The organism is Streptomyces sp. NPDC045695 (genome assembly GCF_056432025.1).
The window spans coordinates 57,672-114,558 of record NZ_JBWKJU010000003.1; the positions used below are offsets into that span (position 1 = coordinate 57,672).

The window sequence follows — 56,887 nt, forward strand, 5'->3', positions numbered from 1 at the left end:
CAACGCCGACAACGCACAGGAGCTGGCCCGCCTCGACGCGCTCGTCGGCTCCGGCCCCGCCTCCTCCCCGATCGGGATCCGGATCAACCCGCAGACGGGCGCGGGGACCATCGGCGCCCTGTCCACGGCCACGGCCACCTCCAAGTTCGGCGTGGCCCTGCGCGATCCGGGCGCGCGCGAGTGGCTCGTGCGGGCCTACCGGGACCGGCCCTGGCTCACCCGCCTGCACGTCCACTCGGGCTCCCAGGGCCTGCCGCTCCCCCTCATCGCGGAAGGCGTACGGGAGGTGCACGCACTGGCCGAGGAGATCAACGCGGCGGCCGGGCGCCGCCAGGTCGACACCCTCGACATCGGCGGCGGCCTGCCGGTGAACTTCGCCTCGGACGAGCAGACCCCGACGTACGCGCAGTACGTGGCCGCCTTGCGCGAGGCGGCCCCCGGGCTCCTCGACGGCTCGTACGGGATCGTCACGGAGTTCGGCCGGTCCCTGCTCGCCAAGAACGGCCTGGTCCTGGCGCGGGTCGAGTACACCAAGACCAGCGGGGGCCGCCCGATCGCCCTCACCCACGCCGGGGTCCAGGTGGCGACCCGCACCGCCTACGCCCCGGCGGCCTGGCCGGTGCGGATCCTGCCGTACGACGCGAAGGGCGCCCCGAAGACCGGCGACCCGGTGGCCCAGGACATCGCGGGCCCGGCCTGCTTCGCGGGGGACCTCCTCGCGACGGCCCGGGAGCTGCCGCGGCTGGCGCCGGGGGACGTGATCGGCGTCCCGGACACGGGGGCGTACTTCTTCACGGCGCACTACGGCTACAACAGCCTGCCGCGCCCGGCGGTGCACGGCTTCACGGTGACGGCGGCGGGCGGGGTCCGCTTCCGCCTGGCCAGGCCGGCGCAGAGCCTTGCGGACATCGTCGCGGAGGCGGGCGGCGGCTTCGGGGACGCCCTGCTGTAGGGGGTGTCTGGCGGGCCAGGCCGGGTCAGGGGGCCGATACGGTGGCCGCCAGGGCCGGGGCCAGGCCCGTGACGAGCTCTTCGGGCGTCAGCCAGGTCACCGCGGGCAGGACCTACTCGACGAACAGCCCGCGCGCGGCGGCCCGCGCGTCGAAGGCCTCCAGCCGGGCCTGCGCGTCCGGCAGGGCGTCCGCCATCGCCTCCAGCAGCACCCGCCCCAGCAGCATCGGCGCGCACGCCGTGTCGAAGGCCAGCCCGGTCCCGACCGGCGCCGGAATCAGCAGGTCCGAGTGGCGGGCCACCGGCGCGAAGGCCGAGTCCGCGACCGTCACCACGGTCAGGCCGGCCCGCCGGGAGCTCTCCAGGGTCTCCACGAGCTCGCGGGGGTAGCGCGGCAGCGCGAAGCACAGGAGCGCCGTGGCCCCCTCGTAGAGGGCGGCGTCGATCCGGTCCTCCATCATCGAGCCGCCCTCGTCGAGCAGGCGTACGTCCGGATGCACCTTGCCGGCGAAGTACGCGAACCCGCGCGCCTGCGAGGACGCCGCCCGCAGTCCCAGCACCGGCAGCGGGCTCGATGCCGCGAGCAGCCGCCCCGCCTCCTGGACCGGCGCGGGATCGGCGAGCATCACGGACAGCCGGCGCAGGTTCTCGATCTCCCCCTGGACCGCCTGCTGGTACTCGTTGTACGCGTCCTCGTGCTCGCCGCCGGCCCGCTCGGCGGGAGCGACCTCGCGCAGGTGGCGGCGCAGCGCGGGGTATCCGTCGAAGCCCAGCGCCACGGCGAACCGGGTCACGGAGGGCTGGCTCACCCCGGCCAGCTCGGCGAGCTCCACGCTCGACAGGAAGGGCACGTCCGCCGCCCCGCGGACCATGCAGTGCGCGATCCGCCGCTGGGTCGGCGTCAGCCGGTGCCCCTCGAACAGCTTCTGCAGCCGCGCTGCCGGGCTGTCACTCATGGCGCCCCTCCGTCCCGGTGAAATATTCAGTCACGGAGCACTCTGCATGCGCCTATGCAGCCGGGGCAAGCCGCGCTCGCGATCCGAATACGGGGGCTAGCACCCGTGCCCGCCCGTCGGGCGGTTCCTACCGTGGGGGCATGGACGCCCACGCCCAAGAGCTGAAGAAGGAACTGGAGAAGGTCGACACCCAGATCCGGCGCCGGCTCGCGGAGCAACGCCTGGCCGCGGCGCGCGGCGCGGCCGGTCCCGCCGCGGCGGAGGGGAACTTCGGCGAACGCTTCGGCTTCGCCGTCGTCACGCTGGTGCTGGCGATCCCGCTGTCGGCCATCGCCGCCGCGCAGGCCCACCTGTCGGGGCTGGTGGTGGCCTGGGCCGGGATCGTGGGCGTGAACCTCATCCACGCCGGTCGCCTCCGGCGGGGGTCCGCCGAGTAGGGCCGCTGCGGCGGCCTGAAACGGGCGGAGGGATGGCGCGGGGACCGCCGCACCCTCGGTCGCCCGAGGGGCGGGACGACGGCGGTCCCCGCGAAGGACACGGCCGGGTCAGGGCCGTCCGCGTCCGTGGCGTCCGCACGGTCCGGGAGCCGCTCCGGAGGTGCGCGAACGCCGTTCGGTGGCGCCGGCCGGGTTCCGGTCTCCCGGACTTCCCTGCCGACGACCACCACTGTGCCGGAGCCGTGTTAAGCGGGTGCTGCCGTCACGTGACGGGCCCGTACCGATTGCGCGTCGCCCACGTGCGGCCCCGTAACGGCTACTTGGCCGTCTTCGCCAGGAACGCCAGCAGGTCCTGACGGCTCACCACGCCGGTCGGCTTGCCCTCGACCAGCACGATCGCCGCGTCCGCCTCGCCGAGCACCGACATCAGCTCGGACACCGGCTCGCCGGAGCCGACCTGCGGCAGCGGCGCGCTCATGTGCTTCTCCAGCGGGTCGTTCAGGGAGGCCCGCTGCGCGAACAGCGCCGACAGCAGCTCCTTCTCGACCACCGAGCCGATGACCTCGGCCGCCATCACGTCGGGGTGACCGGCGCCCGGCTTGACGATCGGCATCTGCGAGACGCCGTACTCCCGCAGGACCTCGATCGCCTCGCCCACGGTCTCCTCGGGGTGCATGTGGACGAGGGAGGGAATGCCGCCCTCCTTGTCGGCCAGCACGTCGCCGATGCGCGCGGACGGGCCGGCCTCCTCCAGGAAGCCGTGGCTCGCCATCCACTCGTCGCTGAAGATCTTGCTGAGGTAGCCGCGGCCGCTGTCCGGGAGCAGGACGACGACCACGTCGTCCGGGCCCAGGCCCTCGGCGGCCTTCAGCGCGGCCACGACGGCCATGCCGCAGGAGCCGCCGACGAGGAGGCCCTCCTCCTTCGCCAGCCGGCGGGTCATCTGGAAGGAGTCCTTGTCGGACACCGCGATGATCTCGTCAGTGACGTTGGGGTCGTAGGCGGTCGGCCAGAAGTCCTCGCCGACGCCCTCGACGAGGTAGGGACGGCCCGAGCCGCCCGAGTAGACCGAGCCCTCCGGGTCGGCGCCGATGACCTTGACCTTCCCGCCGCTGACCTCCTTGAGGTAGTTGCCGGTACCGGAGATCGTGCCGCCCGTGCCCACGCCCGCGACGAAGTGGGTGATCTTCCCGTCCGTCTGCTCCCAGAGCTCGGGGCCCGTGGTCTCGTAGTGCGAACGGGGGTTGTTCGGGTTGCTGTACTGGTCGGGCTTCCAGGCGCCGGGCTCGCGAGCGAGGCGGTCGGACACGTTGTAGTACGAGTCCGGGTGCTCGGGGTCGACGGCGGTCGGGCAGACCACGACCTCGGCGCCGTACGCGCGCATGACGTTGATCTTGTCCATCGACACCTTGTCAGGGCAGACGAAGATGCACTTGTAGCCCTTCTGCTGGGCCACGATGGCGAGTCCTACACCCGTGTTGCCGCTGGTCGGCTCCACGATGGTGCCACCGGGCTTGAGGGCTCCGCTCTGCTCGGCGGCCTCGATCATCCGTACGGCGATCCGGTCCTTGACGGACCCACCGGGATTGAAGTATTCGACCTTCGCAAGGACGGTGGCCTGGAGGCCTTCGGTCACACGGTTGAGCTTCACCAGCGGGGTGTTGCCGACGAGGCTGATCATCGAGTCGTGGAATTGCACCATGTTCTCCAAGGAGGGGACTCCACGGGTTCTCCGGGAGGTCCGGCCAGAGTATGCGGAAAGGGATTGGCCGACCGTGCGTACGGGGCAGGTAGGGATCAACGAGGACCGAGGAGGTGGCCTGAAGGGTGTCCAGGGCGAGAACGGCCCGCCGGATCGCGGCGGGGGCAGCGTACGGCGGGGGCGGACTCGGACTGGTCGGGGCCGCCACGGTGGGACTGGTGCTGGCGGAGATGCAGTTCGCCAAGCGGACGGTGGGGACGGGCCTGCCGGACCCGCCGCGCGCGGACGGGCTGTACGGGAGCGAGTTCGGCGGGCCGGAGCAGAGCCCGGGCCCGCTGCGCCTGGGCATGCTGGGCGACTCCACGGCCGCCGGGCTCGGGGTCCGGCGGGCCCGGCAGACTCCGGCGGCCCTGCTGGCCTCGGGGCTGGCGGCGGTGGCGGAGCGGCCGGTGCAACTGCGCAACGTGGCCCTGTCGGGGGCCATGTCCGACGATCTCGACCGGCAGGTGGGGCTGCTGCTGGATGACGGCGCACCCGCTCCGCACGTGTGCGTGATCATGATCGGTGCGAACGACGTGACGCACCGGATGCCGCCCACCCAGTCCGTGCGGCTGCTGACCTCGGCCGTACGGCGGCTGCGGCTGGCCGGCTCCGAGGTCGTCGTGGGCACCTGCCCGGACCTGGGCACGATCGAGCCGGTGTACCAGCCGCTGCGCTGGCTGGCCCGCCGGGTCTCGCGCCAGCTGGCCGCCGCCCAGACCATAGGAGTGGTCGCGCTGGGCGCCCGTACGGTCTCGATGGGGGACCTGCTGGGCCCGGAGTTCGCCGCGAACCCCCGCGAGATGTTCGGCCCGGACTCCTACCACCCGTCGGCGGAGGGGTACGCGACCGCCGCCATGGCCATGCTGCCGACGCTGTGCGCGGCCCTGGGGCTGTGGCCGGAGTCCGACCGGCTGGACGTGTCCCGCGACGAGGACATCCTCCCGGTGGCCAAGGCCGCCTCGGCCGCCGCGGGCCAGGCGGGCACGGAGGTCACCGCGGCCCGCGGCCCCTGGGTCCTCCTCAAACACCGCCGCCGCCGCCGCGTCCAGGCCGAAGACCTCCCCACCCCGCCCGACCCGGGCCCAGACACCGCAACAGCAGGCGCCTGGGGCCCACCCTGACCGCAACACCCATCCCGGCCACCCCAAACCCGCCCCCAATCCCAGCCCCGCCCCCACTCCAGCCCCGCCGCACAACCAGCCCCGCCGGCGTTCGAGGCGCGGGGGCCCGGGGGCGGAGCCCCACCTCAGCCCCGCCGGCGTTTGAGGCGCGGGGGCCCGGGGGCGGAGCCCCCACCTCCAGCCCCGCCGGCATTCGAGGCGCGGGGGCCCGGGGGCGGAGCCCCCACCTCCAGCCCCGCCGGCATTCGAGGCGCGGGGGCCCGGGGGCGGAGCCCCCGCAACGGCGCCGCACCAGCGGCAGACTGGAAGCCGCGGGCACCCGCACGAGACCCCGCCACCCCCGCGGGAGCGACCGGCATCACACCGCACCCCCGGTGACCTGGACCGTACGGGGCGGTAACTTCGCTTGCGGTCCCGCTTAGAGCCGCAACACACCCTTGGAGTCCCGATGCCCGAAGCCGTCATCGTTTCCACCGCCCGCTCCCCCATCGGGCGGGCCTTCAAGGGGTCCCTCAAGGACGTCCGCCCGGACGACCTGACCGCGACGGTCATCCAGGCCGCCCTCGCCAAGGTCCCCGGGCTGGACCCGCGCGAGATCGACGACCTGATGCTCGGCTGCGGCCTGCCCGGCGGCGAGCAGGGCCACAACCTCGCCCGCATCGTCGCGGTACAGATGGGCATGGACTACCTGCCGGGCGCCACCATCACCCGGTACTGCTCCTCCTCGCTCCAGACCTCCCGCATGGCCCTGCACGCCATCAAGGCGGGCGAGGGCGACGTCTTCATCTCCGCGGGCGTCGAGATGGTCTCCCGCTCGGTGAAGGGCTCCTCCGACGGCCTGCCGGACACCCACAACCCGCTCTTCGCGGACGCGGAGGCCCGTACGGCCGCCGTCGCGCAGAGCGAGGGCGCGTCCTGGCACGACCCGCGCGAGGACGGCCTGATCCCCGACGCGTACATCGCGATGGGCCAGACCGCCGAGAACCTGGCCCGCCTCAAGGGCGTGACCCGTCAGGACATGGACGAGTTCGGCGTCCGCTCGCAGAACCTCGCCGAAGAGGCCATCAAGAACGGCTTCTGGGCCCGCGAGATCACCCCGGTCACCACCCCCGACGGCACGGTCGTCTCCACCGACGACGGCCCGCGCGCCGGCGTGACCCTGGAGGGCGTGCAGGGCCTCAAGCCCGTCTTCCGCCCCGACGGGCTCGTCACGGCCGCCAACTGCTGCCCGCTCAACGACGGCGCCGCGGCCCTGGTCATCATGAGCGACACCAAGGCCCGCGAGCTGGGCCTGACCCCGCTGGCCCGGATCGTCTCCACCGGCGTCACCGGCCTGTCCCCCGAGATCATGGGCCTGGGCCCGGTCGAGGCCTCCAAGCAGGCGCTGAAGCGCGCCGGGCTGACGGTCGGCGACATCGACCTCTTCGAGATCAACGAGGCGTTCGCGGCCCAGGTCATCCCGTCGTACCGGGACCTGGAGATCCCGCTGGACAAGCTCAACGTCAACGGCGGGGCCATCGCCGTCGGTCACCCGTTCGGGATGACCGGTGCCCGCATCACCGGCACCCTGATCAACAGCCTGCAGTTCCACGACAAGCAGTTCGGCCTCGAAACGATGTGCGTCGGCGGCGGCCAGGGCATGGCGATGGTCATCGAGCGCCTCAGCTAGGTCCCGCGCGGCCCATTCACCGCAAGGGATCCTGCGCGTCCCCGAGCGGCGTACTGACGCGGGGTCTAATCCCTTCGCGGCCTACCTGTGACCGAATCTCCCCCAGGATGTGACCTACGTCCTGGGGGATTGGCATTCCCGCAGGTCACGGGCAGTACAGGGGGTACGGGTGTGACGAAAGACCTGTCCAATTCGTGGCGTAATGCACTGCACGCCATTCCCAGGTCGGGAGACTCTGATGTAGGAAGTCGGGGGATCGAATCACCTCAGGAGTTAGTCAGTGAGCGCCATGTCTCTTGCCCTGCTGCTGACCACGGCCGCTGCCACCGCCGTGGGCGCTGCTGCGCTGCACGCCGTCCATGCCCTGCGCAAGCAGGTCACCGCGCTGCGCAGCGAGCTCGCGATGCCGGTCCACCCGCGCGGTGTGGCCGTCCCGCACGCCCGCAGCGCCGTGGAGTCCCCCGCCGCCGAGATACGAGCCGCCGTCGCCGAGGCCCTCGCCGAGGAGCGCGAGCGCGAGCTGGCCGAGGCGCGCGCCTTCTGGGCCGCGCAGGAGGCCCGGGACGCCGCCGACGCCTCCTCCCCGCGCTTCGCCGGGGACAGCCCCACCTCGCTGCTGGGCGGCCTGCCCGGTCTCGGCGAGGACAGCCCGGTCTTCCTGCCCCGGCAGGCCGATCTGGTGGGGCTGGAGCCCGTGCTCGGCGAGGACTCCCTCGACGACCTCCCCGGCTACCCGGAGGACTCGGCCGAGCTGGCCGCCGCCCGCCGGCGCCACCCCTCGCACCCCGACTTCGTACCGGCCCAGGCGCAGCACCCCGGCGCCGACCACGAGCGCACCGTGAACCGCCTGGAGGAGCTCGCGGAGGCCCGTACGGCCCTCGCGGACGTCCGCCCCGGCCCGCTGGGCACGCTCGACGTGTACGTCTTCACCGACGGCACCACCCTGTGCATGACCCCCGGGCACCGGGAGACCGCGGAGCGCCTGGCCACGGCCCTGCGCTCGGGCACCGCGCCGGTCCTGCTGGGCGGTTCGGGCATCTCCGGCGCCTACGCGCTGACCTTCTCCTGCGGTGACGCCGAGAACCCCGACAACAACGTCTACATCCTCGCGGACCGGGTCATCGCCTCGCTCTGACCCGTCGCCTCACTCCGAGTCAGCGCAGCGCCCTGGCTTCCGCCTGCTCCACCAGCCGCACGGCCTCGTCCAGCATCCCGGACGGGGCCTTCGCGCCGTCCGGGGCCGCCGCGGCGGCCCGCAGCGCCTCGGCGAGGTCCAGCCCGGCCACGGCCACCTGGTCGCCGACGACGAAGATGCCCTCGTCCGGCATCTGACGCGGCGCCCCCGCGGGCGTCCCGGCGGGCCCTTCCAGCAGCTGCGCCCGTACGGAGAGCTCGCGGGCCAGGTCCAGGGCCACGGCGGCCGCTCCCTGCTGCAGGCGGCTCTGCGGCGCGGCCCGCAGCCGGTCGGCGAAACGTTCCACGACGGCGGTCAGGGGCGAGGTATCAAGCACCCGGCCGACCTTACGCGCCGTCCGGGCACCATTGCCAACGGACGAACAGTCCGGCACGGTGGCGTGAAGAGAACAGCACGGCAATACCTCCGGAGGCGCCCATGTCCGTAGAGTTCTCCGAGCAGACACACCGCAACATGATCGACAGAATCCCCCAGACCACCGGTCGTGAGCTCACCGACTGGCTCCGCACCGTCGACGAAGGCCCCTCCCTCGTCCGGTTCGAGGAGAAGGTCAGCTGGCTGCGCGGCGCGCACGAACTGTCGTACGGCCAGGCCAAGGCGATCATCCACGAGTACGACCTGCGCAGAGCCGCACGCCGGTTCGGCTGAACCCCCGTCCCCGACTGCGACCCCCTCGTGTTCCACACGCGAGAAGGCCCCGCGAGCGGTGTGCTCGCGGGGCCTTCCCGGTGCTGCGGAGGGGACGGACGGCCGTGTGGCCGCCGGCCCGGCTAGTCGTCGCCCGAGAGGATCTGGAAGATGCGCAGCATCTCGACGTAGATCCACACCAGGGTCATGGTGAGGGCGAAGGCCGCCAGCCAGGACTCCTCGCGGGGGGCGCCGTAGGCGATGCCGTCCTCGACCTGCTTGAAGTCCAGGGCGAGGAAGCACGCGCCGAGGATGACGCCGATGGCGCCGAACAGCAGTCCGAGGCCGCCGCTGCGGAAGCCGAGGCCGTCACCGCCGCCGAAGACGGCGAACAGCGAGTTCACGACCATGAGCAGGATGAAGCCCAGGGCCGCGGCCATCACGAAGCCGTAGAAGCGGCGGGTGACTCGGATCCAGCCCATCTTGTAGGCGAGGAGCACGGCGGCGAAGACGCACATCGTGCCCATCACGGCCTGGATGACCACGCCGGGGCTGAGGTAGGTGCTGGTGGCCGCGCTGACCACGCCGAGGAAGACGCCCTCAAGGGCCGCGTACCCCAGGATCAGGGCCGGGGAGGCCTTGCGCTTGAAGGACTGGACCATCGCCAGCACGAAGGCGACGAGGCCCGCGCCGACGGCGATCATGTAGGACTTGCCGAGGTTCGCCGGGTCGACGGGCAGCAGGATCCACGACAGGGTCGCCGTCACGATGAGCGTGCCGAGCGTCATGGCCGTACGGCTCACGACGTCGTCCATGGTCATCACGTTGGCGCGCGCCGGTGCCTGCGGCATGCCCGTCGCCGGGTCGGTCGCGTACGGGTTCGTCGCGTACGGATTGGTCCCGGCCTGCTGGTGCTGCTGCGCGTCGAATCCCGCGTAGCCACCGTTGTCGCGGCTGAACCCCCGTCGCGAGAAGACCGGGTTACTGCTCCTCATCTCACTCCTCCGTGGCCACCGAGCGCGGCCTTAGCCTCAAGAGTAATGCGCTCGCAAAGAAAGCACCCTACTGCTGGAGGAGGATCTTAGGAGAAGGCGTGGCGAAGCGCAGGGGCATAAGGAGGGGCACTTCGCGAGACTGCGGAAGTGCCCGGAGCCGGACTTGAACCGGCACGGCCCGAAGGCCAGCGAGGTTTAAGCTCGCCGTGTCTGCATTCCACCATCCGGGCAGTGCGTGGCGGCCCCCGTAGAAAAGCCTTGAACGCGGTGCCGAGCCTATCCGGATCGGTCTTGATGCCAACCGGCCATCTATCCGATGTTGTCTTATTTTATTGGCGCTTGAGGGTCCGTCAGACCCAAGAACGCACGGTCGGCCCGGTCTGGAGGCGATCACCACCTGTGTGGGAATGACGGGATTTCGATGGCCCGCGCCACCCCGTGCGCCACCCCTCCCGCCACCCCGGGCCACCGCTGGTCTATCAGGGCCTCGTCATACCAGAGGAGGAGGCGCACGCTCCGCCCGTCAGACTCCAGTGGGCCAGGGAACCGGCACGACGGCTGATCCGGAGCGGGGTCCGCCCGGCGAGGATGGGAGGGTCCCGCCCCGCAGACGTAGGAGCCGTCCCGTGACCACCATGAACTACGCCCCGCACACCGCCCAGGCCGTGGCCGCCCGCGCCACCGGCCTCTCGAAGGTGTACGGCCAGGGCGAGACCCAGGTGGTCGCCCTCGACAACGTCTCCGTGGACTTCGCCCAGGGGCAGTTCACCGCGATCATGGGCCCCTCGGGCTCCGGCAAGTCCACGCTGATGCACTGCGTCGCCGGCCTGGACACCTTCTCCGCCGGGTCCGTGCGCATCGGCGACACCGAGCTGGGCTCCCTCAAGGACAAGCAGCTCACCCAGCTGCGCCGGGACAAGATCGGCTTCATCTTCCAGGCCTTCAACCTGCTGCCGACCCTGACGGCCCTGGAGAACATCACGCTCCCCATGGACATCGCCGGCCGCAAGCCCGACAAGCAGTGGCTGGACTCGGTGATCGCCATGGTCGGCCTGTCGGAGCGCCTCTCCCACCGCCCCACCCAGCTCTCCGGCGGCCAGCAGCAGCGCGTGGCCGTCGCCCGCGCCCTGGCCTCCCGGCCCGAGATCATCTTCGGCGACGAGCCCACCGGCAACCTCGACTCCCGCTCCGGCGCCGAGGTCCTCGGCTTCCTGCGCAACTCGGTCCGCGAGCTCGGCCAGACCGTCGTCATGGTCACCCACGACCCGGTCGCCGCCTCCTACGCGGACCGCGTCATCTTCCTCGCCGACGGCCGCATCGTCGACGAGATGCTGCGCCCCACCGCCGACGGCGTGCTCGACCGGATGAAGGACTTCGACGCCAAGGGCCGCACGAGCTGACCCGGGGCCGCTCCCGCCTCCCGAAGCCCTCCTCCAGACTTCCAGCCCCAGGACTGACATCCATGTTCCGTACAGCCCTGCGCAACGTCCTCGCGCACAAGGCCCGGCTGCTGATGACGGTGCTCGCCGTCACCCTCGGCGTCGCCTTCGTCTCCGGCACCCTCGTCTTCACCGACACGCTCAAGAAGTCCCTCTCCGGCCAGTCCGCCAAGAGCTACGAGGGCGTGGCCGTCTCCGTCACCTCGTACGGCCAGGGCCGGGGCGAAGACGGCCAGAAGGAGGGCGAGCCCGGCATCAGCCAGCAGACCCTCGACAAGGTCAAGGCCCTGGGCGGCGTCGACGCCGTCTCCGGCCGCGTCTCCGGCTTCGCCGGCGTGGGCGACGAGGACGGCAAGCTGATCGGCTCCGGCTGGTCCAACAAGGGCTCCAACTACAGCCCCGTCAAGGACGGCAAGGACCCGCGCTACGCCTTCACCCAGGGCTCCGGCCCGGCCAGGGCCGACCAGATAGCCCTCGACAAGGCGACCGCGGACGCGGGCAAGTACAAGGTCGGCGACACGGTCCGCGTGGCCACCAACGGCCCCGTGAAGGAGTACGGCCTCGCCGGCGTCTTCACCACCGAGGACGGCGCCGTCCAGGCCGGCGGCAGCCTGGTGCTCTTCGACACCAAGGTCGCCCAGGAGCTCTACCTCAAGCCCGGCTACTTCCAGGAGCTGTCGGTCGGCGCCAAGGCCGGCGCCTCCGCCGACCAGCTGCTCGCCGAGATCAAGCCGCTGCTCGACGACAAGAACACCAAGGCGCAGACCGGTGCGGAGCTGGCGCGGGAGCAGGCCAAGGAGATCGAGCGGGGCATGGGCAACATGAGCACCATGCTGCTCGTCTTCGCCGGCATCTCGCTCTTCGTCGGCGTCTTCCTGATCTACAACACCTTCACCATGCTGGTCACCCAGCGCACCAAGGAGCTGGCCCTGCTGCGCGCCGTCGGCGCCAACCGCGGTCAGGTCATGCGCTCCGTCCTCGCCGAGGCCCTGGTCGTCGGCGCCCTGTCCGCCGCCCTCGGCCTGATCGGCGGCATCGGCCTGGCGATCGGCATCCGTTCCCTGATCGGGTCCTTCGGAGCCAAGCTCCCGGGCGGCGAGCTGGTGATCGCCCCGGGCACCGTCGTCGCGGCCCTGGTCATCGGCATCCTGGTCACCACCGTCGCGGCCGTGCTGCCCGCCTGGCGCACCGGCCGGATCGCCCCGGTCGCCGCCATGGGCAGCGCCCACCTGCCGGCCAACGCCAAGTCCCTGCTGCTGCGCAACGTCATCGGCTCGGTCATCAGCCTCCTGGGCATCGGCCTCGTCGTGCTCGGCGTCTCCATGGGCGGCACCGACGGGCGCATGGCCATCGGCGCCGGCTCGTTCTTCATGCTCATCGGCATGATCGTGCTGCTGCCGCTGCTCTCCAAGCCGGTCATCGCGAGCGTCCGCCCCGCCCTGCAGAAGGTGTTCGGGGTCCCCGGCAAGCTGGCCGCCCAGAACGCCGTCCGCAACCCGCGCCGCACCGCCGTCACCGCCGCCTCCCTGGCGATCGGCCTGACCCTGGTCACCACCCTGTCGGTGCTCGGCATCACCGTCGGCAAGGTCGTCGACCGCATGAGCACCGAGAAGCTCAAGGCGGACTACCGGGTCTCCATGTCCGGCGACATGGGCAGCCTGGACACCTCCGTGGCCGAGACCCTGGCCAAGTCCCCCGGCATCAAGGCGGTCTCCCCGCAGACGGCCGGCTACTTCAAGGTCGGCGACGACTTCCGCTCGGCCTCCGGCGTCAACCCCGCGGCCATCGGCCAGCTGCTGAACATCGAGGTCCTCAGCGGTTCGCTGGACAGCCTCGCCAAGGGCGAGCTCGCGGTCGCCGAGAAGACCGCGAAGAACAAGGACCTCGCGGTCGGCTCCACGCTCCAGGTCCAGTACGACGACGGCCAGAAGGGCACGCTGAAGGTCGGCGCCGTCTACAAGGACATGGAGGGCCTGCTCTCCCCGTACGTCATCGACGACAAGGTCCTCGCACAGCACAGCGAGGACCCGTACATCCGCGAGGTGTACGTCAACGTCGACGGCGGGGCCTCCAAGGCCGGCCAGCAGAAGGTCGTCGACGCCCTGGGCAAGAACCCGGCCATCACCGTCGCCACCCAGCAGGACATGCGCAACGAGATGGGCGGCATGATCAACACCATGCTGAACGTCATGTACGGCCTGCTCGGCATGGCGCTGGTCATCTCGGTGCTCGGTGTGGTCAACACGCTGGCGATGTCCGTCTTCGAGCGGACCCAGGAGATCGGCATGCTGCGGGCGATCGGTCTCGACCGCAGCCGGGTCAAGAACATGATCCGCCTGGAGGCCGTCGTGATCTCGCTCTTCGGCGCGGTCCTGGGCGTCGCCATCGGCGTCTTCCTCGCCTGGGCGGTCGGGACCACGCTGGCGAAGGCCATGCCGGACTACGCCCTGGTCATCCCGTACGACCGGATCGGCATCTTCCTCCTGCTGGCCGCCGTGGTCGGCGTCCTGGCCGCCATGTGGCCGGCGCGCAGCGCCGCCCGCCTGAACATGCTGACGGCCATCAAGACCGAGTAGCGGCGCCGGAACGGACGAGGAACAGCGCAGGGCCCCGGGGCAGTCGCCCCGGGGCCCTGCCGCGTGAGGTGGCTACGCGCCCCAGGTGCGCAGCCGCAGCGGGAGCCCCGAGGCGCCGTCCGCCGCCTGCTTCACCGCGAGCACCTGGTTGACCCCGAGCCGGCCGCGCTCGAAGCCGAGCGCGGAGGCCGCCATGTAGAGCCGCCAGACCCGCGCCCGCCCCGGCGAGGTCAGGCGTACCGCCTCCTCCCAGTGCTCCTCCAGCCGCGCCACCCAGGCCCGCAGGGTCAGGCCGTAGTGCTCGCGCAGCGCCTCCACGTCGCGGACCTCGAAGCCGGCCCGCTCCAGTTCGCCGACGGTCGTGCCGAGCGGGGACAGCTCCCCGTCGGGGAAGACGTAGGCGTCGATGAACTCGTCGATCCGGTAGGCCTCTTCATCGGGCTCCGGCGGGCGGGCGATCTGGTGGTTGAGCAGCCGCCCGCCGGGGCGCAGCAGGGCGTGCAGCGTGCGGGCGTACTCCCGGTAGCGGTCGGCCCCGACGTGTTCGGCCATGCCGATGGACGAAAGGGCGTCGTACGGGCCGTCGTTGACGTCGCGGTAGTCCTGGATCCGGATCTCGACGAGGTCGGCCAGGCCCTCCTCCGCGACGCGCTTGCGGGCGTACACCGCCTGTTCGCGCGAGAGCGTGATGCCGGTGACCCGCGCGCCGTACTCGCGGGCCGCGTGCAGCGCCATGGAGCCCCAGCCGCAGCCCACGTCGAGGAGGCGGTCCCCGGGCCGCAGGGCGAGTTTGCGGCAGACCAGGTCGAGTTTGTCCCGCTGGGCCTCCTCCAGGGTGGCGCCGGGGCTCCAGTAGGCGCAGGAGTACACCATCGAGGGGCCGAGCACGTGCCCGTAGAACGCGTTGCCGACGTCGTAGTGATGGCTGACGGCCTGCCGGTCGCGGCCCTTGCTGTGCCGCGGCCCGCCGCGCCGGACGGCCTCCTCGGCGGGGGGCGGGGGCGGCAGCGGCGGTCCGGCGAGCGCGATCAGCTCGCGTACGGCGGCCCGGTGGCCGGGATCGCGCAGCAGCCGGGCCGTCTCCGCCACGGCGGCCGGCCGGGCGCGGCCGGCCCGCCGCGCGAGGCCCTCCAGGGCCGCGAAGGCCCCCGGCCGCGCGGGCGGCGGTAGCGGTCCGGAGCGCGGCGGCCGCTCCCACAGGCGGCCCGCCACCTGCGCCAGCAGGGCGAAGAGGTCGCCCTCCACGGTCAGCTCGCCCGCCACCCACGCCCGGGCCAGGCCCAGTTCGCCGGGCTTCCACAGCATGCGGCGCAGGGCGCGGCGGTCATGGATCACGAGCACGGGCCCGGTGGACGGGCCCGCCTCACTGCCGTCCCAGGCCCGGACGCGCACCGGCAGCGGGGCACCCAGCAGAGTCTCGGCAACAGCGGCCAGCCGCGGCGCGGCGTCGGTCATGGCGCACCTCCACATCTCCGACCCAACCATTTACCCAGCGCGGGCTCCGGGTACGCCGAAGGGGCCGCCCGCACCACGGATGGCGGGCGGCCCCTTCGGGGTCGTGCGGGGTGTCGCGGTCAGGCCCGGGTCAGGAGGCCTTGGCCTTCTGGGCCGGTGCGGCCGCGGCGGGAGCCGGCTTGGCGGCCTCGTAGAACTCCTCGCGCGGGGTCTCCAGCGCGCCGAGGGAGACGACCTCGCGCTTGAGGAACATGCCGAGGGTCCAGTCGGCGAAGACGCGGATCTTGCGGTTCCAGGTCGGCATGGCCATGCCGTGGTAGCCACGGTGCATGTACCAGGCGAGCCGGCCCTTGAGCTTGATCTTCATCTTGCCCATGACGATCATCGCCACGCCCTTGTGGAGGCCGAGGCCCGCCACCGCACCCTTGTTGGAGTGCGAGTACTCCGACTGCGGGAAGCCCCGCATGCCCGAGATGACGTTGTCGCCGAGGACCTTGGCCTGGCGCAGCGCGTGCTGGGCGTTCGGCGGGCACCAGGCGTTCTCGACGCCGGCCTTGCGGGCGGCCATGTCGGGAACCTGGGCGTTGTCGCCGGCGGTCCAGATGTAGTCCGTGCCCTTGACCTGGAGGGTGGGCTCGGCGTCGACGTGGCCCCGCGGGCCCAGCGGCAGGCCGTAGCGGGCCAGCACCGGGTTCGGCTTGACGCCGGCGGTCCAGACGATGGTGTTGGAGTCGACCTCGAGGCCGTTCTTCAGCACCACGTGGCCGTCCACGCAGGAGTCCATGGAGGTGTTGAGGTAGATCTCGATGCCGCGGGACTCGAGGTGCTCCTTGCCCCAGGTGCCGAGCTTGGGCCCGACCTCGGGAAGGATCTTGTCGGCCGCGTCCACCAGGATGAAGCGCATGTCCTCGCGCTTGATCGTGGAGTAGTACTTCGCGGCGTCGCGGGCCATGTCCTCGACCTCGCCGATGGTCTCCGCGCCGGCGAAGCCGCCGCCGACGAAGACGAAGGTGAGGGCCTTGCGGCGGACGTCCTCGTCCGTCGTGGACTCGGCCTTGTCGAGCTGCTCGAGGACGTGGTTGCGCAGGCCGATGCCCTCTTCGACGCCCTTCATACCGATGCCCTGTTCGGCGAGGCCGGGGATCGGGAAGGTGCGGGAGACGGCGCCGAGCGCGATCACCAGGTAGTCGAAGGGCAGCTCGTACGCCTCGCCGACCAGCGGCGTGACGACGGCGACCTTGCGGTCCTGGTCGATGCTGGTGACCCGGCCGGTGAGAACCTCAGCCTTGGGCAGCACGCGTCGCAGCGGGACGACGACGTGCCGAGGCGAGATGCTGCCTGCGGCCACTTCGGGGAGGAAGGGCTGGTAGGTCATGTACGAGCGCGGGTCGACGACCGTGACGGTCGCCTCGCCGTAGCGCATCTTCTTCATGATGCGCTTGGCTGCGTACAGGCCTACGTACCCACCTCCTACAACGAGGATCCTGGGACGCTCCGTGGTGCTCATGGAACGAGTATCCAGCACCCAAAGGGGTGTCGCTCGTGAGCCCCTTCACAAGGGGTCGAGGACCCTCTGCTACACTCCGCCGCCCACGTGATGGACGTCATGGCGCGCAACGGGAACCAAGGTGCCGCGGGAATCGTTGCTCACCCGTCCTGAACTGGGCTCCAGGCCTTCCACCGGACTGGACCACTGGGTTTCGTCCATACCTCTGATACGAAACCCGTGGCGTCCGTCGATCGCACGAATGCATGGAGAAAGGGGCCTGCGGGCCTCCGAAGGGGCTGAAACGCCCCTCCAGTTGACCCACCCGGCCCCTTTTCCTTGTGAAGAACTTCACGAAGTTCATCTGGATCACTGCCCGAAGGGGTCCGGCGCGGACTTCAACGCGCTCGAAGAGGCAGCCGACGAACTGCTCGCACGCGAGGCCCAGGCCGTGCTCGCCGAAGGCGGGCCGACCGTTTCCGTGGCCGAGCTCCTGGCCGACCTGTTCAGCGAACGGGGTGAGGGCGCGGCGTGAAGACGCGTTCCGGTTCACCACCGCCGCACAGCGGCAGCTCCGGGCCATCGACAGGCCGGCCGCGATGCGCATCCTCGCCGCACTGACCGCGCTGGAAGACGATCCGTACCGGGAGGACGCCGACATCAAGGAGCTCACCGGCCCCTCCGGCCTCTACCGGCTCCGGGTGGGCAGTTACCGGATCGCCTACCAGGTGCTGGACGGCGAGCTCGTCATCCTCGTCGTCAAGGTCAGCGACCGGCGCGACGTCTACCGCACCCTCTGAGCCCGGCACGGCGACGGCGCTCCGGGTCGGAGGACCGGAGCGCCGTGTCGTTCAGTGGTGCGGCAGGTCGGAACGCCGCTTGGCGGCCTCGACCTCTTCCGCGGTCTTGATCGCGATGCCGTCCAGGATGTCGTGCTCCGACACGACGACCTCCGAGGCCCCGATGCGCTCCATGATCGCGAGCAGGACCAGCGCACCGGCGCCGATCACGTCCACCCGGCCCGGGTGCATCACAGGGATCGCCGCGCGCTCGGCGTGCGTCGCGGCCAGCATCCGCTCGCTGATCTCGCGGACCTGCTCGTAGGAGATCCGGGAGTGGTGGATCCGCGAGGAGAGGTACTCGGGCAGCCCGAGCGCGATCCCGGCGACCGTGGTCACCGAGCCGGCCAGGCCCACCAGGGTCCGCGCCTCGGCCAGCGGGACGCTCTCGGCCGCCAGGTCCAGGGCCGCCTCGATATCGGCCCGTATGGCGGCGATCTGCGCCGGGGTCGGCGGGTCCGAGACGGCCCCGTCCACCACCAGGTGGCGCTCGGTCATCCGGACGCAGCCGACGTCCACGGAGCGGGCGGCCCGCACGTGGTCGTCGCCGACCACGAACTCCGTCGAGCCGCCGCCGATGTCCACCACCAGGAACGGCCGCTCCAGGTGCTCGTGGGCGGCCAGCTCCTTGGTGGCGCCGGTGAAGGAGAACTCCGCCTCCTGCTCACCGGAGATCACCTCGGGCTCGACGCCCAGGATGTCCATGACGCCCCGTACGAAGTCCTCGCGGTTCTCGGCGTCCCGGGAGGCGGAGGTCGCCACGAAACGCACCTGCTCCGCGCCGAACTCCTTGATGACCTCGGCGTACTCCCGGCAGGCGGCGAAGGTGCGCTCCAGCGCCTCCGGCGCCAGGCGCCCGGTCCTGTCCACGCCCTGGCCGAGCCGGACGATGACCATCCGGCGGTCCAGTTCCGCGAGCTCGCCGGTCCGCGGGTCGTAGTCCGCGACCAGGAGCCGGATGGAGTTCGTACCGCAGTCGACGGCCGCGACCCGGGTCACTCGGACTCCCCCTCGGCCCCGCACGGGGTGACGCAGGGGCCCTTGGCCCACCACTGCGGCAGCATCGCCAGGGCCTCGTCGCCGAACGGGTTCACGCCCGGGCCGGCGGCCAGGGAGTGGCCCACCAGCACGTGCAGGCACTTCACGCGGTCGGGCATCCCGCCGGCGCTCGGGAAGCCCTGGAGCACCTCGATGGCGTCGCGGCGCCGGATGTAGTCCTCGTGCGCGGCCCGGTAGGCGGCGGCGAGCTCAGGGTCCTCGGCGAGCCGGGCCTGCATCTCCTTCATCACGCCGTTGGCCTCCAGCGTGCCGATGGCGGAGGCCGCGCGCGGGCACGTCAGGTAGTACAGCGTCGGGAAGGGCGTGCCGTCGGGGAGCCGCGGGGCGGTCTCCACCACGTCCGGCTGTCCGCAGGGGCAGCGGTGCGCGATGGCGCGCAGCCCGCGCGGCGGGCGGCCGAGCTGCTGCTGGAACGCTTCGATGTCCGCGTCGGTCGGCTCGGTCCGGTCGGTCTGGGGCGGGGGCGTCTGCATGCCTGGAGGAAGTCTCTTCGTTCTCGTGGATGGGTGCTGCGGTGGGGTGCGGGTGCTCACTCGCCCGGGCGGTCGGCCTTGTCGACGCCGTCCCAGACGTTGGAGTACCAGGGGCGGTCCGAGCCGGCCTGGCCGGTCCGGTGCGGCTCCGGGGGCTGGGACCCGGGGTCGCTCATGATGTAGCCGATCTCCCCCGGGCGCAGGAAGTGCAGGTGCCTGCGCGCCTGCTGCTCCGCGTACGCGTCGTCCTGCCAGCGGGCCTTCTCGTCGCGCAGCCGCTCCAGGCGGTCCCGCGCGGCGGCGGCGGACCGCTGCTGCGCCGCGATCTCCGAGCGCTGGGAGACGTACTGGCGCATCGGATACGCGAGGGCGACGACCAGCGTACAGAGGACGAGCACCAGGAGCGCGGCGCGGCCGGTGAGCCGGCTGCGGCGGACCTGGCGGCGCGACTGCGAGCGGTAGACGTGAGCGGCGGTCCGCTCGCCGAGCTGCTTGAGCCTGGTCGCGGTGGAGAAGGTGGAGAACCGATCCCGGTTCCCGGCCATTGATCCGCCTCCCCTGTGTGCGCACTACGCAATACGTCCCCGCACACGGTACGGGACCGAGTGCGGGGACGTACGGAGGCCGGGACCCCGTCTTGGGGATCGGCCCGTGATCAGCCCTTGAAGCGCGGGAAGGCGGAGCGGCCCGCGTACACCGCGGCGTCGTCCAGGATCTCCTCGATGCGCAGCAGCTGGTTGTACTTGGCGACGCGGTCCGAGCGGGCCGGGGCGCCGGTCTTGATCTGGCCGCAGTTCACGGCGACGGCGAGGTCGGCGATGGTGACGTCCTCGGTCTCGCCGGAGCGGTGCGACATCATGCACTTGAAGCCGTTGCGCTGGGCCATCTCGACGGCGTCGAGGGTCTCGGTCAGGGAACCGATCTGGTTCACCTTCACGAGCAGGGCGTTCGCGGAGCCCTCCTCGATGCCGCGGGCCAGGCGCTCCGGGTTGGTGACGAAGAGGTCGTCGCCGACGATCTGGACCTTGGAGCCCAGGCGGTCGGTGATGGTCTTCCAGCCGGCCCAGTCGTCCTCGAACAGCGGGTCCTCGATGGAGACCAGCGGGTACGCGTCGACGAGCTCGGCGTAGTAGTCGGTCATCTCGGCGGCCGAGCGGGACTGGCCCTCGAACTCGTACTTGCCGTCCTTGTAGAACTCGGACGCGGCGACGTCGAGCGCGAGCGCGATGTCCTTGCCCGGGGTGTAGCCGGCCTGCTTGATGGCCTCGATGATGAGGTCGAGCGCGGCGCGGTTGGACTCCAGGTTGGGCGCGAAGCCGCCCTCGTCACCGAGACCGGTGGACAGGCCCTTGGTGTGCAGGACCTTCTTGAGGGTGTGGTAGACCTCGGCACCCCAGCGCAGCGCCTCGGAGAAGGACTCCGCGCCGATCGGGGCGATCATGAACTCCTGGATGTCCACGTTGGAGTCGGCGTGCGACCCACCGTTGAGGATGTTCATCATCGGAACGGGCAGCAGGTGCGCGTTCGGGCCGCCGAGGTAGCGGAAGAGCGGAAGGTCCGAGGCCTCGGACGCGGCGTGCGCGACGGCGAGGGAGACGCCGAGGATGGCGTTGGCGCCGAGCGAGCCCTTGTTGTCGGTGGCGTCCAGGTCGAACATGGCCTGGTCGATCAGCCGCTGCTCGGTGGCGTCGTAGCCGACGAGCTCCGGGCCGATCTGCTCGATGACGGCGAGGACGGCCTTCTCGACACCCTTGCCGAAGTAACGGTTGGGGTCACCGTCACGGAGCTCGATGGCCTCGAATGCACCGGTGGAGGCGCCGGACGGAACTGCAGCACGGCCGGTGCTGCCATCGTCGAGGCCCACCTCGACCTCGACCGTGGGGTTGCCTCGGGAGTCCAGGATTTCCCGGGCTACGACGACGTCGATGGACGGCACGAGCATCTCCTTCTGGGATGTGACGCTGGGTGTGCGGTGGCGTCAGGCCGTGGGATGGCCTTGCCGACTAGAGCCTAACCGGATCCGGGGACTCGACCTGCCGACCGCCCGGGTCCTGGGACGAAAAAGGGACCGAATACCCCTCTTCCGGGACATACGGAGCCGGTTCGGGGAGCGCGGATCGCGTCGGCGCACACACCGCCGCCCGGCGCGTGGGGACGAACGCGCCGGGCGGTGGGACGTCGTGCGTGCCGTTCGGGCTCCTGCGGATCGGGCTCCCGCGGCCACGGGCTCCTGCGGCTAGGGCCGCAGTGTTCAGCTGAGCTTCAGCTTCTGGCCCGGGTAGATCAGGTCGGCGTCCGAGACGATGTCCTTGTTCAGCTCGAACAGCTTCTCCCAGCCGCCCTGGACGCCGTTGGCGTCGGCGATGGTGCCGAGGGTGTCACCGGACTTGACCTCGTACGAGCCGTTGCCCGTCTTCGGCGCGGCCGGAGCCTCGGCGCGCTCGGAGCGGGTGGTCGGGGCCTCGGCGCGCTTGGTGGTGTCCTTCTTCGGCGCGGCCTTCTGCTCGGTCTTCTTCGAGTCGGCCTTCGGCTTGACGGTCTTCGGGGTCTCGGTGGACCCGCCGCCGGTGTAGGAGGAGTTCGACAGGCCCACGCCGCAGTGCGGCCAGGCGCCCTTGCCCTGGCCCTTGAGGACCTTCTCGGCGATGGCTATCTGCTGGGACTTCGAGGCCTGGTTGGCCTGCGCGGCGTACGCCTTGCCTCCGTACGCGGCCCACGTCGAGGACGAGAACTGCAGGCCGCCGTAGTAGCCGTTGCCCGTGTTGATGGCCCAGTTGCCACCGGCCTCGCACTGCGCGACCTTGTCCCACTCGGAGGCGGTCGCGGCGGAGGCGGTGCCCGCGGCCATCAGCGGGGCGGCCACGGCCACACCGGCGACACCGGCGAGCGTGACGATGCGGACGGCCTTGGAGCCGCGACGGTGCTTGCCCTTGCCGGAAAGCAGCATGAGGTTTCTCCTCACCGACGCCTGCGAGGTGAGCTGTCGGGTTCGAGCTGATGAGTGCCCGGCGCTGCGGACCAGCCGCACCGCTTAACCCCAAGCCGGTGGCGTGACCGTCTCTCAACGGCCGCTCCCGGCGCCTACCTTGGTTCCCCCGCTCCTGCCTTCGGCGCTTGCGCGACGACTGTTCCCCCCGTCCGCCGGCAGGATTCGGCGATGCGGTCGAAGGAGCTCGCGGTGGCGAGCGATTCAGAAGGTAGACAGGTCTCTCCCCGATGTTCAACGAGGGACATCGGGGAGAGACGGCCCCTACTTGCGCTCCTTGTGGGGGTGTTTGCGCAGGTGAGGCCGGGGTTTGCCGCAGCCTCGGGGCGGGACACGCCAGTTGACCGGAAGAGACACATGTCTCACTTGCCGATAACCGACATTCCCGCCTTTTCGGGCTGCTCAAGTGCCCTTATTGCACGGTTAGATCCAGATTCTGACCAGGCTTGATCAGGTCGGCGTCCCCGCCGATGACCTGCTCATTGGCCTGGTAGAGCTGGTTCCAGCCGCCCTTCACGCCCTTGGCATCCGCGATGGCGGCCAGGCTGTCACCCGCCCGCACCGTGTACGTGGGCACCGACGGCGCGTCAGACGGCGCGGCCGCCTCGGGGGCGGGCTCGCCGCGGTGCTTGCCGCTGCCCTCGGCCGGGGTGGCGTCCCCGGCCGCCGGGGCCGTCGGGTCCGCCGAAGGCTGACCGGGGGTCGCGGGCGCGCTCGGGTCCGCCGGGACGGCCGGAGTCGTCGGCGCGACCGGCGTCGTGGGCGCGGCCGGGTCGCCGGGGGTCGCCGGGGGCGCGGTCGGATCGGCCGGGACGACCGGCGCCGACGGGGCGTCCGGCACGGGCATGACGGGCAGTCCGACGGACGGCGCGTCGGGAATCAGGTACGAGGGGGAGCCGGACGGACTCGGGACCACCGGCCCCGTCGCGGTCGGCGCCCCGAAGTCGATGGCCGGCCGCTCACCCGCGCGGGAGGGCACGGTGTCGTCCGGGCGGGACGGGGAGGGCGCGATCGTCCCGGAGGTGCCGGGCAGACCGGGGTCCACCGCCGCGGCGGGGCCCTGCCGGTCCAGTCCGGCGGAGGTGGCGCACAGCGGCCACGCCTGCGGCCCCTGCGAGGCGAGCACCCGCTCGGCCACGGCGATCTGCTGGGACCTGCTCGCGAGGTCGGCGCGCTCGGCGAAGTCGAGCCCGCCGGCGTTCTGCCACTGCTCCTGGGTGAACTGGAGCCCGCCGTACGAGCCGTTGCCGAGGTTGGCACTCCAGGTGCCACCGCTCTCGCATTCGGCGACCTTGTCCCACGTCGACGTGTCGGCGGCGGAGGCCTGGGTGGCGGCTAGCAGCGGCAGGGCCAGCGCGGAGCCAGTGACGCCGGCTGTGACTACCAGCGCGGGGACCTGGCGGGGTCGTCTGTGGCGGCCGTTCCCGGAACGCATGAAGGTGCACCTTTCGCATAACGGCGGGGTAACGGCAGAACCTAGCGGCCTTCGAACGATTGTCACAAGTTCGGTCGGGAACTGACTTCGGGTCAGTTCGCGCTCAATCGTTTCGAGGTGTGAAGCGGACGGGAAGAGTGCGCAGGCCACGCATGATCAATCCGCCGCGCCAGCGCAGGTCTTCGGGCGGAACAGCCAGTTCCAGATCTGGCAGACGCGTGAGCAAAGTCGCGAGCGCGGTCTGTCCTTCAAGTCGCGCGAGCGGGGCGCCCACGCAGTAGTGGATCCCGTGCCCGTACCCGAGGTGCTGGTTGTCCGTCCTGGAGAGGTCCAGGGTGTCCGGATCGGTGAACCGCTCGGGGTCCCGGTCGGCGGCCGCGAGGACGACCAGGACCGGGTCGCCGACCGCGATCTCCCGGCCGCCGAGGGTCAGCGGCTCGGTGGCGAAACGCCAGGTCGCCAGCTCCACCGGACCGTCGTAGCGCAGCAGTTCCTCGACACCGGTGGCCAGCAGCCCGCTCTCGCCGGCGCCGAGGGAGAGCTGGAGGCGCTCGCGCTGGCCGGGGTTCATGAAGAGGGCGTGGACGCCGTTGCCGATGAGGTTCACGGTCGTCTCGAAGCCGGCGAAGAGCAGGATGAAGGCCATGGCGGTGGCCTCGCCCTCCGTCAGGTGGTCGCCGTGGTCGCTCGCCCGGATCAGGTCGGAGATCAGGTCGTCGCCCAGATCATCCCTTTTGCGGTGGATGAGCTCGCCGAGGTAGGTGCGCATCTGCTTGACCGACCGGGCGACCCCGCCGCGCGGGCCGCCGCCGTGGCGGATCATCATCCCCGCCCAGTCACGGAAGTCGTCCTGGTCCTCGCGCGGTACGCCGAGCATCTCGCAGATGGCGTAGATCGGCAGCGGGAAGGCGAACTCGTGGATGAGGTCCGCCTCCCCCTTCCCCGCGAACTGGTCGATCAGGTGATCGGTGAGCGCCTGCACCCGCGGGGTGAACTCGGCGACCCTGCGCGGCGTGAACGCCTTCGACACCAGCCGCCGCAGCCGGGTGTGGTCCGGCGGGTCGATGTTGAGCAGGTGCGTCATCAGCTCCGCCTTGCGCTCCCCCGGGATCCCGGTCTTGCCCTTGGCGTGCGCGGGCTCCGCGTGGTGCGCCGGATTCTTGCTGAGCCGCTGGTCGGCCAGGGCCTGGCGGGCATCGGCGTAGCGGGTGACCAGCCAGGCCTCGACCCCGCTGGGGAGCTTGGTGCGGTGCACCGGGGAGTGCTCGCGCAGCCATGCATAGGCGGGGTACGGGTCGGTCGCGAACTCCCAGTCGAAGAGGGTCGGGCCCTCGGTGGCAGGGGGGTCGGCTGGGGCTGCGGGGGTCTGCTCGTGCACGTGACGACCGTATCCCGGCCCCGGACCGCCGCCCCATGCGGCCGGGCCCGCCGGGGCGCGGGCCAGGGGCCGGGCGGGCGCCCCCTGGGCTGCGGCGAGCGGTTCCTGAGCCGCGCGCCCGGGAGGCGACGGCCTACTCGTCCAGGGGGTCGTCCGGCGAGGGCGTCTCCCCGACGCCCTCGGCCGCCCGGATCGCGTCGCGGTAGACGCGGGCCGCCGCGCGCAGCGCGGTCTCCGGGTCGATGCCCGCCTCCTCGGCCCGCGCCGCCAGCTCCAGCAGTTCGTACCCGACGCCCTCGCCGCGGGGCAGTTCCACGGCCAGCCCGCCCGCGCGGACGCGGCCCGCGAGCTTGGCCGCGAGCGCGAGACCCGGCTGGCCCACGGGGATCCCGTCGGTGACCGACTCCCGCTGCTTCTCGATCGCCTTGGTCCGCTGCCAGTGCTCGTGCACGTCCTGCGGCGTCTGCGCCTGCGCGTCGCCGAAGACGTGCGGGTGCCGGTGGATCAGCTTCTCCACCAGGGCCCCGGCCACGTCGTCGATGGAGAAGGCGGCGTCCGGATCCTCGTGCTCCTGGGCGATCCGCGCGTGGAAGACCACCTGGAGCAGGACGTCGCCCAGTTCCTCCCGCAGCTCCTCCCGGCTCCCGTCCTCGATGGCCTCGACGAGCTCGTACGCCTCCTCGATCGCGTACTTGGCCAGGCCCCTGTGGGTCTGGCGGGAGGTCCACGGGCACTCGCGCCGGACCCGGTCCATCACCTGGACCAGGTCGAGCAGGCGGGCACCCGGCAGGTCGTACGAGCCGGGCAGCAGTTCCAGGTCCGGCATGGAGACCCGGCCCGAGCCGGCCAGCCGGGCCAGCCCGTCGGTGAGCCGCTGGTCGCCCTCGCCGCCCGGGAGCACCACGACGGTGCGGCCGCCCGCGCAGGCCTCGACCAGCGCGTGCGCGTCCGGGGTCTCGTACGCGACCTCGATGCCCGCCTCGCGCAGGTAGGGCAGCTGCGGGTGGCCGGGGTCGGCGCACAGCACCCGGTCCGCGGCGTGCAGGGTCTGCCACGCCGGCCAGGACAGCACGCCGGGGGCGACCCGGTGGCTGGTGGTCAGCAGGACGATACGGCCGGTGGGCTCGGCGGCCGCGGGCTCTGCGGCGGTCGGCTCGGCGGCGGTCGGCTCGGAGTGGTCGGTCACCCTCCGAACCTACCTCCGGCGGGCGGTGTCAGGCTCCGGCGGGGGCCTGCTCGGGACGGGTCCGCTGGGCGATCCAGGGGGTGTCCCCGACGCCGAGCTTGATCTGCTTGGCGTCCCAGGAGCCGTAGCGCGGGTTGATCTCGATGTGCAGCGCCGTGACGGCAGCCCGGGCGGGCTCCTCCAGCTTCCCGTTGCCGTACTTCTCGGACAGCTTGGTCAGCAGCACCCGGTCCCTGAGGAAGCGCTCGACCTGGCCGGGGGCCATGGCGCCCTTCTGCAGGAGCAGTGCCTCGAACTGCTCCTGCCCGCCGTTCTCGGTGACGTACGCCGCGCGCTCGTCCTCGATGTCCTTCTCGGTGGCGGTGAGCCCGGCGGTGCGGGCCATCTTGTCGATGATCCGGCTCTGGAGCATCGCGTCGAGCTTCTGCCGCTCCAGGTTGGGGGTACTCGCGATGAGCTCGGCGGCGCTCTGCCCGGCCCGGTTCTGTGCGGCGCGCACGTCCTTGACCTGGGACTGGAGTGCGGAGGTGGTGATCCGTTCGCCGCCGACGACGGCCGCGGTGCCGGGCCGGGCCTCGCCCGAGCAGGCGGAGAGCAGGGGCGCCGCCAGGAGCAGGGCGGTGGAGACGGAGAGCGCAGTGCGACGGTGCAAAGGAGCCTCCAGGGCCGGGAGATTGTGCGTCGGTGCACAAGGGCCGTGCGGTGATCGATGGTATGAGGTCACGGTGATCCGAGCCACTACTTCGCCCAACGATTCCCGGGGTGTTGGGGTGCGCCCCGCGGGCGGCCCCGCCTCCCGCGTCAGGGGCCGGCGTCAGCGCACCTGACCGAGCCAGTGCAGGGTGCGGCGTATCTCGGCGGGGAAGGGGTGCGCGGGGCCGTGCAGGCGTTCGGCGTCGAACAGCAGCCGGGCCAGGGTGTCGTGCGCCGCCTGGCGGTCGCCGAGGGAGAGCTGCAGGTGCGCGATCCGGCGGCGGACCTCCAGGGGCAGGCCCGGGTCCGGGTTGGCGTAGTGGTTCTCGAAGAGCGGGAGCAGCGAGCGGTACTCCGCCAGCGCGGCCGCCGGTTCGCCGAGCTGCTCCAGGCACTGGGCCGCGTCGTAGCGCAGCCGCAGCGCCTGGGCGTCGCCCGCCGGGAACGCCTCCGCGAGGCGGCGCAGTTCCGGCAGGGCGCGGCGGTACTGCCCGTCGTCCATCAGCGTGGCCGCGTACTGCTTGCGCAGGGAGCGGACCACCGGGGAGTGCTCCCCGTGCTCGGCGGCCGCCGCCGGGAGGATGCCGCCGAGGATGTCCACGGCCTGGGTGAGCCGGCCCTCGTCCAGGAGCTTGCGGGCCTCGTCGACCGCGCCGGGCACGTCCGGCTTCGGCGGCGTGGGCATGGGCGTCGGCGTCGGCGTCGGCGTCGGCGGGACGCTGGGCCGGGGCGGTACGACCGCGGCCCGGTCCGGCCAGGGCGCCTGGGGGCGCAGGAACGGCCGGGTCGGGTCGAGCGGGCCGACCGGGACCGCGCCGCCGCGGGCGGGCAGCAGCGGGGCGAGGGCCTCGTACACCTCCTGCGCGGAGGCGGGCCGGTCCTGCGGGTCCTTGGCGAGCAGGCGCAGCAGGAGCGCCTCCAGCTGCGGCGGGATCTCCGGACGCAGCGGCCGGACCGGGAGCGGGGGCTCGTACAGGTGGCGGTGCAGCACGCCCAGCGCGGTGGAACCCGCGAAGGGGACGTTGCCGCTGAGGAGTTCGTAGAGCAGCACGCCGAGGGCGTAGAGGTCGGTGTACGGGCCCACCGCGCCGCCCATGGCCTGCTCGGGTGCCATGTACGCGGGGCTGCCGATGGGCGAGCCGGTGCTGGTGAGACGGGTGGTGTCCGTGTCCATCACCGAGGCCACGCCGAGGTCCAGGACCAGGACGGTCCCGTCCGGGCGGACCATCACGTTGCGCGGCTTCAGGTCGCGGTGGACGATCGGCACCGCGTGCACGGCCGACAGGACCGAGCACAGCTGCGCGGCGACGGCGACCGCCCACGGCCAGGGGTAGGGACCGTGCGCGGCGAGGTGGTCGGCGAGGTCGGCGCCCTCGACGTATCCCATGACGAGGAAGAGCTCGTCGCCGTCGCTGCCCGCGTCGTGCACGGTGACCAGACCGGGATGGTCGACTTGCGCCGTGACCCGGCACTCGCGCACGAAGCGGCGGCGCAGCTCCTCGGCGACCGTGCCGGGGCCGGCCACCTTGTCGGGGCGCAGCAGCTTGACGGCGACCCGCCGGTCCAGGCGCCGGTCGTAGGCCGTCCAGACCTGGCCCATGCCGCCCTGGCCCAGGATGGAGGCGAGCTGGTAGCGGTCGCCGATGAGCCGGTCGGTCACTGGTGGGGGTCCTGGATCGCGGTGCGGTTCGGGTCATGGCCGGGGCCGCCGGGCGGCGGGGTCTGCTTGCGCAGCAGTTCGCTGAGCTCGTCGAGCTCGGCGCGCACCTGCCCGATGCGCGGGGCCGGCGCGGTCTGCGGCGGCACGCGCGGCGGGGCGGGGGCCGGGACCGGTGTCGGGGTGGTCGCCTGGGTGGCCGCCTGGGCGGGCGGGTACCCGTAGGCGGGAGCGGGCGGGACGTACGGGGCGGGCTGCACGGGGTACCACGGCGCGGCCGCGGCGGCCCGCGCCTCGTGGTGGCGGATGTCGGCGACGAGGAAGTACACGCAGACCGCGAAGCCGGTGACGAGCGTGCCGAAGCCCCCGACGTCGCTCTGCCAGCCGGTGACTTCGGCCGTCGGGTCGAGGCCGAACATCACGAACCAGAAGACGGCGAGGACGCAGCTGATGCCCATCAGCACCCAGTCGCGGGCCTTGCGGGTGACCAGTGCGAGCCGCAGCATCGAGCCCCAGGCGAGGAAGCCGCAGCTCAGGATGGGCAGCAGCGTGAACAGCACGCGCAGTACCACCACGCCCCCGGAGGTGGGCCGGGGACCGTGCTGCGGCGGGAGGCCGGGGCCGTGCATCGCTGCTCCTGACAGGCCGTGCGGAAGAGGTTTTCGGGTCTGAGGGTATACAGCGTTTCCGGCCGCGGGTGAGGGGATGGGCGCAACCGTTGCAGGGTCGCAGCACGGCCGTTCACCCGGGGGCCGGTGTGCCGTCCGACAGGCCGTCGCGGGTGGCCGGATCTTCTGGGACCGGCGCGTCGGACAGAAGCCGGACGAGTCCCGCCCGAGTTAAACGGACCCTCACCTTCCGCTTCATCGGCCGTCCCCTTACCCTTCCCAGCGCCCCCCTTTCCGCTCGCCTCCTTTTCCTGCCCGAAAGAGTCCCCATGCGTACCCTCCGCCGCCTGACCGCCACCACCGCCCTCGCCTGCGCCGCCGGGCTCGGGCTCGCCGGATGCGCCGCCTCCGGGCCGTTCCCCGACCTGAGCGGCTCCCAGGTGGCCGACAAGTCCGTGACCGCCCTGCGCGGCGCGTCCTCCCTCACCGTCAGCGGCAAGGTCTGGGACGAGGGCAAGGCCATGCAGCTGAACATGGCGGTCAGCAAGTCCGGCGACTGCAAGGGCACGATCTCCAGCGACGAGGGCTCCTTCGAGCTCATCCGCAACGCCGAGTTCGTGTTCGTCAAGGCCGACGAGCCCTTCTACCGCTCCCAGTTGAAGGACCTGCCCAAGGCGCAGGCGGACGAGGCGGTCAAGCAGCTGGCCGGCCACTGGCTGAAGTCGAAGGGCGACGACGAGGACGCCAAGGAGCTCTCCGCCCTGTGCGACCTGGACGAGCTGCTCAAGGAGTTCGACGAGAGCAAGGGCGCGAAGAAGGACGGGGTCACCACGGTCGACGGCCAGGAGGCCCTCACCCTGACCACGAAGACCACCGACGGCACCGAGACCCTGCTGGTGGCCACCCACGGCGAGCCGTACCTGCTCAAGGCCTCCAACACCGGCAAGGAGCCCGGGGAGATCGCCTTCACCGGCTTCAACAAGCCGGTGAAGGCGGACGCCCCGACCGGCGCGGACGTCATCGACGCGGACCAGCTGGGCTGATCCACCCGCCGACGGGCGACCTTCCGAAACCCGCCGTGGAGGCCGGGCGCCCGCGCGGGCGCCCGGACTCCACGGTCGTCAGGACCCCAGGAGCGTCAGGACCCCAGGATCGTGGTGAGGAACTCCCCGGTCCAGGCCAGCAGTTCGCGCCCCACCACCGGCTTGCCGCCGATCTTGCCCGCCTTCGGGCGCGGGATCAGCACCTGCCCGGTGGCGGGCTTCAGCACCGCTCCCGGGTAGAGCCGCTTGAGCCGCAGCTCCTGCGACTCGCGCAACTCCACCGGCCCGAAGCGGACGTTGTTGCCCTGGAGGGTGATGTCACCGACCCCGCAGGCCCGGGCCAGCATCCGCAGGCCGGCCACCAGCAGCAGGTTCTCCACCGGCTCCGGCAGCTTGCCGTAGCGGTCGGTGAGTTCCTCCCGCACGGCCTTGATGTCCGCCTCGGAGTTGGCGGAGGCGATGGACCGGTACGCCTGGAGGCGCAGCCGCTCGCCCGGCGCGTAATCGTGCGGGACGTGCGCGTCGACCGGCAGCTCGATCTTCACCTCCAGCGGCGGCTCCTCCTCCACGCCGCCCTCCACGGCGGCCCGGTAATCGGCCACGGCCTCGCCGACCATGCGGATGTAGAGGTCGAAGCCGACGCCCGCGATGTGGCCGGACTGCTCGCCGCCGAGCAGGTTGCCCGCGCCGCGGATCTCCAGGTCCTTCATCGCCACGTACATGCCGGCGCCCATCTCGGTGTGCTGGGCGATCGTCGCGAGCCGCTCGTGCGCCGTCTCAGTCAGCGGCTTCTCCGGCGGGTAGAGGAAGTACGCGTACCCGCGCTCGCGGCCGCGTCCGACGCGGCCCCGCAGCTGGTGCAGCTGCGACAGGCCGAAGTTGTCGCCGCGTTCGACGATCAGGGTGTTGGCGTTGGAGATGTCGATGCCCGACTCGACGATCGTCGTCGACACCAGCACGTCGAACTTCTTCTCCCAGAAGTCGACGACGACCTGCTCCAGGGCCTGCTCGGACATCTGGCCGTGCGCCGTCGCGATCCGCGCCTCGGGCACGATCTCGCGCAGCTTGGCGGCCGCCCGGTCGATGGACTCGACCCGGTTGTGGATGTAGAAGCACTGTCCTTCGCGCAGCAGTTCACGGCGGATGGCCGCACCGATCTGCTTCTCCTCGTACGGGCCGACGAAGGTCAGGACCGGGTGGCGTTCCTCCGGCGGGGTGGTGATCGTCGACATCTCGCGGATGCCGGTCACCGCCATCTCCAGGGTGCGCGGGATCGGGGTCGCGGACATGGTCAGCACGTCGACGTTGGCGCGCAGCTTCTTCAGCTGCTCCTTGTGCTCGACGCCGAACCGCTGTTCCTCGTCGACGATGACCAGGCCCAGGTCCTTGAAGCGGGTCTCCTGCGAGAAGAGCCGGTGGGTGCCGATGACCACGTCCACCGAGCCCTCCTTCAGGCCCTCCAGGGTGGCCTTGGACTCGGTGTCGCTCTGGAAGCGGGACAGCGCCTTCACGTTGACCGGGAACTGGCTGTAGCGCTCGGAGAAGGTCCCGAAGTGCTGCTGCACGAGGAGGGTCGTGGGCACGAGGACGGCGACCTGCTTGCCGTCCTGCACCGCCTTGAAGGCGGCGCGCACGGCGATCTCGGTCTTGCCGTAGCCGACGTCGCCGCAGATCAGCCGGTCCATCGGGACCGACTTCTCCATGTCCTCCTTGACCTCGGCGATCGTGGTCAGCTGGTCGGGCGTCTCCGCGTACGGGAAGGCGTCCTCCAGTTCGCGCTGCCAGGGCGTGTCGGGGCCGAAGGTGTGGCCGGGGGCGGCCATGCGCGCGCTGTAGAGCTTGATGAGGTCGGCGGCGATCTCCTTGACCGCCTTCTTGGCGCGCGCCTTGGTCTTCGTCCAGTCGGCGCCGCCGAGCCGGTGCAGGGTCGGGGCCTCGCCGCCGACGTACTTGGTGACCTGCTCCAGCTGGTCGGTGGGGATGTAGAGCCGGTCGCCGGGCTGCCCGCGCTTGGCCGGCGCGTACTCGACGAGGAGGTACTCGCGGGTGGCGCCCTGCACCGTCCGCTGGACCATCTCGACGTAGCGGCCCACGCCGTGCTGCTCGTGGACGATGTAGTCCCCGGCCTCCAGGGTCAGCGGGTCGATCGTCTTGCGGCGCCGGGTCGGCATCCGGCCGAGGTCCTTGGTGGCGGTGCGCTGCCCGGTCAGGTCGGTCTCGGTCAGTACGGCGATCTTCAGTGCCGGGTCGACGAAGCCGTTGTCGAGCGAGCCGCAGGCGACGTGGACCAGGCTCGGCTCCAGGACGTTCAGTTCCGGCTCCAGCCGGGCCGCGATGCCCTCGCCCCCGAGCACCTCGACGGTGCGGGCGGCCGGGCCGTGGCCTTCGGTGAGGTAGACGGTGCGCCAGCCGTCGGCGATCCAGCCCTTGGTGTCGGCCAGGGCCCGGGCGGTGTCGCCGCGGTAGGCCTCGGGGGCGTGCATGCCGAGCTTGAGCACCGCCGGCTCGTCGGCTGATGCCAACGTCCCGCCCGTCACCTCGTCGGCGGCGAAGGGGGAGACCGACCACCACATCATGTCCAGCTCGCGGGCCCGGTCGCGGACGTCCGCGATCCCGCGCAGCGAGGCCGCGCCGACGTCGATGGGGGCCTGGCCGCCGCCCGCCGTGGCGGCCCAGGAGGCCATGAGGAACTCCTGGGACGTGGCCACGAGGTCGGCGGCCCGGGTCCGTACCCGCTCCGGGTCGCAGACGACGGCCATCGCCCCGGCCGGCAGGACGTCGATCAGCAGTTCCATGTCGTCGACCAGGACCGGGGCGAGGGACTCCATGCCCTCTACGGCGATCCCCTCGGCGATCTTGTTCAGCAGCTCACCGAGCTCCGGGTGCGCCTCGGCGAGGGCCGCGGCCCGCTCCCGTACCTCCTCGGTCAGCAGCAGCTCCCGGCAGGGCGGGGCCCACAGTCCGTGCTCGGCCACCTCCAGCGAGCGCTGGTCGGCGACCTTGAAGTAGCGGATCTCCTCGACCTCGTCGCCCCAGAACTCGATGCGCAGCGGGTGTTCCTCGGTGGGCGGGAACACGTCGAGGATGCCGCCGCGCACGGCGAACTCGCCGCGCTTCTCGACGAGCTCGACGCGCGCGTACGCCGCCGCGGCCAGGGCCTCGGTGATCTCCCCGAGGTCGGCGCTCCCGCCCTGGCGCAGGCTGACCGGGGCGAGCTCCCCCAGCCCCTTGACCTGCGGCTGGAGCACGGACCGGATCGGCGCGACGATCACGCTCACCGGGCCCGCCGCCGGGTCGTCCTTGCTGGGGTGCACGAGCCGGCGCAGGACGGCGAGGCGACGGCCCATCGTGTCGCTGCGCGGGCTGAGCCGTTCGTGCGGCAGCGTCTCCCAGGAGGGGTAGTCCACCACCTCGTCCGGCGGCAGCAGGGAGCGCAGCGCCGCGGCCAGGTCCTCGGCCTCGCGCCCGGTGGCGGTGACCGCGAGCACCGTCCGCCCGGTCTGCCGGGCCAGCGCGGCGATGGCGAAGGGCCGCGCGGCGGCGGGGCCGACCAGGTCCACGTGCATGCGGTTGCCTTCTCCGGCCGCGGTGACCGCCTCGGCGAGGGCGGGGTCCCGGGTGACGGCGTCGAGCAGTCCGTGCAGGCTCATGAAGGGGGGCTTTCCATCCGGTAGGGGCAACGCGAAGGACCCGACACGTCGTACGGGCCGGGGTTTCCCACCCTACGCCCGCCCCTCTCCCGACCGCCTCCCCTTACACAGACGCTGCGCGCCGCCCCACGGGGGAGTGACGCCACCCGCCCGGGCCGGTCCGCCGCGGGCCGGTCGCCGCGGGCCGCGTTCCTCCCGCTTTACGATGTGCGGGTCAGGAGCGTCTGAAGCCGCCGCGCCGCTTCCACAGGCGCTCAGCCCAGCCGGCCCGAGGAGCACGAGTCCGTGACGAGCGATGCGACGGCCCGTGTGGCGCAGGTGACACCGGCTCCCGCGAAGCCGGGGCCGGGGCCGGGGCCTGGATCACGGCCGGGCCGGTGGGCCGGGCCGTGGGTGGTGGCCGCCGGGCTGTTCCTGGTGTACCTCGCGCTGTCCGTCACGCGCTTCCGGAGGATGGACTGGGCCTCCTGGGACCTGGGGATCTTCGAGCAGGCGATCCGCGCCTACGCGCACCTGCGGGAGCCCGTCGCCGATCTGAAGGGGCCCGGGGCCAACATCCTCGGGGACCACTTCAGCCCGGTCATCGCCCTCGCCGCCCCCGTCTACCGGGTCTTCCCCGGCCCCGTCACCCTGCTGGTCGTCCAGGCCGCGCTGTTCGCGCTGTCCGCCGTCCCGGTCACCCGGGCGGCCGGACGGCTCCTCGGGCGGGCCCGCGGTCTCGCCGTCGGCGTCGCGTACGGGCTGACCTGGGGCATCCAGCGGGCCGTGGAGTTCGACTTCCACGAGATCGCCTTCGCCATGCCCCTGCTGGCCTTCTCCCTGGAGGCCGTGCTCGCGCGGCGCTGGCGGGCCGCCCTGCTGTGGGGGCTGCCGCTGGTCCTCGTCAAGGAGGACCTCGGCTTCACGCTGGCCGCCCTGGCCGTGGTGGTGGCCTGGCGGGCCCGGACCACCGACCGGCGGGCCGCCTGGACCGCGCTTGTCACCGCCGGCGCGGCCGCCGTCTTCGCCGTGCTGGTGTTCACCGTCCTCATCCCGGCCTTCGCGCCGGCGGGCTACGGCTACTGGGACAAGATCGACGGCGCCGGTCCGTTCGCGGGCACCGGCACCAAGCTCGCCACCCTGGGCTGGGTGCTCATCCCCACCTCCGGGCTGCTCGCCCTGCGCTCGCCGCTGCTGCTGGTCGCCGCCCCCACCCTCGGCTGGCGGTTCCTGTCCGGGGACGACCACTACTGGTCCACCGACTGGCACTACAGCGCCGTGCTCATGCCGGTGGTGGCCCTCGCCCTCGTCGACGCCGTCGACACCGTCCGGCGCGGCGAGCGGCCGTGGCTGCGCGCGTACGCCCTCCAGCTGCCCACGGCCGTGCTCGCCTCCGCCCTCGCCCTCAGCGCGACCAGCATGCCCACCGCCAAGCTCGCGCAGGCGAGTACGTACGAGAAGCCCGCGCGCGTCACGGCCATCGAGCGGCTCCTCGACCGGATCCCGGACGGGGCCACCGTGGAGGCGGACACCACCTCTCTGACCCGGCTGACCTCGCGCTGCCGCGTGCTGTGGATCGGGGGCAGCAAGGGCGTGGTCCCCGACTGGATCACCCTGGACAACTCCTCGCGGTGGGCCGGCGAGGACCCGACGGACTACGCCCACCAGCTGCACCCCGGACAGCGGTACACCCTGGTGGGCGAGGCCGCCGGAGTCGTCCTGATGCAGCGGGACGCAGCGGCGGGACCGAGCGGCGGGACCCGGTAGCGGGACGGAGCGGCGGGGGAAACGGCGGCGCCGGCCCGTGACCCAAGGTCCCGGACCGGCGCCCTCCCCCGAACGACCGCGGCGCGTCTACTCGCTCGCGATCGCGTTCAGTACGTTCATCCGCCCTGCCCGGAAGGCCGGGACCAGTGCGGCGAACAGGCCCACGAAGGCCGAGGCGACGAACACCCCGAGGATCGTCGGCCACGGGATCTCCAGCACCTTCAGGCCCTGGAGCGCGAGCAGCTGCTGCGCGGTGGCCCCCCAGCCCATGCCCAGCCCGAGGCCGAGCAGGGCGCCGAAGAGGGCGATGACCACCGACTCCAGGCGGATCATGCGGCGCAGCTGGCGGCGGGAGAGGCCGATGGCGCGCATCAGGCCGATCTCGCGGGTCCGCTCGACCACCGACAGGGCGAGGGTGTTCACGACGCCCAGGACCGCGACGATGATGGCGAGGCCGAGGAGCCCGTAGACCATGTTCAGCATCTGGCCGACCTGGTCCTTGAGGGTCTTCTTGTAGTCGGCCCGGTTGCGCACGTCGTACTGCGGGTACTCCGCCAGCGACGCCTTGACCGCCTTGTACGCGGCTTCGGACTCCCCGTCCTTCGCGCCGGCCAGCAGCATGAAGGGCAGCGGCAACCGGTCGGCCGGCAGGTTCGCCCGGGCGACCTCGGTGCTGAGGAACTTCATGCCCTTGTCGAGGTTGCCCTCGTCGCTGGTGATCGCGGTGACCTTGAGCTTGACGGTCTTGCCTTCGGTGAAGGCGACCGTCATCTCGTCACCGAGCTTGACGCCGTGCTTGGTGGCGTACTGAGAGCCGACCGACATGGAGTCCTTGCCGTACGCCGCCGCGTGCTCGCCGGCGACCATCTTGCGCCGGACGTCCTTGGCGTACGTCGCCTCGGTGGCGCCGAGTTCGTCGGTCTCCGTGGAGCCGTCGGGGGCGGTGATCTTCGCCTCCACCAGCCGGTAGGCGGTGACGTGGTCCAGGCCCTGGACGGCCCGCAGCGCCTGCTCGGCCTGCGGCATGACCGGCTGCGGGGTCTGGGCGCCGACGATGAAGTCCGCGCCGACCGACTGGTCGAGCTCCTCGGTGGCGGAGGCCACCATCGAGGATCCGACGACCGACAGGCAGGCGACCAGCGCGAGCCCGATCATCAGGGCGGCCGCGGTGGCGCCGGTGCGGCGCGGGTTGCGCAGGGCGTTGCGCTCGGCGAGCCGGCCCACCGAACCGAAGGGCCGCAGCACCACGCCGGAGAGCACCCGCACCACGCCCGCGGCGAGCAGCGGGCCGATCACGATGAAGCCGATGAGCGTGAAGACGATGCCCAGGCCCAGCCAGAGCGATCCGGGCGCGGCCTTGTCGGCGGCGGCGGCCAGGAAGAGCCCGGCGCCGCCGATGGCGGTGAGGACCAGGCCGAGGACGGCGCGGATCACGCCGGCCTTCTTGTCTCCGGGGGTGCCGGACTCGCGCAGGGCGGCCATCGGGGAGACCTTGCCGGCCCGGCGGGCCGGGACGAAGGCGGCGACGACGGTGACGACGACGCCGAGGACGACGCCGACGACCGGGGTGGTCCAGGCGATGGTCAGGTCGTCGGTGGACAGGTGCATGCCGAGCTGGCCCATGAGCTTCATCAGGCCGACGGCCAGGCCCACGCCCGCGCCGACGCCCAGGGCCGAGCCGAGGACGCCGAGGAGGAAGGCCTCGACGACCACGGACTTCAGGACCTGTCCGCTGTCGGCGCCGATGGCGCGCATCAGGCCGATCTCACGGGTGCGCTGGGCGACCAGCATCGAGAAGGTGTTGAAGATCAGGAAGATGCCGACGAGGAAGGCGATCCCGGCGAAGCCGAGCATCACGTACTTCATGACGTTGAGGAAGGAGCCGACCTCCTTGCGGTTGGCGTCCGCGGCTTCCTTGGCGGTCTGGAGCTTGTACGTGTCCGCGCCGACGGCGGTCGCGATGTTCTGCTTGAGCTGCTCGTCGCTCACCCCGTCCTTGGCGGTGACGTTGATGTGCGTGAAGGAGCCGGGGGAGCCGAGCAGCGCCTGCTGGGCGGTGGCGGTGTCGAAGTAGACGATGGCCGCGCCCGGGTTGGTCACGGTGAAGGCCGTGATGCCGGTGATCTTGGCGCGGATGTCGCCGGTGACGGCGATCGTGCGCAGCTCGTCACCGATCTTCAGCTGGTGCTTGTCCGCGGTGTCGGAGTCGACCATCACCTCGGTGGGGCCGCGCGGTGCGTGACCCTCGGTGATCTTCATCGACTTGAGCTCGTTGTCGTTCCAGTTGCCCGCGATGGTCGGGGCACCGGTGGTCGAGCCCATGTTCTCGTTCTTGGAGTTGACGACCGTGACGGACAGCGAGATGACGGCGCCCTCGGCGCTCTTGACGCCCTCGGCCTTCTTCACCTGCTCGACGGCCGAGCCGGCCAGCATCTCGGGCTTGCCGCGCTCCGGGTTCTCCTCCGCGTCCTTCGCCGACTTGGGGCTGACGGTCACATCGGCGCTGGTGACGCCGAACAACTTCTCGAAGGTGGCGTTCATCGTGTCGGTGAACACCAGCGTGCCGCAGACGAAGGCGACGGAGAGCAGGACGGCGACGGCGGAGAGCGCCATGCGTCCCTTGTGCGCGACGAAGTTGCGCCGCGAGGTCTTCAGGACCATGTTGCTCATGACGTCCGCCCGCGTGCGTCGAAGTCCTTCATGCGGTCGAGGACCTGCTCGGCGGAGGGCCCGTACATCTCGTCGACGATCCGCCCGTCGGCGAGGAAGATGACGCGGTCCGCGTAGGAGGCGGCGACCGGGTCGTGGGTGACCATGACGATGGTCTGGCCGAGCTCGTCCACCGAGCGGCGCAGGAAGCCCAGTACCTCCGCGCCCGCCCGGGAGTCCAGGTTTCCGGTCGGCTCGTCGCCGAAGATGATCTGCGGGCGGGCCGCGAGGGCGCGGGCGACCGCCACGCGCTGCTGCTGGCCGCCGGAGAGCTCGGTCGGGCGGTGCTTGAGTCGGCCGGCGAGGCCGACGGTCTCGACGACCCGGTTGAGCCACTCCGCGTCGGGCTTGCGGCCCGCGATGTCCATGGGGAGCGTGATGTTCTCCAGCGCGTTGAGCGTGGGCAGCAGGTTGAAGGCCTGGAAGATGAAGCCGATCCGGTCGCGGCGCAGTTGGGTGAGCTTCTTGTCCTTCAGCCCGGTGATCTCGGTGTCGTCCAGGTGGATGTGGCCGCTGGTCACCGTGTCGAGGCCGGCGAGGCAGTGCATCAGCGTGGACTTGCCGGAGCCGGAGGGGCCCATGATCGCGGTGAACTGCCCGCGCATGATGTCCACGTCCACGTCGTCGAGGGCGACGACGCGCGTCTCACCGGAGCCGTATGCCTTGACGAGCTTCCGCGCCCGGGCCGCGACGGCTGCATGCCCTCCAGTACCCCCGTGCCTGGTTTCGGTCATAGCCGTTGTCACGGTGTTTCCCCTCGTTCGGTTGCGTGCGATTGCCCGCGGCGTCTCAGCGAAAGTCTCCGGCGGGAGGGGGGTCCGGCGCGCTGGTGCCCATCGCCGTATCCGTCCGGGGGTTATCCCCACCCCCGAGCTCCCCCGCTCATATGAACCAGTTAAAGACGTACCGGCTTCGTCCTCATCCTCCGCCGGGAGGAACAGTCCCTGGCCCCTTGTGTGGAGGGACCCCTAGGGGTTCTCCACCCTTCGGGTGACGAGACCTGGGGGATACCGCGGGATGCGGCAGCGGTGAGAAGGTGTTCCCCGCGGTTAGGTGCAGGGGGAAGGAATCTCGGTGGGCTCAGGGGCGAGTACGGAGGGAACCCCGGACGGCATACCCAGCGGGGGCAAGATCCCGCCCGGGGCCCAAGTCCCGCCCGGAGTCCAGGCCCCGCCCGGCGGCCCGGTCGCGCCGAGCCGGGCCGTCGTCGCCTCGCTCATGCTCGCCATGGCGCTCGTCGCCCTCGACGGCACCATCGTCGCCACCGCCGTCCCGCAGATCGTCGGCGAGCTCGGCGGCTTCTCGGTGTTCTCCTGGCTCTTCTCCGGTTACCTGCTGGCCGTCACCGTCACCCTGCCCGTCTACGGGAAGCTGTGCGACACCTTCGGCCGCAAGCCCGTCCTGCTCTTCGGCATGGGCCTGTTCCTCGTCGGCTCGTTGCTGTGCGCGCTCGCCTGGAACATGGCCGCCCTCATCGCCTTCCGGATCGTCCAGGGCCTGGGCGGCGGAGCCCTCCAGGGCACGGTCCAGACCCTGGCCGCCGACCTGTACCCCCTCAAGGAACGGCCCAGGATCCAGGCCCGGATGTCGACCGTCTGGGCCGTCTCGGCCGTCGCCGGCCCCGCGCTCGGCGGGCTGCTCGCCTCGTACGCCCACTGGCGATGGATCTTCCTGCTCAACCTGCCGCTGGCCGCCCTCGCCCTGTGGATGACCGCGCGCCACCTGACCGAGCCCGTACGGTCCCCCGGGCGCCGGGGCCCGGTCGACTGGGCGGGGGCGCTGGGCACCTTCGCCTGCGGCGGACTGCTGCTGTTCGCGCTCGTCCAGGGCGGGGTGGCCTGGCCCTGGCTCTCCGCGCCCTCGCTGGGGCTGCTGGGGGCGAGCGCGGTGCTGGCCGCGGTCGTGGTCCGGGTGGAACGCCGTGCCGAGGAGCCGATCCTGCCCGGCTGGGTGTGGCGCCGGCGCACCATCGCCGCCGTCAACCTGGCCATGGGGGCGCTCGGCCTGCTGATGGTCGCCCCCGTGGTGTTCATGCCGACCTACGCGCAGTCCGTGCTGGGCCTCGGGCCCGTCGGCGCGGGGCTGGTCATGTCCGTGATGACCCTGAGCTGGCCCGTCTCCGCCGCGCTCAGCCAGCACGTCTACCGGCGCATCGGCTTCCGGGACACCGCGGTCGTCGGGATCGCGCTGGCCGCGGTGATCCTCTTCTCCTTCACGCTGATCCCCCATCCGGCCCGGCCGTGGCAGCCCGCGCTGATCATGCTGCTGCTGGGCGGCGCCCTCGGGCTCTTCCAGCTCCCGCTGATCGTCGGCGTGCAGTCCACCGTGGTCTGGGCCGAGCGGGGCACCACCACGGCCTCGGTGCTGTTCTGCCGCCAGGTCGGCCAGAGCGTGGGCGCGGCCCTGCTCGCGGCCGTGGCCAACGCCACCATCGCGGCCCGGCTGGCGGGCGCCCCCGTACCCGGGCTCCCCGGCCACTTGGACGACGTGTCGAAGGCGCTGGACCGGCCGGAGCTGCTCCCCCGGGCCGCCGCCGACCACCTGCGCGAGGCCGTGGCCGCCGCCGTGGACCACATCTTCCTCGGCGCGACGGCCGCCGCCCTCGCCGCGCTGCTCATCCTGCTGCTGGTGGCGCCGCGGCGGTTCCCGGTCCTGCCCGAACTGCGGGACGAGTAACAGGCCCGGCACAGTCAACCGGCCCGCACCCCACCTGACTTGTCATGGCCGGGGCCAGTGGGTGACCCTCGTGCCAGGACCGTTTCCGGGGGGACGACGACATGGCATCCGCACTGTTCGCGCTGGCGTTACTGGCCGCGCTGGCCGGCCCGATCTGCCGGCGGCTGTACACCCGCCCGGGCTTCATCACCGGCCGCGACGGCCGGCTCTCCACCTCGACGGCGCTGGCCCTCGCCTGGACGGTGATCCTGGTCTGGCTGCTGCTCGCCATCCTCGGCTACGGGCTCACCGCGGGCGGCGGCGTCCACTACTTCCAGGGCGCCGACGGCCCGCTGTCCACGCTGACGACGGTCTACCTGCCGCTGCTCGGAGGCCCGTACGTGGCCCTGATCGCGGCGAAGACGGTCGTCGGCATGCGGGTGGAGAAGGGCAGCATGGCCAAGCCGTCCCCGAAACCGACGGAGTCGGGGCGGCGGCCGCTGCGGGAACTCATCGCGAACGACAGCGGGCGGACGGACCTGGTCGACCTCCAGTACGTCGCGTTCAGCGCGGTCACGATGCTGTACGTGATGCTGTTCTTCCTCTCGGACGTGGGCGGCGGACTCCCGCGGCTGCCCGCCGAGATCTGGGCCCTGACGGGCGCCCCGGCGGGCGCGTACCTGCTGAACAAGATGGCCGTCCGGCCGAACCCGCTGATCACGAACGTCTCCGTCGACGACGGCGTGCTGACCGTCGAGGGCGGCGGCTTCGCCCCGGACCCGGCGGGGCCCGCGGCCCTCGCCCAGCCCCAGGTCACCGTGGACGGCACGACCGCCGCGGCCTCCTACGACCCCGCGACGGGCACCCTGCGGGCCCCGCTCCCGGCGGGCACGAAGGCCCCCTTCACGGTGACGGTCACGGCCCGCGGCCTGCGCAGCGACCCGTACCCCTGCGCCTCCCCGGCGACGCCCCCGCTCTCCCTGCCCGCGCAGCGGGGGACGGCCGGCTAGCACGGTGCATCAGGCGGGCTCTTCCTTGTGGCGGGCGTAGTAGCGCGCCACCCGGGCCCGGTTGCCGCAGGCTGATGCCACGCACCAGCGGCGGCGCGGGTGCGCCGGGAGGAAGAGCAGGACGCAGTCCTGCGCCTCGCAGGCGCGGACCGACGTCACGCGGGGGTCCGTCAGGAGCTCGGCGACCGCCTCGGCCAGTTCGGCCGCGAGCCGCTCCGCGGGGGCGGCGTCGCGGCGCGGGGCGGCGGTGAGCCCGGCCTCCGCGCTCCAGGCCAGCTCGCGGTGGGCCGGCGCCGCGGCCAGGACCGCGTTGAGCGCGCGCAGCGCGTCCGGCGGCGGCCGCTCCCCCACCCGTACGGCGTCGAGCGCCGCGCGCGCGGCCTCCCGTACGGCTCGCACGGCGGCGACCTCGGCCGCGCCCACGGCCTCGACCGGGGTGAGCCGTCCGGCCTGCTCGGCCAGCCAGTCCGCGAGACCCGCCGGCTCGGCGACGAGGTCGCCCGCGGTGGAGCGGGTGTTGAGGAGGTCCAGGGCGAGGGGTTCCCCGGTGAGCGGGAAGGTCACTGTCACGCCCCTAATGCTACCTCAGGCCCTTGACCCATTAGCTGTCATGGACAAGACTAATGAAAACAAGGCCATAGGAGGCATGTGATGACTGTTGTCCGGCACCAGCACCGCACCGTCGACGTCGACGGCGTCCGCGTCGCCTACCGCGAGAGCGGCCCCGCCGACGGACCCGTCCTGCTCCTCCTGCACGGCTTCCCCACCGCCTCGCACCAATTCGCCCGGCTGATGGACGCCCTCGGCGACACCCCGCACCGCCTCATCGCCCCCGACTACCCCGGCTTCGGCCGCACCGAGGCCCCGGCCGGATTCACGTACACCTTCGACCGGCTCGCGGACATCGTGGAGGGCTTCACCGACGCCCTCGGGCTGGACCGCTTCGCCCTGTACGTCTTCGACTTCGGCGCCCCGGTCGGGCTGCGCCTCGCGACGCGGCACCCGGAGCGGGTGACCGGCCTGATCGTCCAGAACGGCAACGCCTACGAGGAAGGCCTGTCGGAGGCGGCCCGTGAGTTCACCGGGCTGCGCCGCGAGGTGCCGGGCCACGAGGAGCGGATCCGGGGCCTGTTCACGGTGGAGGGCACCCGCTTCCAGTACGAGACCGGGGTCGCGGAGCCCTCGCTGATCTCCCCGGACAACTGGACCCTCGACGTCCACTACCTCGGCCTGCCGGGGCGCGCCGACGCCCAGGCCGACCTCGCCTTCGACTACGCCTCGAACTTCGCGCACTACCCCGCCTGGCAGGCGTGGCTGCGGTCGGCGGGGCTGCCGGTGCTGGTCGTCTGGGGCGCGGGCGACCCCTTCTTCACGCCGGCGGGCGCGAAGGCCTACCTCCGGGACGCCCCGGACGCCGACGTCCACGTCTTCGAGGGCGCGGGCCACTTCGCCCTGGAAACCCACCTGCCGGAGATAGCCCCCCTGATCGAGGACTTCCTGTCTTCCAGCCTCGCCGGCGCCTGAGTCGCTCTTTCAGCCCCGCCGCACACATCCGGCCTCGCCGGCGTTTGAGGCGCGGGGCCCGGGGCGGAGCCCCGATCTTTCAGCCTCGCCGGCGTTTGAGGCGCGGGGTCCGGGGCGGAGCCCCGGGGGGTGTCCCGCGGCTCAGCCCTCCGCAGGGGCGCGCCCCGTCAAGGCGGCCAGGCTGGAGCGGACATGGTCCATGTGCGCCCGCATCTCCTCCTGGGCCTGCGCGTGCTCCCGCAGCACCCGCTCCGTCTCCCGGCCCACCCGCTCCTCCCGCACCCGCGCCGCCGCCAACAGCTCCGCCGCCCGCGCCTCCGCGTCCTCCTGGCCGTGCCGGGCCGACTCCTGCGCCGCGGCCAGGTCCCGCCGGGCCTCAGCCAGCCGGGACTCGGCGTGCCGCTCCAACTCCGCGTCCCGCGCCGACTGTTCGGCCTCCCGCGCCGCCAGGCCCCGCTCCGCCGCGTCCCACCGCTCCGCCTGCTCCTGCTCGCGCTCCGCCAGCAGCTCATCCGCCCGCCGCCGCGCGTCCGCCAGCGCGGCCGCGCCCTGCGCCCGCCAGGCCGCCGCGTCCTGCCGGGCCTGCGCCCGTACCCCGTCGGCCTCCTGCTGCGCCCGCAGCAGCCCCTGCCGGGCCCGGACCTCCGTCTGCTCCCGCACCGCCTCCGCGTCGCCCCGCGCCAGCTCCGCCGCCCGGTCGGCCCTCGCCTCGGCCGCGCCCAGCGTCGCGGACGCGTCCGCCCGCGCGTCCGCCCGTACGGCCTCGGCCTCCTCCTCGGCCAGCAGCAGGATCCGGCGGGCCCGCTCGCCCAGTTCGTCGTACGTCTGCGGGGCGAGCCCCGCCACCACCGCGCGCAGCCGCTCGGCCTCCGCCGACATCTGCTTGGCCAGGACCGTCAGCCGTGCCACCCGTTCCCAGGCCTCGTCACGGCTCCCGGAGAGCCGGGCGAGGTACCGGTCGACCTCTTCCATGCGGTAGCCGCGACCGCGCACAGTCGCAATGGGTGCACTCATCCGGAAAGCGCCTCTCTCGCGGGGATTCCCGTCAAGGATGCGTCATTTGCTCCCAGAAGCCCGAATGGCCGGGCCGGGACCCCGTACGAGGGTCCGGACCCGGCCACTGATCACCCGATCAGGCCGCCGTCAGAGCAGCCCGTCCCACATCTGCTCCAGCAGCACCGACCACCAGCTCTCCGGCGAGGCCAGCGCCGCACTGTCGAGCCCCGCCAGGTTCGCCTGGAAGTCGACGGTCCAGCGCCCGGCCTGCTCCGGCGTCAGGTGCTGACGCAGCCGCCACATGTGACCCAGCATCGCGAGGGACCGTACGAACTGCGGCAGGCTCGAATTCACGAACTGCGGCGGCACCGGGGCACCGCCCGGACCGCCCTCCACCGGGACGGCCACGATGTGCGCGGTGCCGTACTGCACGCAGATCGCCTTGCCGAAGTCGCTGCCGACGACCAGGTACGAGCCGGCGTCCGAGGCGGGCTGCACCTGCCGCTGCGCGGCCATCTCGGCCAGGGTCGGCACGGGTTGCCCCGGCACCGCCTGGGCCCAGAAGAACGGCCCGAAATCGACGGGCAGGCCCGACCACATCAGCGTCTGCGCGACGATCTCCGGCACGCCCTGGCGGGACACCGCGCGCTGGTCGAAGCGGAACACGCCCTGCGGGCCGAACGCCCCCGTCAGCTCCTGCGCGATCGCGTCCAGCGGGATCGCGGGCTGGAGCGGGACCTGCAGCAGGGGCGCCCGTACCGGCGCGGGGCGCGCCGGACCGTCCGCCACCTGGTGCAGCTCACCCTGATGGGTGAGCAGGTGCCGCATGCCCTGCTGACGGCCCGCGTGGTCCTTGCCGTACGGGGCCACGCTCGTGATCCGCACCTGCGGCCAGGTCTCCCTGATCATCCGGGCGCAGTACCCGCCGGGCAGCTCACAGGACTCCAGCTCGGTGTGCAGCTCCAGCACCTGCTGCGGCGGCACGTTCATGGCGCGCAGCTCGTGCAGGATCTGCCACTCCGGGTGCGGGGTGCCGGGCGCCGAGCGGCGGATGAGCTGCTGCTCGGAGCCGTCGGGGGCGCGGTAGCGGAGCACGGCCTGGTAACCGGGGCCCACGGTGGGCGCGCCGGTCGGGCCCGCGGGGGCCGGGGGCTGCGCCACCGGTCCGCCCGGCGGCGGTCCGGGGGGCGCGGGCGGCTGGCCCATGGCGGGGCCGGCCAGCATCGTGGCGGCGTGGTCGAGCCCGCCGCCGGGCACGCCGGGAGCACCGGGCGGCCCCGGGGGACCGGGCGGCTGCGGTACGCCGGGACCCGCGAGCATGGTCGCGGCGTGATGGGCCCCGCCACCGGGCGCGCCGGGCGGGCCGGGAGGGGCCGGGGGCTGACCCGTCACGGCGGGACCGGCCAGCATGGTCGCCGCGTGGTCGAGCCCACGGCCGAGGGAACCGGGAGCGCCGGGAGGCCCCGGAGGACCCGGAGGCTTCGGACCACCCGCACCCGGAGCCCCGGGCGGACCGGGAGGCGCGGGCGGCTGACCCGTCACGGCCGGACCCGCCAGCATCGTCGCGGCATGGTCGAGCCCACGGCCGAGGGACCCGGGAGCGCCGGGCGGCCCCGGAGGCCCGGGAGGGCCCGGAGGCTTCGGCCCACCGGCACCGGCACCCGCACCCGGAGCCCCGGGCGGGCCGGGAGGCGCGGGCGGCTGACCCGTCACGGCCGGACCGGCCAGCATCGTCGCGGCGTGGTCGAGCCCACGGCCGGGCACGCCGGGAGCGCTGGGAGCACCAGGCGCACCAGGCGCACCGGGCGGCCCCGGAGGCGTCGACGGCCGGGCCGGACCCGAGGCCCCCGAGCCCCCGGCGGAGCCGCCGGGGCGGGATACCTGGGCCTTGCTCGTCGGCGCGTCGGCGATGTCGCCCGGCGACGATTCCAGCGCGGGCACGATCGCGGTCTTCGGCAGCCGGCTGCCGCCGGGAATCAGCGCGGTCTTCGCCTCCGAGGCCACCGCGGGCGCCGGGGCGTCGTCCAGGTCCGACCCGGACAGCGGGGGCGCGAACACGGTCGCGGGCAGCGGCACGGACGCGTCGTCCCCGCCGGAGTTCACATCGGTCCCCGCCCACGGCGTGGACCCGGTCGGTACCGCGGCGGGGGCCGAAGCGGCCGCGGGCGCCGCCGGAACCCCGTCATTGGCCGTCGGCTCGTACGGGATCTCGCCACCGCGCCGCAGGGGAACGGCGTCGAAGGGAGCCGGAGCGGGCGCGTCGCCCGCGGCCTGCGCGCGCGCCGGACCCGGCGCCTCGGCCGGGGCCGGGGCCGGGGCCGGCGGGATCCCCGCCCGGTCCGCGGCGTCCTGCAGCCACTCGGGCGGACTGAGCATGAACGAGGTCTGCTCCGAGTCGATCCGCGGCGGCGGAACCGACGCCTCCGAAGCCGCGGCCGCAGCCACGGCCCCGTACTCCTCCTCGTACCGGCGGATCACCTCACCCACCGGCAGCCCGGGCCACAGCGTGACCTCCCCGCTGTCCCGCGCGATGACCAGCCGCTGCCGGCCGCCCCCGGACACCGGACCCGCCGGGCGGTCCTCCGCCCACACCACGAAGCCGAGCCCGAACTCCCGTACGCGCACCTCCCGGTGCTGGTACGCGGGCACGTCCCCGTTGATCCACTCCTCGGCGCGCTCCTGCGCCTGCGCAAACGTCACCATCGCGCCGTCACCCCTCATCCGAACCGGAACGCGCCACGGGAACCGAGCGTGCGAATCCGCCGTCCACCATCAGACCGGCCACCGTCTCCAGCTCCGGCGGATTACCCGCCAGCCGTTCCAGAAAGGCGTCGAAATCACCGCCGCACGGCAGCAACAGCCGCTCCACGCGCTCCTGCACCGACCAGCCGTCCTGGTCGCGTGCGTCGTCGTACGGGGAGAACCACACCGACCCGATGCCCTCGCCCTTGACCTTCAGCGCGAGCAGGCCGCCCTGCACGAAGGCCACGCACAGGTAGTCCTTCGTCAGGTGGTCGCGCAGGCACTTGTTGACGTACACGAGGTCATTGACCGCCGCCTCCTCGCGCACGGTGAAGAACGGCTGGTCCACCAGCAGGCCGAGGTCCACGTCCAGGCCCGCGCCCACCGGCGCGCAGCCGCCCGCGGCCTTCAGGAAGGAGCGGTACGCCTCCGGCAGCCGGTAGCCGAGGTCCTCCTCGACTCCCTGCACCTGCTCCTCGGAGACCGAGACCACCGTCTTGGGCAGCCCCAGGTGCACCGGGCGCACCTCCTGCAGCGGCCGCGTCCCGCGCTTGTCGTGGTCCACCGGAGCCGTCGCCAGGCCCGCGTGGTGCCGCAGCAGTGCCTTCACCTCGACCGGGACCAGTTCCATGCGGCGCGTACCGGACACGTGGTGCCAGGTCCAGCCGTGCGGGGTCGCCACCGGACCGACCGTGTCCCACAGCTCGTGCCCGGCGGCCTTCATCGCCGCGTTCGCGGACACGAAGTCCGTCAGCCGCAGTTCGTCCACGCCGAAGCCCTCCGGCGGTTCGGCGATCTCCACCGCCGCACGCGCGTAGGCGGAGAAGTCCGGATGCCCGTTGCCGCCCATCCGCACCCCGTGGGGATGCCGAGCGGCCCGGACCGGGTCCGGGAAATGCACGACCTGCCCCGAGTAAGCGGCGTTGGGTGGCGCGGCCTGCTGCCCGAGCCGACCTGTCGTCATGGCGGTAGCCCCCTGCTGGATCTGGCTGGTTCACCACAGCCTATGCGCTGGGGCAAGGGGGTCAGCCGCGCGCGAGCGGTGCACCCGCCCGGGGGCCAGGAACATCCGAATTGATACGAATATTCGACCCCGCTTCCGTATGACAGATGACATTTGGCAGGCTGTCCCCGCGACACGGGGGCGTGCGCGACAGGGGTCAGGACCGCCGCCACGGGAGGGAAAGCACGACCATGCAGAACACGGCGACACGCACAGATCCGGGCGGGACCAGCCCGGGAGGCGGCGGCGCGGCGGCCACGGCCGCGGGCGCTCCGGTCACAACGGGCCCGCCAGGAGCGGCCGTCGAGGTGGCCGGCCCCGCCGGTGACCCCCGCCTGCGCTGGAGCAGCAGCGACGGCCGCTCCGCCGTGCCCGTCCTGCGCTTCCGCCGGGACGGCATCCTCCCCACCGTCGCGGCGGCCCTGTCCGTACGCGGCGAGACGCTCACCGGCACCGCGGGAAAGGCCGACCAGCCGCCCGTGCTCCACCCCCTCGTACAGGACTTCCTCGACACGCTCACGAGCGGTCAGCGCGAACGCTTCACCGGCCGGTGTCCGGAGGCGATCCTGCTCTCCCGCCACCTGACCGCCGTCGAGGGCGCCCGCTCCCGGCGCGCCTCGCGCAAGCCCCTCTCACCCAGCGAGGCCCGCCGCTCCCTCAAGCACGCGAAGATCACCGCCCGCCGCATCCGCGAGGACGGCGACCCCCTCCACGGCAGCTACGCACCTCCGTGCCGCTCCTGCGAGGCCCTCCTCGCCCACTTCGGCGTACGCCCCGTCGACCTCACCCCAGCCGAGTAGCCATGACCACCACCTCAGCCTCATACGACCGCTCCTCGGCCACCCGCTTCTCGGTCGCCGTGGACTCCGCCCTGCGCACCGCCGGCTGGGAACCGGGCCGCTGGGACATCAAGCAGGCCGAGTACTGGGCCGACGCGCTCCGGGACCACACCACTCCGGCCGGACACCGCCACAGCGTGTTCCCCGCCGCCGTGGAGGCCTGGGCCGAGTTCGGCGGCCTCACGGTCGCCGCCCCCGGCCCCGGCCGGCAGATCGCCCCCACCCCGGTCCGACTCGACCCCCTGACCGGGCTCCACCTCGCGCGCACCTTCGCCGACCTGGGCCGCGCCCTGTCCACCCAGCTCTGCCCGCTCGGCGTCGAGGCCGACGGCGGCTCCCACCTCGCCCTCGACCGCGAGGGCCGCGTCTACGGCATCGACCACACCGGCGACTGGTACCTGGGCTCCAGCGTGGACGAAGCCCTGACCCTCCTCCTGACAGGCCTCCAACCCACCCGCCTCACGACAGCCTGAGCCCGTTTCAGCCCCACCGGGGGTTCCACCCCCGCCCGCCCCGTCCAGCCCGCCAGCACGCCTCCAGCCCACCGGCACCCCTCCAGCGCCGCCGGCACCCCTCCAGCCCCGCCGGCACCCTTCCAACCCGCCGGCACCCTTCCAGCCCCGCCGGCGTTTGAGGCGCTCTTTTCAGCCTCGCCGGCGTTTGAGGCGCGGGGGCCCGGGGCAGCGCCCCCGGCAACGGCGCCGCACCCAGCACCCCACCGGCACCGGCACCGGCACCGGCACCGGCACGGACACAGCGCGGCACCCGGCAGGGGCACGGCAGCGGCACGACACAGCACAGCCCCCGGCACGGACCCGGCCCCGCTACCCCACCGGCAGCACCGCCGACACCCTGAACCCCCCCACCTCCGTCGGCCCCGACACGAACACCCCGCCGAGCCCGAGCACTCGCTCCCGCATGCCGACCAGCCCGTTCCCCCCACTCGGCAGGCCGACCCCGTCCGCCTGCCCCTCGCACGGCCCGTTCTCCACCTGCATCGCCACTTCCCCCTCGCGATGGGCGAGCCGCACCACGACCCGCGCGCCCGGAGCGTGCTTGTGGCAGTTGGTCAGCGCCTCCTGCACCACGCGGTACGCCGTCTGCTCGACCTCCGCCGCGTACGCCGTCCCCTCGCCCTGGACCACCATCTCCACGACCATCCCGGCCGCCCGCGACTGCCCGACCAGCGCCTCCAGCTCGCCGAGCGAGGGCCCCTCGTCCGGGCCCACCGACGCGACGGCCACGAAGGACGCGGGAGCCGGCGCCGCGGCAGCCATGGCAGCCATGGCAGCCGCCGCCGGGACCGGTTTAGGCGCCGCCCTCAGCACGCCGAGCATCTCCCGCAGCTCCGTCAGCGCCTGACGCCCCATGTCCCCCACGAGCGCGGCGTTCTTCGCCGCCCGCGGCGGGTCCTTGAGCGCCACCGCCTCCAGCGCGGCCGCGTGCACCACCATGAGGGAGACCCGGTGGGCGACCACGTCGTGCATCTCGCGCGCGATCCGGGTCCGCTCCTCGGTCCGGGCCCATTCGGCCCGCTCCTCCGCCCGGTCCGCCAGCAGCGACAACTCGCGCTCCAGCGAGTCCGCCCGCTCCCGCAGGCTCTCCATCAGCCGGCGCCAGGCCCCCATGTACAGCCCGAACAGCACCGGCGGCACGGTCAGCGCCACCGCCACGAACCCGGAGAGCGAGATCACCAGCGTGTGGTCGGCCTCGACGTCGCTGCGGGTGCGCAGGTACATCACCACGAACGTCGCGGCCAGCGACATCGAGAACAAGGTCGCGGTGATGCGCCGGGGCACCTCGGAGGAGGCCAGCGTGTACAGCCCCACCACCCCGAGGAGGAACCCCATCGCGGCCGGTGCGACGGCGATCCCCACGAGCACCACGGCGATCGGCCACCGCCGCCGCAGGACGAGCGTGGCCCCCGCCGCCAGCCCGAACAGCAGGCCGACCGCGGCCGGCATCCCCGCCTCACCGGCGAAGGACACGCCCTCCCACGCGCATTCGACGGCGGACACCCCGGCGAGCGTCACGTCCACCACGGCATCCCGCCGCCGCATCCACCCCATGGGCGGCCCAGCGCGGCCTTCCACTTCCCCCGTACTGGTCATGCCGTCCAGCCTACGGGCGGCCTCCGCCACGCCCCGGGGAAATACCCGCCACCGAAGCGGCGGCGGGCGGGTACCGTCGCGGTGAGGGCGGGCGGTGCGGCATAGTAGGGACCGCCAGCTTGATCGGTACCGCTAAATGTCCGATTAAGCCCTGTTTACTATCCCCTGTGGTGTAATTGGCAGCACTGAGGCTTTTGGTGCCTTATGTCCGGGTTCGAGTCCTGGCGGGGGAGCGTCGAAAGTTCGGGTCCTGACCTTCACGGTCGGGACCCGCGCTCGTTTCCGCCCCCTCGGCCCCCGGTATCCTGCACGGGTCCACCCCCGAAGCCGAAGGGCATCCCCGTGAGCGCCAACCGCCCGGCAGCCGTCGTCGTACTCGCAGCGGGTGAAGGCACCCGCATGAAGTCGGCCACTCCCAAGGTCCTGCACGAGATCTGCGGGCGCTCGCTCGTCGGTCACGTCGTCGCCGCCTCCCGTGAGCTGGACCCCGCCCACCTCGTCGTGGTCGTCGGGCACGCCCGGGAGCAGGTCACCGCGCACCTGGCCGGCATCGACGCCGACGTCCGCACCGCCGTCCAGTACGAGCAGAACGGCACCGGGCACGCCGTCCGCATGGCCCTCGAAGAGCTCGGCGGCCAGCTCACCGGCACCGTGATCGTCGTCTGCGGAGACACCCCGCTGCTGACCGGGCAGACCCTGCACGCGCTCGCGCGGACGCACGAGGCCGACGGCAACGCCGTCACCGTGCTCACCGCCGAGGTGCCGGACTCCACCGGCTACGGGCGCATCGTGCGCGACGAGGAGACCGGCGCGGTCACCGCCATCGTCGAGCACAAGGACGCCACCGAGGCGCAGCGCGCCATCCGCGAGATCAACTCGGGCGTCTTCGCCTTCGACGGCGCCCTGCTCTCCGACGCCCTCGGCAAGGTCCGTACCGACAACAGCCAGGGCGAGGAGTACCTCACCGACGTCCTCGGCATCCTGCGCGAGGCAGGCCACCGCGTCGGCGCGGCCGTCGGCAGCGACCACCGCCAGATCCTCGGGATCAACAACCGGGTCCAGCTCGCCGAGGCCCGCGCCCTGCTGAACGCGCGTCTGCTGGAGCGGGCCATGCTCGCGGGCGTGACGGTCGTCGACCCCGCCAGCACCTTCGTGGACGTGACCGTCACCTTCGGGCAGGACTCCCTGATCCACCCGGGCACGCAGCTGCTCGGCGCCACGCACATCGCCGAAGGGGCCGAGGTGGGCCCCAACACCCGCCTGAAGGACACCCGGGTGGGCGCGGGCGCCCGCGTGGACAACACGGTCGCGGAGAGCGCGGTCGTCGGCGACCAGGCCACGGTGGGCCCCTTCGCGTACCTGCGCCCCGGCACGGACCTCGGCGCCAAGGCCAAGGCCGGTACGTACGTGGAGATGAAGAACGCGACGATCGGCGAGGGCACCAAGGTGCCCCACCTGTCCTACGTGGGCGACGCGACGATCGGCGAGTACACCAACATCGGCGCCGCGAGCGTCTTCGTGAACTACGACGGTGAGCACAAGCACCACACCACGGTCGGCTCGCACTGCAAGACGGGCTCGGACAACATGTTTGTGGCGCCCGTCACCATCGGGGACGGCGCCTACACGGCCGCCGGCTCCGTGATCACCAAGGACGTGCCGCCCGGCGCGCTGGCCGTGGCCCGTGGCCAGCAGCGGAATATCGAGGGCTGGGTGGCCCGCAAGCGTCCGGGAAGCGCCGCGGCGACGGCGGCCCAGTCGGCGGCCTCGGAGGACTCCGAGCGCCCCTGAGGCGAACTGACCGGAAACAGGTGCGCCCGGGACGGCGTACCGTGATAGTGCACGCAATTCGGCTGGCTCACCGTGTGCGGGACGGACGCACATGGGGGCGAGCAGCTTCAACACGTCTGAGGAGACAGTGCTGTGACCGGGATCAAGACGACCGGCGAGAAGAAGCTGATGCTCTTCTCCGGCCGCGCCCACCCCGAGCTGGCCGAGGAGGTCGCACACCAGCTGGGAGTCGGCCTCGTGCCGACCAAGGCTTTCGACTTCGCGAACGGCGAGATCTACGTCCGTTTCCAGGAGTCGGCTCGCGGCGCGGACTGCTTCCTGATCCAGAGCCACACGGCTCCGATCAACAAGTGGATCATGGAGCAGCTGATCATGATCGACGCGCTGAAGCGCGCGTCGGCACGCTCCATCACCGTGATCATCCCGTCCTACGGGTACGCCCGCCAGGACAAGAAGCACAAGGGCCGCGAGCCGATCTCGGCCCGCCTGGTCGCCGACCTGCTGAAGACCGCGGGTGCGGACCGCATCCTCACGGTCGACCTGCACACGGACCAGATCCAGGGCTTCTTCGACGGCCCGGTGGACCACCTCTCGGCCCTGAACGTCCTCGCGGACTACGTGGGCGCCAAGGTGGACCGCACCAAGCTGACGATCGTCTCCCCGGACGCCGGCCGCGTGCGCGTGGCCGACCGCTGGTGCGACCGTCTGGACGCCCCGCTGGCGATCGTGCACAAGCGCCGCGACAAGGACGTCGCCAACCAGGTGACCGTCCACGAGGTCGTCGGTGAGGTCAAGGGCCGCGTCTGCGTCCTGGTCGACGACATGATCGACACCGGTGGCACCATCTGCGCCGCGGCCGACGCGCTCTTCGCGCACGGCGCGGAGGACGTCATCGTGACGGCCACGCACGGCATCCTGTCGGGCCCGGCCGCCGACCGCCTGAAGAACTCCAAGGTCAGCGAGTTCGTCTTCACGAACACGCTGCCGGACCCGTCCGACCTGGAGCTCGACAAGATCACGGTGCTGTCGATCGCCCCGATGCTCGCGCGCGCGGTGCGCGAGGTCTTCGAGGACGGCTCGGTCACCAGCCTGTTCGAAGAGCAGCAGTAGCAGAGCGGCAGGAGCAGAGCGGCGGTCAGCGCTCCGCCTGATCCTTTTGGTGCGGCCTCCCCCGCCGGGTACACTTTTCAAGTTGCTCGGCGAGGGAGGCCGTACCCGTTCGCGGTACGGATGCTCCGTTATCGACGCGCTCTTCGTAGCAGGCCGTTTCGGCCGGGTGACTGTCGTCCGTTTCCGTCACCCCACGAGGAGTGAGCATGTCCGAGATCAAGCTTGCCGCCAAGGTCCGCGACACCTTCGGCAAGGGCTCTGCCCGCCAGGCGCGTCGTGACGCCCTGACCCCCGCCGTCATCTACGGCCACGGCACCGACCCGAAGCACGTCAACGTCGACGCCCACGCCCTTCAGCTGGCGCTGCGCACCCCGAACGTCCTGATCTCCCTGGACATCGCGGGCGAGGGCACCGAGCTCGTCATCCCGAAGGCCGTGCAGAAGCACCCGCTGAAGCGCTCGATCTCCCACGTCGACTTCCTGATCGTCCAGAAGGGCGAGAAGGTCACCGTCGACGTCGCGATCGTCACCGAGGGCGAGCTGGCCGCCGGCGGCAACATGCTGGAGACCCTCCAGAACACCGTCTCCGTCGAGGCCGAGGCCACCCACATCCCGACCGAGGTCACCGTCTCCATCGCGGGCCTCGAGGCCGGCGCCACCATCCACGCCAAGGACCTGGTCCTGCCGGCCGGCACCACGCTGGCCATCGACGGTGACGTCGCCGTCCTGCAGGTCGTCGCCCCGCAGGCCGAGGAGCCGGCCGCCGAGGCCGAGGGCACCGAGGCCTGAGCCTCACCCCTCCCTCTCAGCAGTTGCTGACCGACCGCCGTCCGGCTCCACTGGAGCGGGACGGCGGTCGTCTTCATTCCGGCCCGGAAACAGGCCTCCCCTTCAGGCCCTAAGGAGCTCTTGATGTCGGACGACGCGGCACCCTGGCTGATCGTCGGCCTCGGCAATCCCGGACCGGAGTACGCGGGCAACCGCCACAACATCGGGTTCATGGTGGTCGACCTGCTGGCGGAGCGGATCCGCGGGAAGTTCAAGGCGCACAAGGCCCGCGCCCAGGTGGTCGAGGGCCGCATGGGCCCGCCCGGACCGGCCAACCGCCGTGTGGTGCTGGCCAAGCCGATGTCGTACATGAACCTCTCCGGCGGCCCGGTCACGGCCCTGCGCGACTTCTACAAGGTGCCGCTGGACCGGATCGTCGCGATCCACGACGAGCTGGACATCGACTACCCGACGCTGCGCCTGAAGCTGGGCGGCGGCGACAACGGCCACAACGGTCTGAAGTCGATGACCAAGTCGATGGGCCCGGACTACCACCGCGTGCGCTGCGGCATCGGCCGGCCGCCGGGCCGGATGCAGGTCGCGGACTTCGTGCTGAAGGACTTCTCCTCCACGGAGCGCAAGGAGCTGGACTGGTTCGTGGACCGGGCCGCGGACTCCGTCGAGTGCCTGATCGCGGAGGGGCTGGAGCGCGCCCAGTCGACGTACAACTCCTGAGCGGGCGACGGAAACGGACCGATCGTCACTTCGGACGTAACATCACATCGCCTTACTACGAGGAAGCCCCCGCACCGTCGGTCGGTGCGGGGGCTTCCCCTGGTCCATGTCCGGCTCCGGAGCCTCAGCCGGTGTTGCGCAGGCCCGCGGCGACGCCGTTGACGGTGAGCAGCAGGGCGCGGGCGAGCAGCGGGTCGGCTTCCTCGCCGCGTGCGGCGGCCTCGCGCTGACGGGCCAGCAGGGACACCTGGAGGTAGGAGATCGGGTCCAGGTAGGCGTCGCGCACGGCGAAGGTCTGCTGGAGCACCGGGTGGGAGTCCAGGAGCCTCTCGCCGCCGGTGATGCGCAGGACCTCGCGGACGGTCAGCTCGTGCTCGGCCTCGATGCGGGCGAAGACGTGCTTGAGGTGCTCGGGCACGAGGGTGTCGACGTAGTGACGGGCGATCCGCAGGTCGGTCTTGGCCAGCGTCATCTCGACGTTGGACAGGAAGTTGCCGAAGAAGTGCCAGCGCTCGCCCATCTCGGCGAGGACGTCCTGCCGGCCGGCCTCGCGCAGGGCCTTGAGGCCGGAGCCGACCCCGTACCAGCCGGGGACGATCTGGCGCGACTGGGTCCAGCCGAAGACCCACGGGATGGCGCGCAGGCCGTCGAGGCCGGCGCCGGAGTCGGGGCGGCGGGAGGGCCGGGAGCCGAGGTGGAGGTCGGCGAGCTGGTCCACGGGGGTCGCGGCGAAGAAGTACGCGGGCAGGTCCGGGTCTTCGACGAGCTCGCGGTACGCGGCGTGCGCGGCGTCGGAGACGGTGTCCATGGCCGCGTCCCAGCGGGCGAGGGCCTCGTCGGACTGGCGGGGCGCGGTGTGCAGGGCCGAGGCCTGCAGGGTGGCCGCGACGGTCAGTTCGAGGTTCTCGCGGGCCAGCGAGGGGACGAGGTACTTGTCGGAGATGACCTCGCCCTGCTCGGTGACCTTGATCTCGCCCTCCAGGGTGCCCCAGGGCTGGGCGAGGATCGCGTCGTGGGAGGGGCCGCCGCCGCGGCCGACGGTGCCGCCGCGGCCGTGGAAGAGGCGCAGGCGCACCCCGTAGCGGTGGGCGACGTCGCGCAGTCGGCGCTGGGCGCGGTGGATCTCCCACTGGGAGGTGGTGATGCCGCCGAACTTGGAGGAGTCCGAGTAGCCGAGCATGACCTCCTGGACGTCCCCGCGCAGGGAGACCAGGCGCCGGTAGGAGGGGTCGGCGAGCATCTCGTCGAGGATGACGTCGGCGGCGCGCAGTTCGTCGGTGGTCTCCAGGAGCGGCACGATGCCGATCTTGGCCCAGCCGCCGTGCAGGTCGATCAGTCCGGCCTCACGGGCCAGGACGGCGGCGGCGAACACGTCGTCGGCGCCCTGGCACATCGAGATGATGTAGGACTCGATGACCTCGGGCCCGAACTTCTCGAAGGCGTCCTTGATGGCGAAGAAGACCCCGAGGGTCTTGTGCCCGGCGGCGTCGA

The 56,887-nt window shown here is 72.4% G+C and carries 47 protein-coding genes, 2 tRNA genes and 1 riboswitch (2 of these 50 only partly in view); of the genes, 22 read left to right on the top strand and 27 right to left on the bottom strand.

What is annotated here, in order from left to right:
* Window positions 1-952 carry the 3' portion of a type III PLP-dependent enzyme domain-containing protein gene (locus AC07DU_RS06605; RefSeq protein ID WP_479109976.1) on the top strand. Its footprint begins 416 nt before the window's first position, so only the last 952 of its 1,368 coding nucleotides appear in the window; its start codon lies off the left edge, out of view; the stop codon is at window positions 950-952.
* Between the two features lie 112 nt (window positions 953-1,064).
* Here the strand turns inward: AC07DU_RS06605 and AC07DU_RS06610 are convergent, their stop codons facing one another.
* Complete coding sequence (locus AC07DU_RS06610; RefSeq protein WP_479028364.1) at window positions 1,065-1,907, bottom strand: MurR/RpiR family transcriptional regulator; 843 nt, start codon at window positions 1,905-1,907, stop codon at window positions 1,065-1,067.
* A 140-nt stretch (window positions 1,908-2,047) separates the two neighbouring features.
* Here AC07DU_RS06610 and AC07DU_RS06615 point away from each other — a divergent pair, with 140 nt between their 5' ends.
* Window positions 2,048-2,344: a hypothetical protein gene (locus AC07DU_RS06615; protein WP_479109978.1), complete on the top strand. Its 297-nt coding sequence runs from the start codon at window positions 2,048-2,050 to the stop codon at window positions 2,342-2,344.
* A 316-nt stretch (window positions 2,345-2,660) separates the two neighbouring features.
* Here the strand turns inward: AC07DU_RS06615 and AC07DU_RS06620 are convergent, their stop codons facing one another.
* A complete protein-coding gene (locus AC07DU_RS06620; RefSeq protein ID WP_360891658.1) occupies window positions 2,661-4,043 on the bottom strand; it encodes a cystathionine beta-synthase in 1,383 nt (460 codons plus the stop codon).
* Window positions 4,044-4,171: 128 nt separating this feature from the next.
* Between AC07DU_RS06620 and AC07DU_RS06625 the strand changes: the two genes are divergently transcribed.
* The 3 genes from AC07DU_RS06625 (at window position 4,172) to AC07DU_RS06635 (ending at window position 8,013) form a co-directional block, all read left to right on the top strand.
* Window positions 4,172-5,209, top strand: a complete 1,038-nt coding sequence (locus AC07DU_RS06625) for an SGNH/GDSL hydrolase family protein (RefSeq protein WP_453374116.1) — start codon at window positions 4,172-4,174, stop codon at window positions 5,207-5,209.
* A 448-nt stretch (window positions 5,210-5,657) separates the two neighbouring features.
* Complete coding sequence (locus AC07DU_RS06630; RefSeq protein WP_360891563.1) at window positions 5,658-6,878, top strand: acetyl-CoA C-acetyltransferase; 1,221 nt, start codon at window positions 5,658-5,660, stop codon at window positions 6,876-6,878.
* Between the two features lie 289 nt (window positions 6,879-7,167).
* A complete protein-coding gene (locus tag AC07DU_RS06635) occupies window positions 7,168-8,013 on the top strand; it encodes a hypothetical protein (protein ID WP_360891656.1) in 846 nt (281 codons plus the stop codon).
* 19 nt (window positions 8,014-8,032) lie between these two features.
* Here the strand turns inward: AC07DU_RS06635 and AC07DU_RS06640 are convergent, their stop codons facing one another.
* Complete coding sequence (locus AC07DU_RS06640; protein ID WP_479028371.1) at window positions 8,033-8,389, bottom strand: hypothetical protein; 357 nt, start codon at window positions 8,387-8,389, stop codon at window positions 8,033-8,035.
* A gap of 101 nt (window positions 8,390-8,490) precedes the next feature.
* On the opposite strand from AC07DU_RS06640, the gene AC07DU_RS06645 reads away from it, so the two are divergent.
* The gene (locus tag AC07DU_RS06645) at window positions 8,491-8,721 is read left to right on the top strand and encodes a DUF4287 domain-containing protein (protein ID WP_360891558.1); all 231 of its coding nucleotides are present in this window, start codon (window positions 8,491-8,493) and stop codon (window positions 8,719-8,721) included.
* Between the two features lie 122 nt (window positions 8,722-8,843).
* On the opposite strand, the gene AC07DU_RS06650 is transcribed toward AC07DU_RS06645, so the two are convergent.
* Both AC07DU_RS06650 and AC07DU_RS06655 read right to left on the bottom strand, forming a co-directional pair.
* Entirely contained in the window at window positions 8,844-9,695 is an 852-nt protein-coding gene (locus AC07DU_RS06650; RefSeq protein WP_479109980.1) for a Bax inhibitor-1/YccA family protein, read from the bottom strand.
* Window positions 9,696-9,843: 148 nt separating this feature from the next.
* A tRNA-Leu gene (locus tag AC07DU_RS06655) sits at window positions 9,844-9,925 on the bottom strand.
* Between the two features lie 405 nt (window positions 9,926-10,330).
* Between AC07DU_RS06655 and AC07DU_RS06660 the strand changes: the two genes are divergently transcribed.
* Both AC07DU_RS06660 and AC07DU_RS06665 read left to right on the top strand, forming a co-directional pair.
* Entirely contained in the window at window positions 10,331-11,095 is a 765-nt protein-coding gene (locus tag AC07DU_RS06660) for an ABC transporter ATP-binding protein (RefSeq protein ID WP_360891653.1), read from the top strand.
* Between the two features lie 62 nt (window positions 11,096-11,157).
* A complete protein-coding gene (locus AC07DU_RS06665) occupies window positions 11,158-13,710 on the top strand; it encodes an ABC transporter permease (RefSeq protein ID WP_479109982.1) in 2,553 nt (850 codons plus the stop codon).
* Between the two features lie 72 nt (window positions 13,711-13,782).
* Here the strand turns inward: AC07DU_RS06665 and AC07DU_RS06670 are convergent, their stop codons facing one another.
* Window positions 13,783-15,165: a class I SAM-dependent methyltransferase gene (locus tag AC07DU_RS06670; protein ID WP_479028380.1), complete on the bottom strand. Its 1,383-nt coding sequence runs from the start codon at window positions 15,163-15,165 to the stop codon at window positions 13,783-13,785.
* 130 nt (window positions 15,166-15,295) lie between these two features.
* Window positions 15,296-16,672 (bottom strand): NAD(P)/FAD-dependent oxidoreductase, encoded by a 1,377-nt coding sequence (locus AC07DU_RS06675; RefSeq protein WP_360891547.1) that lies wholly within the window; start codon window positions 16,670-16,672, stop codon window positions 15,296-15,298.
* Between the two features lie 295 nt (window positions 16,673-16,967).
* Here AC07DU_RS06675 and AC07DU_RS06680 point away from each other — a divergent pair, with 295 nt between their 5' ends.
* Together AC07DU_RS06680 and AC07DU_RS06685 are read left to right on the top strand one after the other, a co-directional pair.
* A complete protein-coding gene (locus AC07DU_RS06680) occupies window positions 16,968-17,186 on the top strand; it encodes a hypothetical protein (RefSeq protein WP_479110448.1) in 219 nt (72 codons plus the stop codon).
* Window positions 17,170-17,451 carry a type II toxin-antitoxin system RelE family toxin gene (locus tag AC07DU_RS06685; protein WP_479109985.1) on the top strand — a complete coding sequence of 94 codons (282 nt, stop codon included), beginning with the start codon at window positions 17,170-17,172 and terminating at the stop codon, window positions 17,449-17,451. Before AC07DU_RS06680 ends, AC07DU_RS06685 begins: the two co-directional genes overlap by 17 nt.
* A gap of 51 nt (window positions 17,452-17,502) precedes the next feature.
* Here AC07DU_RS06685 and AC07DU_RS06690 read toward each other — a convergent pair whose 3' ends face one another.
* The 11 genes from AC07DU_RS06690 to AC07DU_RS06740 all read right to left on the bottom strand — a co-directional run bounded on the left by AC07DU_RS06690 (window position 17,503) and on the right by AC07DU_RS06740 (window position 28,986).
* Window positions 17,503-18,489: a Ppx/GppA phosphatase family protein gene (locus tag AC07DU_RS06690; protein ID WP_479109987.1), complete on the bottom strand. Its 987-nt coding sequence runs from the start codon at window positions 18,487-18,489 to the stop codon at window positions 17,503-17,505.
* A complete protein-coding gene (locus AC07DU_RS06695) occupies window positions 18,486-19,022 on the bottom strand; it encodes a DUF501 domain-containing protein (protein ID WP_360891538.1) in 537 nt (178 codons plus the stop codon). The genes AC07DU_RS06690 and AC07DU_RS06695 overlap by 4 nt, the downstream gene beginning before the upstream one ends.
* Window positions 19,023-19,078: 56 nt before the next feature.
* Window positions 19,079-19,567, bottom strand: coding sequence for an FtsB family cell division protein (locus AC07DU_RS06700; protein WP_360891535.1), 489 nt, complete (start codon window positions 19,565-19,567; stop codon window positions 19,079-19,081).
* Between the two features lie 110 nt (window positions 19,568-19,677).
* A complete protein-coding gene (eno, locus tag AC07DU_RS06705) occupies window positions 19,678-20,964 on the bottom strand; it encodes a phosphopyruvate hydratase (RefSeq protein WP_469424532.1) in 1,287 nt (428 codons plus the stop codon).
* Window positions 20,965-21,273: 309 nt separating this feature from the next.
* The gene (locus tag AC07DU_RS06710) at window positions 21,274-21,969 is read right to left on the bottom strand and encodes a transglycosylase family protein (protein ID WP_360891531.1); all 696 of its coding nucleotides are present in this window, start codon (window positions 21,967-21,969) and stop codon (window positions 21,274-21,276) included.
* A gap of 3 nt (window positions 21,970-21,972) precedes the next feature.
* Window positions 21,973-22,145, bottom strand: a riboswitch (cyclic di-AMP (ydaO/yuaA leader).
* A gap of 275 nt (window positions 22,146-22,420) precedes the next feature.
* Window positions 22,421-23,443, bottom strand: coding sequence for a transglycosylase family protein (locus tag AC07DU_RS06715; RefSeq protein ID WP_479109989.1), 1,023 nt, complete (start codon window positions 23,441-23,443; stop codon window positions 22,421-22,423).
* 103 nt (window positions 23,444-23,546) lie between these two features.
* Window positions 23,547-24,821 (bottom strand): cytochrome P450 family protein, encoded by a 1,275-nt coding sequence (locus AC07DU_RS06720; RefSeq protein WP_360891526.1) that lies wholly within the window; start codon window positions 24,819-24,821, stop codon window positions 23,547-23,549.
* A 133-nt stretch (window positions 24,822-24,954) separates the two neighbouring features.
* On the bottom strand, window positions 24,955-26,007 hold the full coding sequence (locus AC07DU_RS06725; RefSeq protein WP_479109991.1) for a nucleoside triphosphate pyrophosphohydrolase: 1,053 nt from the start codon (window positions 26,005-26,007) through the stop codon (window positions 24,955-24,957).
* Window positions 26,008-26,035: 28 nt separating this feature from the next.
* Window positions 26,036-26,659 carry a SurA N-terminal domain-containing protein gene (locus AC07DU_RS06730; RefSeq protein WP_360891520.1) on the bottom strand — a complete coding sequence of 208 codons (624 nt, stop codon included), beginning with the start codon at window positions 26,657-26,659 and terminating at the stop codon, window positions 26,036-26,038.
* Window positions 26,660-26,821: 162 nt separating this feature from the next.
* A complete protein-coding gene (locus AC07DU_RS06735; RefSeq protein WP_479109993.1) occupies window positions 26,822-28,360 on the bottom strand; it encodes a protein kinase domain-containing protein in 1,539 nt (512 codons plus the stop codon).
* Window positions 28,357-28,986: a hypothetical protein gene (locus AC07DU_RS06740; RefSeq protein ID WP_479028407.1), complete on the bottom strand. Its 630-nt coding sequence runs from the start codon at window positions 28,984-28,986 to the stop codon at window positions 28,357-28,359. Before AC07DU_RS06740 ends, AC07DU_RS06735 begins: the two co-directional genes overlap by 4 nt.
* Before the next feature lie 308 nt (window positions 28,987-29,294).
* Here AC07DU_RS06740 and AC07DU_RS06745 point away from each other — a divergent pair, with 308 nt between their 5' ends.
* Window positions 29,295-30,008, top strand: coding sequence for a hypothetical protein (locus tag AC07DU_RS06745; RefSeq protein WP_479028410.1), 714 nt, complete (start codon window positions 29,295-29,297; stop codon window positions 30,006-30,008).
* A gap of 95 nt (window positions 30,009-30,103) precedes the next feature.
* Here AC07DU_RS06745 and mfd read toward each other — a convergent pair whose 3' ends face one another.
* Window positions 30,104-33,658 (bottom strand): transcription-repair coupling factor, encoded by a 3,555-nt coding sequence (gene mfd / locus AC07DU_RS06750; protein ID WP_360891508.1) that lies wholly within the window; start codon window positions 33,656-33,658, stop codon window positions 30,104-30,106.
* A 285-nt stretch (window positions 33,659-33,943) separates the two neighbouring features.
* Between mfd and AC07DU_RS06755 the strand changes: the two genes are divergently transcribed.
* Window positions 33,944-35,404, top strand: coding sequence for a DUF2079 domain-containing protein (locus AC07DU_RS06755; RefSeq protein WP_479109995.1), 1,461 nt, complete (start codon window positions 33,944-33,946; stop codon window positions 35,402-35,404).
* 87 nt (window positions 35,405-35,491) lie between these two features.
* Here the strand turns inward: AC07DU_RS06755 and AC07DU_RS06760 are convergent, their stop codons facing one another.
* Together AC07DU_RS06760 and AC07DU_RS06765 are read right to left on the bottom strand one after the other, a co-directional pair.
* Window positions 35,492-38,074 (bottom strand): ABC transporter permease, encoded by a 2,583-nt coding sequence (locus tag AC07DU_RS06760; protein ID WP_479028417.1) that lies wholly within the window; start codon window positions 38,072-38,074, stop codon window positions 35,492-35,494.
* Complete coding sequence (locus AC07DU_RS06765) at window positions 38,071-38,847, bottom strand: ABC transporter ATP-binding protein (RefSeq protein WP_392060522.1); 777 nt, start codon at window positions 38,845-38,847, stop codon at window positions 38,071-38,073. The genes AC07DU_RS06760 and AC07DU_RS06765 overlap by 4 nt, the downstream gene beginning before the upstream one ends.
* A gap of 340 nt (window positions 38,848-39,187) precedes the next feature.
* On the opposite strand from AC07DU_RS06765, the gene AC07DU_RS06770 reads away from it, so the two are divergent.
* Window positions 39,188-40,789 (top strand): MFS transporter, encoded by a 1,602-nt coding sequence (locus AC07DU_RS06770; protein WP_479109997.1) that lies wholly within the window; start codon window positions 39,188-39,190, stop codon window positions 40,787-40,789.
* A gap of 101 nt (window positions 40,790-40,890) precedes the next feature.
* On the top strand, window positions 40,891-41,778 hold the full coding sequence (locus AC07DU_RS06775; RefSeq protein ID WP_479109999.1) for a hypothetical protein: 888 nt from the start codon (window positions 40,891-40,893) through the stop codon (window positions 41,776-41,778).
* A gap of 9 nt (window positions 41,779-41,787) precedes the next feature.
* Here AC07DU_RS06775 and AC07DU_RS06780 read toward each other — a convergent pair whose 3' ends face one another.
* Complete coding sequence (locus AC07DU_RS06780) at window positions 41,788-42,348, bottom strand: CGNR zinc finger domain-containing protein (protein ID WP_479028427.1); 561 nt, start codon at window positions 42,346-42,348, stop codon at window positions 41,788-41,790.
* 81 nt (window positions 42,349-42,429) lie between these two features.
* On the opposite strand from AC07DU_RS06780, the gene AC07DU_RS06785 reads away from it, so the two are divergent.
* Entirely contained in the window at window positions 42,430-43,302 is an 873-nt protein-coding gene (locus tag AC07DU_RS06785) for an alpha/beta fold hydrolase (protein ID WP_479110001.1), read from the top strand.
* A gap of 141 nt (window positions 43,303-43,443) precedes the next feature.
* On the opposite strand, the gene AC07DU_RS06790 is transcribed toward AC07DU_RS06785, so the two are convergent.
* The 3 genes from AC07DU_RS06790 to AC07DU_RS06800 all read right to left on the bottom strand — a co-directional run bounded on the left by AC07DU_RS06790 (window position 43,444) and on the right by AC07DU_RS06800 (window position 48,004).
* The gene (locus AC07DU_RS06790) at window positions 43,444-44,316 is read right to left on the bottom strand and encodes a coiled-coil domain-containing protein (RefSeq protein WP_360891484.1); all 873 of its coding nucleotides are present in this window, start codon (window positions 44,314-44,316) and stop codon (window positions 43,444-43,446) included.
* Window positions 44,317-44,445: 129 nt separating this feature from the next.
* Window positions 44,446-47,001 carry an SUKH-4 family immunity protein gene (locus AC07DU_RS06795; RefSeq protein ID WP_479110003.1) on the bottom strand — a complete coding sequence of 852 codons (2,556 nt, stop codon included), beginning with the start codon at window positions 46,999-47,001 and terminating at the stop codon, window positions 44,446-44,448.
* Window positions 47,002-47,008: 7 nt separating this feature from the next.
* Window positions 47,009-48,004, bottom strand: a complete 996-nt coding sequence (locus AC07DU_RS06800) for an SMI1/KNR4 family protein (protein WP_453372893.1) — start codon at window positions 48,002-48,004, stop codon at window positions 47,009-47,011.
* Window positions 48,005-48,234: 230 nt separating this feature from the next.
* Here AC07DU_RS06800 and AC07DU_RS06805 point away from each other — a divergent pair, with 230 nt between their 5' ends.
* Both AC07DU_RS06805 and AC07DU_RS06810 read left to right on the top strand, forming a co-directional pair.
* Window positions 48,235-48,843: a YwqJ-related putative deaminase gene (locus AC07DU_RS06805; protein ID WP_479028439.1), complete on the top strand. Its 609-nt coding sequence runs from the start codon at window positions 48,235-48,237 to the stop codon at window positions 48,841-48,843.
* Window positions 48,844-48,845: 2 nt separating this feature from the next.
* Complete coding sequence (locus tag AC07DU_RS06810) at window positions 48,846-49,355, top strand: SUKH-3 domain-containing protein (protein ID WP_360891473.1); 510 nt, start codon at window positions 48,846-48,848, stop codon at window positions 49,353-49,355.
* A 351-nt stretch (window positions 49,356-49,706) separates the two neighbouring features.
* On the opposite strand, the gene AC07DU_RS06815 is transcribed toward AC07DU_RS06810, so the two are convergent.
* Window positions 49,707-50,993, bottom strand: coding sequence for a sensor histidine kinase (locus AC07DU_RS06815; protein WP_479110005.1), 1,287 nt, complete (start codon window positions 50,991-50,993; stop codon window positions 49,707-49,709).
* 161 nt (window positions 50,994-51,154) lie between these two features.
* On the opposite strand from AC07DU_RS06815, the gene AC07DU_RS06820 reads away from it, so the two are divergent.
* The 5 genes from AC07DU_RS06820 to pth all read left to right on the top strand — a co-directional run bounded on the left by AC07DU_RS06820 (window position 51,155) and on the right by pth (window position 55,396).
* A tRNA-Gln gene (locus AC07DU_RS06820) sits at window positions 51,155-51,226 on the top strand.
* A gap of 109 nt (window positions 51,227-51,335) precedes the next feature.
* Entirely contained in the window at window positions 51,336-52,784 is a 1,449-nt protein-coding gene (gene glmU, locus AC07DU_RS06825; protein WP_479110007.1) for a bifunctional UDP-N-acetylglucosamine diphosphorylase/glucosamine-1-phosphate N-acetyltransferase GlmU, read from the top strand.
* A 132-nt stretch (window positions 52,785-52,916) separates the two neighbouring features.
* Entirely contained in the window at window positions 52,917-53,894 is a 978-nt protein-coding gene (locus AC07DU_RS06830) for a ribose-phosphate diphosphokinase (RefSeq protein WP_360891464.1), read from the top strand.
* 206 nt (window positions 53,895-54,100) lie between these two features.
* Window positions 54,101-54,682 carry a 50S ribosomal protein L25/general stress protein Ctc gene (locus tag AC07DU_RS06835; protein WP_360891461.1) on the top strand — a complete coding sequence of 194 codons (582 nt, stop codon included), beginning with the start codon at window positions 54,101-54,103 and terminating at the stop codon, window positions 54,680-54,682.
* Between the two features lie 123 nt (window positions 54,683-54,805).
* Entirely contained in the window at window positions 54,806-55,396 is a 591-nt protein-coding gene (gene pth, locus AC07DU_RS06840) for an aminoacyl-tRNA hydrolase (RefSeq protein WP_360891458.1), read from the top strand.
* 124 nt (window positions 55,397-55,520) lie between these two features.
* Here pth and ppc read toward each other — a convergent pair whose 3' ends face one another.
* On the bottom strand, window positions 55,521-56,887 hold the final stretch of the coding sequence (ppc, locus tag AC07DU_RS06845; protein ID WP_479110009.1) for a phosphoenolpyruvate carboxylase. Its footprint extends 1,381 nt past the window's final position; only the last 1,367 of its 2,748 coding nucleotides appear in the window; its start codon lies beyond the right edge, outside the window; the stop codon is at window positions 55,521-55,523.

What these genes read in the sequence shown, in the direction of transcription:
- AC07DU_RS06610 (WP_479028364.1), bottom strand. Translation starts at nt 1,907, where the DNA reads ATGAGTGACAGCCCGGCAGCGCGGCTGCAGAAGCTGTTCGAGGGGCAC.
- AC07DU_RS06615 (WP_479109978.1), top strand. Translation starts at nt 2,048, where the DNA reads ATGGACGCCCACGCCCAAGAGCTGAAGAAGGAACTGGAGAAGGTCGAC.
- AC07DU_RS06630 (WP_360891563.1), top strand. Translation starts at nt 5,658, where the DNA reads ATGCCCGAAGCCGTCATCGTTTCCACCGCCCGCTCCCCCATCGGGCGG.
- AC07DU_RS06635 (WP_360891656.1), top strand. Translation starts at nt 7,168, where the DNA reads ATGTCTCTTGCCCTGCTGCTGACCACGGCCGCTGCCACCGCCGTGGGC.
- AC07DU_RS06645 (WP_360891558.1), top strand. Translation starts at nt 8,491, where the DNA reads ATGTCCGTAGAGTTCTCCGAGCAGACACACCGCAACATGATCGACAGA.
- AC07DU_RS06650 (WP_479109980.1), bottom strand. Translation starts at nt 9,695, where the DNA reads ATGAGGAGCAGTAACCCGGTCTTCTCGCGACGGGGGTTCAGCCGCGAC.
- AC07DU_RS06660 (WP_360891653.1), top strand. Translation starts at nt 10,331, where the DNA reads ATGAACTACGCCCCGCACACCGCCCAGGCCGTGGCCGCCCGCGCCACC.
- AC07DU_RS06665 (WP_479109982.1), top strand. Translation starts at nt 11,158, where the DNA reads ATGTTCCGTACAGCCCTGCGCAACGTCCTCGCGCACAAGGCCCGGCTG.
- AC07DU_RS06670 (WP_479028380.1), bottom strand. Translation starts at nt 15,165, where the DNA reads ATGACCGACGCCGCGCCGCGGCTGGCCGCTGTTGCCGAGACTCTGCTG.
- AC07DU_RS06675 (WP_360891547.1), bottom strand. Translation starts at nt 16,672, where the DNA reads ATGAGCACCACGGAGCGTCCCAGGATCCTCGTTGTAGGAGGTGGGTAC.
- AC07DU_RS06695 (WP_360891538.1), bottom strand. Translation starts at nt 19,022, where the DNA reads ATGCAGACGCCCCCGCCCCAGACCGACCGGACCGAGCCGACCGACGCG.
- AC07DU_RS06700 (WP_360891535.1), bottom strand. Translation starts at nt 19,567, where the DNA reads ATGGCCGGGAACCGGGATCGGTTCTCCACCTTCTCCACCGCGACCAGG.
- eno (WP_469424532.1), bottom strand. Translation starts at nt 20,964, where the DNA reads ATGCTCGTGCCGTCCATCGACGTCGTCGTAGCCCGGGAAATCCTGGAC.
- AC07DU_RS06710 (WP_360891531.1), bottom strand. Translation starts at nt 21,969, where the DNA reads ATGCTGCTTTCCGGCAAGGGCAAGCACCGTCGCGGCTCCAAGGCCGTC.
- AC07DU_RS06715 (WP_479109989.1), bottom strand. Translation starts at nt 23,443, where the DNA reads ATGCGTTCCGGGAACGGCCGCCACAGACGACCCCGCCAGGTCCCCGCG.
- AC07DU_RS06740 (WP_479028407.1), bottom strand. Translation starts at nt 28,986, where the DNA reads ATGCACGGCCCCGGCCTCCCGCCGCAGCACGGTCCCCGGCCCACCTCC.
- AC07DU_RS06745 (WP_479028410.1), top strand. Translation starts at nt 29,295, where the DNA reads ATGCGTACCCTCCGCCGCCTGACCGCCACCACCGCCCTCGCCTGCGCC.
- mfd (WP_360891508.1), bottom strand. Translation starts at nt 33,658, where the DNA reads ATGAGCCTGCACGGACTGCTCGACGCCGTCACCCGGGACCCCGCCCTC.
- AC07DU_RS06760 (WP_479028417.1), bottom strand. Translation starts at nt 38,074, where the DNA reads ATGAGCAACATGGTCCTGAAGACCTCGCGGCGCAACTTCGTCGCGCAC.
- AC07DU_RS06765 (WP_392060522.1), bottom strand. Translation starts at nt 38,847, where the DNA reads ATGACCGAAACCAGGCACGGGGGTACTGGAGGGCATGCAGCCGTCGCG.
- AC07DU_RS06775 (WP_479109999.1), top strand. Translation starts at nt 40,891, where the DNA reads ATGGCATCCGCACTGTTCGCGCTGGCGTTACTGGCCGCGCTGGCCGGC.
- AC07DU_RS06785 (WP_479110001.1), top strand. Translation starts at nt 42,430, where the DNA reads ATGACTGTTGTCCGGCACCAGCACCGCACCGTCGACGTCGACGGCGTC.
- AC07DU_RS06790 (WP_360891484.1), bottom strand. Translation starts at nt 44,316, where the DNA reads ATGAGTGCACCCATTGCGACTGTGCGCGGTCGCGGCTACCGCATGGAA.
- AC07DU_RS06795 (WP_479110003.1), bottom strand. Translation starts at nt 47,001, where the DNA reads ATGGTGACGTTTGCGCAGGCGCAGGAGCGCGCCGAGGAGTGGATCAAC.
- AC07DU_RS06800 (WP_453372893.1), bottom strand. Translation starts at nt 48,004, where the DNA reads ATGACGACAGGTCGGCTCGGGCAGCAGGCCGCGCCACCCAACGCCGCT.
- AC07DU_RS06805 (WP_479028439.1), top strand. Translation starts at nt 48,235, where the DNA reads ATGCAGAACACGGCGACACGCACAGATCCGGGCGGGACCAGCCCGGGA.
- AC07DU_RS06810 (WP_360891473.1), top strand. Translation starts at nt 48,846, where the DNA reads ATGACCACCACCTCAGCCTCATACGACCGCTCCTCGGCCACCCGCTTC.
- AC07DU_RS06815 (WP_479110005.1), bottom strand. Translation starts at nt 50,993, where the DNA reads ATGACCAGTACGGGGGAAGTGGAAGGCCGCGCTGGGCCGCCCATGGGG.
- AC07DU_RS06835 (WP_360891461.1), top strand. Translation starts at nt 54,101, where the DNA reads ATGTCCGAGATCAAGCTTGCCGCCAAGGTCCGCGACACCTTCGGCAAG.
- pth (WP_360891458.1), top strand. Translation starts at nt 54,806, where the DNA reads ATGTCGGACGACGCGGCACCCTGGCTGATCGTCGGCCTCGGCAATCCC.